Source organism: Pararhodobacter sp. (assembly GCF_034676075.1).
Lineage (GTDB): Bacteria > Pseudomonadota > Alphaproteobacteria > Rhodobacterales > Rhodobacteraceae > Pararhodobacter.
In genome coordinates this window covers 54972-111510 of record NZ_JAUCCQ010000004.1, presented here as the reverse complement: position 1 = coordinate 111510, position 56539 = coordinate 54972, and the positions used below count along the sequence as shown (strand labels likewise).

Annotated in this window: 52 protein-coding genes (2 of these 52 only partly in view); 39 read left to right on the top strand and 13 right to left on the bottom strand. The window is 67.7% G+C overall.

What is annotated here, in order from left to right:
- The 7 genes from VDQ18_RS03315 to VDQ18_RS03285 form a co-directional block, all read left to right on the top strand.
- Nucleotides 1–342: the 3' portion of a LysR family transcriptional regulator gene (locus VDQ18_RS03315; protein ID WP_323019592.1), read on the top strand. The gene continues 909 nt to the left of window position 1, outside the view; 342 of the gene's 1251 nt are visible here — the last part of the coding sequence; the start codon falls outside the window, past its left edge; its stop codon occupies nt 340–342.
- A gap of 143 nt (nt 343–485) precedes the next feature.
- Nucleotides 486–875 (top strand): protocatechuate 4,5-dioxygenase subunit alpha, encoded by a 390-nt coding sequence (gene ligA / locus VDQ18_RS03310; RefSeq protein ID WP_323019591.1) that lies wholly within the window; start codon nt 486–488, stop codon nt 873–875.
- Complete coding sequence (locus tag VDQ18_RS03305; protein WP_323019590.1) at nt 875–1759, top strand: class III extradiol dioxygenase subunit beta; 885 nt, start codon at nt 875–877, stop codon at nt 1757–1759. The genes ligA and VDQ18_RS03305 overlap by 1 nt, the downstream gene beginning before the upstream one ends.
- Before the next feature lie 15 nt (nt 1760–1774).
- A complete protein-coding gene (locus VDQ18_RS03300; protein ID WP_323019589.1) occupies nt 1775–2719 on the top strand; it encodes a Gfo/Idh/MocA family oxidoreductase in 945 nt (314 codons plus the stop codon).
- Nucleotides 2720–2949: 230 nt separating this feature from the next.
- Nucleotides 2950–3852: a UTP--glucose-1-phosphate uridylyltransferase GalU gene (gene galU, locus VDQ18_RS03295; protein WP_323019588.1), complete on the top strand. Its 903-nt coding sequence runs from the start codon at nt 2950–2952 to the stop codon at nt 3850–3852.
- Nucleotides 3853–3884: 32 nt separating this feature from the next.
- A complete protein-coding gene (gene galE / locus VDQ18_RS03290; protein ID WP_323019587.1) occupies nt 3885–4874 on the top strand; it encodes a UDP-glucose 4-epimerase GalE in 990 nt (329 codons plus the stop codon).
- A gap of 45 nt (nt 4875–4919) precedes the next feature.
- Nucleotides 4920–5990 (top strand): glycosyl transferase family 90, encoded by a 1071-nt coding sequence (locus VDQ18_RS03285; protein WP_323019586.1) that lies wholly within the window; start codon nt 4920–4922, stop codon nt 5988–5990.
- Nucleotides 5991–6056: 66 nt separating this feature from the next.
- Here the strand turns inward: VDQ18_RS03285 and katG are convergent, their stop codons facing one another.
- Nucleotides 6057–8219: a catalase/peroxidase HPI gene (gene katG, locus VDQ18_RS03280; RefSeq protein ID WP_323019585.1), complete on the bottom strand. Its 2163-nt coding sequence runs from the start codon at nt 8217–8219 to the stop codon at nt 6057–6059.
- Nucleotides 8220–8393: 174 nt separating this feature from the next.
- On the opposite strand from katG, the gene VDQ18_RS03275 reads away from it, so the two are divergent.
- Nucleotides 8394–9332 (top strand): hydrogen peroxide-inducible genes activator, encoded by a 939-nt coding sequence (locus VDQ18_RS03275; RefSeq protein WP_323019584.1) that lies wholly within the window; start codon nt 8394–8396, stop codon nt 9330–9332.
- Here the strand turns inward: VDQ18_RS03275 and VDQ18_RS03270 are convergent, their stop codons facing one another.
- Nucleotides 9333–10346 carry a hypothetical protein gene (locus VDQ18_RS03270; protein ID WP_323019583.1) on the bottom strand — a complete coding sequence of 338 codons (1014 nt, stop codon included), beginning with the start codon at nt 10344–10346 and terminating at the stop codon, nt 9333–9335.
- Between the two features lie 226 nt (nt 10347–10572).
- Between VDQ18_RS03270 and VDQ18_RS03265 the strand changes: the two genes are divergently transcribed.
- The 10 genes from VDQ18_RS03265 to VDQ18_RS03220 are packed head-to-tail and all read left to right on the top strand — an operon-like array spanning nt 10573 to nt 19433.
- Nucleotides 10573–10854: an STAS domain-containing protein gene (locus VDQ18_RS03265; protein ID WP_323019582.1), complete on the top strand. Its 282-nt coding sequence runs from the start codon at nt 10573–10575 to the stop codon at nt 10852–10854.
- A complete protein-coding gene (locus VDQ18_RS03260) occupies nt 10851–11228 on the top strand; it encodes a response regulator (RefSeq protein WP_323019581.1) in 378 nt (125 codons plus the stop codon). The genes VDQ18_RS03265 and VDQ18_RS03260 overlap by 4 nt, the downstream gene beginning before the upstream one ends.
- The gene (locus VDQ18_RS03255) at nt 11225–13315 is read left to right on the top strand and encodes a chemotaxis protein CheA (protein ID WP_323019580.1); all 2091 of its coding nucleotides are present in this window, start codon (nt 11225–11227) and stop codon (nt 13313–13315) included. Before VDQ18_RS03260 ends, VDQ18_RS03255 begins: the two co-directional genes overlap by 4 nt.
- Nucleotide 13316: 1 nt before the next feature.
- Nucleotides 13317–13784, top strand: coding sequence for a chemotaxis protein CheW (locus VDQ18_RS03250; RefSeq protein ID WP_323019579.1), 468 nt, complete (start codon nt 13317–13319; stop codon nt 13782–13784).
- The gene (locus VDQ18_RS03245; RefSeq protein WP_323019578.1) at nt 13781–14662 is read left to right on the top strand and encodes a protein-glutamate O-methyltransferase CheR; all 882 of its coding nucleotides are present in this window, start codon (nt 13781–13783) and stop codon (nt 14660–14662) included. The genes VDQ18_RS03250 and VDQ18_RS03245 overlap by 4 nt, the downstream gene beginning before the upstream one ends.
- A gap of 13 nt (nt 14663–14675) precedes the next feature.
- A complete protein-coding gene (locus VDQ18_RS03240) occupies nt 14676–15062 on the top strand; it encodes a response regulator (protein WP_107753989.1) in 387 nt (128 codons plus the stop codon).
- On the top strand, nt 15059–15478 hold the full coding sequence (locus VDQ18_RS03235) for a hypothetical protein (protein ID WP_323019577.1): 420 nt from the start codon (nt 15059–15061) through the stop codon (nt 15476–15478). Before VDQ18_RS03240 ends, VDQ18_RS03235 begins: the two co-directional genes overlap by 4 nt.
- Nucleotides 15479–15502: 24 nt before the next feature.
- Nucleotides 15503–17884, top strand: a complete 2382-nt coding sequence (locus VDQ18_RS03230) for a methyl-accepting chemotaxis protein (RefSeq protein ID WP_323019576.1) — start codon at nt 15503–15505, stop codon at nt 17882–17884.
- Between the two features lie 29 nt (nt 17885–17913).
- Nucleotides 17914–18870: a CheB methylesterase domain-containing protein gene (locus VDQ18_RS03225; protein WP_323019575.1), complete on the top strand. Its 957-nt coding sequence runs from the start codon at nt 17914–17916 to the stop codon at nt 18868–18870.
- On the top strand, nt 18867–19433 hold the full coding sequence (locus VDQ18_RS03220) for a chemotaxis protein CheD (RefSeq protein ID WP_323019574.1): 567 nt from the start codon (nt 18867–18869) through the stop codon (nt 19431–19433). The genes VDQ18_RS03225 and VDQ18_RS03220 overlap by 4 nt, the downstream gene beginning before the upstream one ends.
- Before the next feature lie 255 nt (nt 19434–19688).
- On the opposite strand, the gene VDQ18_RS03215 is transcribed toward VDQ18_RS03220, so the two are convergent.
- Nucleotides 19689–20405 carry a helix-turn-helix transcriptional regulator gene (locus VDQ18_RS03215; protein WP_323019573.1) on the bottom strand — a complete coding sequence of 239 codons (717 nt, stop codon included), beginning with the start codon at nt 20403–20405 and terminating at the stop codon, nt 19689–19691.
- 79 nt (nt 20406–20484) lie between these two features.
- Between VDQ18_RS03215 and VDQ18_RS03210 the strand changes: the two genes are divergently transcribed.
- From VDQ18_RS03210 to VDQ18_RS03200, 3 genes are all read left to right on the top strand, one after another.
- On the top strand, nt 20485–21003 hold the full coding sequence (locus VDQ18_RS03210) for a VOC family protein (RefSeq protein ID WP_323019572.1): 519 nt from the start codon (nt 20485–20487) through the stop codon (nt 21001–21003).
- Between the two features lie 164 nt (nt 21004–21167).
- Nucleotides 21168–22343, top strand: a complete 1176-nt coding sequence (locus VDQ18_RS03205) for an alpha/beta hydrolase (protein ID WP_323019571.1) — start codon at nt 21168–21170, stop codon at nt 22341–22343.
- Between the two features lies 1 nt (nt 22344).
- Nucleotides 22345–23547 (top strand): FAD-dependent monooxygenase, encoded by a 1203-nt coding sequence (locus VDQ18_RS03200; protein WP_323019570.1) that lies wholly within the window; start codon nt 22345–22347, stop codon nt 23545–23547.
- Between the two features lie 9 nt (nt 23548–23556).
- On the opposite strand, the gene VDQ18_RS03195 is transcribed toward VDQ18_RS03200, so the two are convergent.
- Nucleotides 23557–24006: a MarR family transcriptional regulator gene (locus VDQ18_RS03195; protein ID WP_323019569.1), complete on the bottom strand. Its 450-nt coding sequence runs from the start codon at nt 24004–24006 to the stop codon at nt 23557–23559.
- A gap of 64 nt (nt 24007–24070) precedes the next feature.
- Between VDQ18_RS03195 and VDQ18_RS03190 the strand changes: the two genes are divergently transcribed.
- Nucleotides 24071–24919, top strand: a complete 849-nt coding sequence (locus tag VDQ18_RS03190) for a p-hydroxycinnamoyl CoA hydratase/lyase (protein WP_323019568.1) — start codon at nt 24071–24073, stop codon at nt 24917–24919.
- Nucleotides 24920–25056: 137 nt separating this feature from the next.
- Here the strand turns inward: VDQ18_RS03190 and VDQ18_RS03185 are convergent, their stop codons facing one another.
- The 3 genes from VDQ18_RS03185 to VDQ18_RS03175 all read right to left on the bottom strand — a co-directional run bounded on the left by VDQ18_RS03185 (nt 25057) and on the right by VDQ18_RS03175 (nt 28142).
- On the bottom strand, nt 25057–26580 hold the full coding sequence (locus VDQ18_RS03185) for a tripartite tricarboxylate transporter permease (RefSeq protein WP_323019567.1): 1524 nt from the start codon (nt 26578–26580) through the stop codon (nt 25057–25059).
- A complete protein-coding gene (locus VDQ18_RS03180; protein ID WP_157958012.1) occupies nt 26577–27035 on the bottom strand; it encodes a tripartite tricarboxylate transporter TctB family protein in 459 nt (152 codons plus the stop codon). Before VDQ18_RS03180 ends, VDQ18_RS03185 begins: the two co-directional genes overlap by 4 nt.
- A 114-nt stretch (nt 27036–27149) precedes the next feature.
- Nucleotides 27150–28142: a tripartite tricarboxylate transporter substrate binding protein gene (locus tag VDQ18_RS03175; protein WP_323019566.1), complete on the bottom strand. Its 993-nt coding sequence runs from the start codon at nt 28140–28142 to the stop codon at nt 27150–27152.
- Between the two features lie 465 nt (nt 28143–28607).
- On the opposite strand from VDQ18_RS03175, the gene VDQ18_RS03170 reads away from it, so the two are divergent.
- The 6 genes from VDQ18_RS03170 to ybaK all read left to right on the top strand — a co-directional run bounded on the left by VDQ18_RS03170 (nt 28608) and on the right by ybaK (nt 36611).
- The gene (locus tag VDQ18_RS03170) at nt 28608–29333 is read left to right on the top strand and encodes an SDR family oxidoreductase (protein ID WP_323019565.1); all 726 of its coding nucleotides are present in this window, start codon (nt 28608–28610) and stop codon (nt 29331–29333) included.
- Nucleotides 29334–29435: 102 nt separating this feature from the next.
- Nucleotides 29436–31556, top strand: coding sequence for an acetate--CoA ligase family protein (locus tag VDQ18_RS03165; protein WP_323019564.1), 2121 nt, complete (start codon nt 29436–29438; stop codon nt 31554–31556).
- Between the two features lie 3 nt (nt 31557–31559).
- Nucleotides 31560–33008: an NAD-dependent succinate-semialdehyde dehydrogenase gene (locus tag VDQ18_RS03160; protein WP_323019563.1), complete on the top strand. Its 1449-nt coding sequence runs from the start codon at nt 31560–31562 to the stop codon at nt 33006–33008.
- Between the two features lie 9 nt (nt 33009–33017).
- Nucleotides 33018–33851 carry a p-hydroxycinnamoyl CoA hydratase/lyase gene (locus VDQ18_RS03155; protein WP_323019562.1) on the top strand — a complete coding sequence of 278 codons (834 nt, stop codon included), beginning with the start codon at nt 33018–33020 and terminating at the stop codon, nt 33849–33851.
- A complete protein-coding gene (locus VDQ18_RS03150; RefSeq protein WP_323019561.1) occupies nt 33852–36101 on the top strand; it encodes an acyl-CoA dehydrogenase in 2250 nt (749 codons plus the stop codon).
- 36 nt (nt 36102–36137) lie between these two features.
- On the top strand, nt 36138–36611 hold the full coding sequence (gene ybaK, locus VDQ18_RS03145; protein ID WP_323019560.1) for a Cys-tRNA(Pro) deacylase: 474 nt from the start codon (nt 36138–36140) through the stop codon (nt 36609–36611).
- Nucleotides 36612–36959: 348 nt separating this feature from the next.
- On the opposite strand, the gene VDQ18_RS03140 is transcribed toward ybaK, so the two are convergent.
- Genes VDQ18_RS03140 through VDQ18_RS03125 form a run of 4 tightly spaced genes read right to left on the bottom strand, consistent with a single transcriptional unit; the run spans nt 36960 to nt 42673 of the window.
- Nucleotides 36960–38327 carry an FAD-binding oxidoreductase gene (locus tag VDQ18_RS03140; RefSeq protein WP_323019559.1) on the bottom strand — a complete coding sequence of 456 codons (1368 nt, stop codon included), beginning with the start codon at nt 38325–38327 and terminating at the stop codon, nt 36960–36962.
- The gene (locus tag VDQ18_RS03135) at nt 38324–39505 is read right to left on the bottom strand and encodes an alpha-hydroxy acid oxidase (protein WP_323019558.1); all 1182 of its coding nucleotides are present in this window, start codon (nt 39503–39505) and stop codon (nt 38324–38326) included. Before VDQ18_RS03135 ends, VDQ18_RS03140 begins: the two co-directional genes overlap by 4 nt.
- Nucleotides 39505–41205, bottom strand: a complete 1701-nt coding sequence (locus tag VDQ18_RS03130; protein ID WP_323019557.1) for a thiamine pyrophosphate-requiring protein — start codon at nt 41203–41205, stop codon at nt 39505–39507. The genes VDQ18_RS03135 and VDQ18_RS03130 overlap by 1 nt, the downstream gene beginning before the upstream one ends.
- A gap of 7 nt (nt 41206–41212) precedes the next feature.
- The gene (locus VDQ18_RS03125) at nt 41213–42673 is read right to left on the bottom strand and encodes an NAD-dependent succinate-semialdehyde dehydrogenase (RefSeq protein ID WP_323019556.1); all 1461 of its coding nucleotides are present in this window, start codon (nt 42671–42673) and stop codon (nt 41213–41215) included.
- Nucleotides 42674–42892: 219 nt separating this feature from the next.
- Between VDQ18_RS03125 and VDQ18_RS03120 the strand changes: the two genes are divergently transcribed.
- Both VDQ18_RS03120 and VDQ18_RS03115 read left to right on the top strand, forming a co-directional pair.
- Entirely contained in the window at nt 42893–45256 is a 2364-nt protein-coding gene (locus tag VDQ18_RS03120; protein WP_323019555.1) for a xanthine dehydrogenase family protein molybdopterin-binding subunit, read from the top strand.
- A complete protein-coding gene (locus VDQ18_RS03115; protein WP_323019554.1) occupies nt 45246–45959 on the top strand; it encodes an enoyl-CoA hydratase/isomerase family protein in 714 nt (237 codons plus the stop codon). Before VDQ18_RS03120 ends, VDQ18_RS03115 begins: the two co-directional genes overlap by 11 nt.
- A gap of 298 nt (nt 45960–46257) precedes the next feature.
- Here VDQ18_RS03115 and VDQ18_RS03110 read toward each other — a convergent pair whose 3' ends face one another.
- Nucleotides 46258–47178, bottom strand: coding sequence for a thioesterase family protein (locus VDQ18_RS03110; RefSeq protein WP_323019553.1), 921 nt, complete (start codon nt 47176–47178; stop codon nt 46258–46260).
- A gap of 135 nt (nt 47179–47313) precedes the next feature.
- Between VDQ18_RS03110 and VDQ18_RS03105 the strand changes: the two genes are divergently transcribed.
- From VDQ18_RS03105 to VDQ18_RS03090, 4 genes are read left to right on the top strand one after another with little or no spacing between them, the layout of a single operon-like run.
- On the top strand, nt 47314–47679 hold the full coding sequence (locus VDQ18_RS03105; RefSeq protein ID WP_323019552.1) for a Rieske (2Fe-2S) protein: 366 nt from the start codon (nt 47314–47316) through the stop codon (nt 47677–47679).
- Complete coding sequence (locus VDQ18_RS03100; protein ID WP_323019551.1) at nt 47666–48004, top strand: hypothetical protein; 339 nt, start codon at nt 47666–47668, stop codon at nt 48002–48004. The genes VDQ18_RS03105 and VDQ18_RS03100 overlap by 14 nt, the downstream gene beginning before the upstream one ends.
- Nucleotides 48004–49236: an amidohydrolase family protein gene (locus tag VDQ18_RS03095; protein WP_323019550.1), complete on the top strand. Its 1233-nt coding sequence runs from the start codon at nt 48004–48006 to the stop codon at nt 49234–49236. Before VDQ18_RS03100 ends, VDQ18_RS03095 begins: the two co-directional genes overlap by 1 nt.
- A gap of 54 nt (nt 49237–49290) precedes the next feature.
- Nucleotides 49291–50118: an IclR family transcriptional regulator gene (locus VDQ18_RS03090; protein ID WP_323019549.1), complete on the top strand. Its 828-nt coding sequence runs from the start codon at nt 49291–49293 to the stop codon at nt 50116–50118.
- Between the two features lie 3 nt (nt 50119–50121).
- Here VDQ18_RS03090 and VDQ18_RS03085 read toward each other — a convergent pair whose 3' ends face one another.
- A complete protein-coding gene (locus tag VDQ18_RS03085; protein WP_323019548.1) occupies nt 50122–51138 on the bottom strand; it encodes an amidohydrolase family protein in 1017 nt (338 codons plus the stop codon).
- Between the two features lie 204 nt (nt 51139–51342).
- Between VDQ18_RS03085 and VDQ18_RS03080 the strand changes: the two genes are divergently transcribed.
- From VDQ18_RS03080 to VDQ18_RS03060, 5 genes are all read left to right on the top strand, one after another.
- The gene (locus VDQ18_RS03080; RefSeq protein ID WP_323019547.1) at nt 51343–52284 is read left to right on the top strand and encodes a nucleoside hydrolase; all 942 of its coding nucleotides are present in this window, start codon (nt 51343–51345) and stop codon (nt 52282–52284) included.
- Nucleotides 52281–54143: an adenine deaminase gene (locus tag VDQ18_RS03075; protein WP_323019546.1), complete on the top strand. Its 1863-nt coding sequence runs from the start codon at nt 52281–52283 to the stop codon at nt 54141–54143. The genes VDQ18_RS03080 and VDQ18_RS03075 overlap by 4 nt, the downstream gene beginning before the upstream one ends.
- Nucleotides 54144–54254: 111 nt before the next feature.
- On the top strand, nt 54255–55286 hold the full coding sequence (locus tag VDQ18_RS03070) for an ABC transporter substrate-binding protein (RefSeq protein ID WP_323019545.1): 1032 nt from the start codon (nt 54255–54257) through the stop codon (nt 55284–55286).
- 60 nt (nt 55287–55346) lie between these two features.
- Nucleotides 55347–56183 (top strand): ABC transporter permease, encoded by an 837-nt coding sequence (locus VDQ18_RS03065; protein ID WP_323019544.1) that lies wholly within the window; start codon nt 55347–55349, stop codon nt 56181–56183.
- A gap of 1 nt (nt 56184) precedes the next feature.
- Nucleotides 56185–56539, top strand: the 5' end (the start) of a protein-coding gene (locus VDQ18_RS03060; RefSeq protein ID WP_323019543.1) for an ABC transporter permease. 434 nt of this gene lie beyond the right edge of the window; only the first 355 of its 789 coding nucleotides appear in the window; it begins with the start codon at nt 56185–56187; the stop codon falls past the right edge of the window.

Below are 56539 nucleotides of genomic sequence, written 5' to 3'. Positions count from 1 at the left end.
GCGCCGCCGAAATCGACGCCTGCGGGCAGTTACCTCTATGAAACCCTACGCATTCAGGACCGGCCGCGGACGCCGGTGCGGGTGGTCTCGTCCTCGCTGGTGTTCCTGCGCGGGCTGATGGCCGAGGGGGATTACGTCACCATCGTCTCGCTGCACCAGATCAGCACCGAGATCGCCGACGGGCATCTGGTGCCGCTCGATGTGGCGCTGACCGGCAATGCCCGCAGCATCGGCCTGACCTATCGCACCAGCTGGCGCCCGACCGCGACACAGGCCCGTTTCCTGGACCTTCTGCGCCAATCCAGCCCGTCGGAAACCGGCCGAAAGATACCGGTGCAATAGCTTTTTTCAATGCTAGCCCGCGCGATTCTATTGGCACCGAACCGGCTGCCGGATGTATACATTGCGTGATCGGGTCTCGGCCCGCGCTGGCATCATGGCCTGGCGCAACGGGTTCGGAGCACCGCGATAAACGGGAGAATACCATGCATAAGGACTATGAGGACATCCCCGGGACCTTCGTCTTCGACGCCGACAGGTCCCGCGAGGGCTACCACCTCAACCAGTTCTGCATCTCGCTGAGGTTGCAGAAGAACCGCGACGCCTTCAACGCCAACGAGGAGGCCTATCTCGACGCCTACCCGATGACGGCCGAACAGCGCGATGCGGTCCTGAAACGCGACTGGAACCGCCTGCTCGAGCTGGGCGGGAACATTTATTACACCTCGAAACTGGCCGCCAACGACGGGATCAACTTCCAGAACCTCGCCGGGCTGATGACCGGCATGGGCGTCGAGGCCTACCGCGAGATGATGCTCAACGGCGGCCGCTCGATCGAGGGCAACCGCTACAAATCGGAATGGGAGAACAAGTAATGGCACGCATCGTCGCAGGGGTGGGTTGCTCGCATGTTCCCGCCATCGGTGTCGCGATGGACACCAAGATCACCGACCAGCCCTATTGGCAGCCGGTGTTCAAGGGCTTCGAATTCTCGCGCAAATGGATGGCCGAGGAAAAGCCCGACGTCATCTTCCTGGTCTATAACGACCATTGCACGGCGTTTGACGCGTCCTGCATCCCGACCTTCGCCCTGGGGGCGGCCGCCAGCTTCACCCCGGCCGACGAAGGCTATGGCCCGCGCCCGGTGCCGGTGGTCTACAACCACCAGAAACTGGCCAGCCACATCGCCCAGTCGCTGATCCTCGATGAATTCGACCTGACCATCATGAACGAGATGGAAGTCGACCACGGTCTGACCGTGCCGCTCAGCGTGATGTACGGCGACAAGACGCCCGAGGACGATTGGGGCGTCAAGGTCATCCCGCTGGCGGTGAACGTGGTGCAATACCCGGCGCCGACCGGCAACCGCTGCTACAACCTCGGCAAGGCCATCAAGAAGGCGGTCGAGAGCTATCCCGAAGACCTGAAGGTCATGATCTTCGGCACCGGCGGCATGTCGCACCAGCTGCAATACAAGCGCGCCGGCCTGATCAACCCCGAATTCGACACCATGTTCCTGGACAAGCTGACCTCGGATCCGGTCGGCCTGTCGAAGGTCCCGCATGTCGATTACCTGCGCGAAGCGGGCTCGGAAGGCGTGGAAATGGTCATGTGGCACGTCATGCGCGGCGCCCTGGACGAGGAAGTGGTCGAGATCCATCGCCATTATCACGTTCCGGCCTCGAACACCGCCGTGGGCCATATCATCCTTGAGAACAAGGATTACCACGACAGCCGCACCAAGGTCGCGGCCGAATAAGCGAAGGGGATTCCCATGCGAATTTGTGTAGCGGGCGCCTATGGCGCCTTCGGGATCAAGCATCTCGACGCGCTGAAAGCCATTGACGGCGTCACTGTCACCTCGGTCATGGGTCCGACCCGGGCCAAGATCGACGCGCTGGCCGCCGAGCGTGGCATCGGCCATGCCGCCACCGACCTGGCGGAATGCCTGGCGCGGGACGACGTGGACGCGGTGATCCTGGCGACGCCGACCCAATTGCACGCCGAGCAGGCCATCGCCTGCATGAAGGCAGGCAAGCCGGTGCTGATCGAGATCCCGATGGCCGACAGCCTCCAGGAAAGCGAAGAAATCTGCCGGGTGCAGGAAGAAACCGGCGTGCTGGCCATGGCCGGGCAGGTCCGCCGCTTCAACCCCTCGCACCAGTGGATCAAGAACAAGATCGACGCGGGCGAGCTGAAGGTCCAGCAGATGGACGTCCAGACCTATTTCTTCCGCCGCTCGAACATGAACGCCAAGGGCGAGCCGCGCAGCTGGACCGACCATCTGCTGTGGCACCACGCCTGCCACACGGTCGACCTGTTCCAGTACCAGACCGGCGAAGTCGTGTCCGAGGCCTTCGGGCTTGAGGGGCCGCATCACCCGGAACTGGGCATCGCCATGGACATGTCCATCGGCATGAAGACCCCGTCGGGCGCGATCTGCACGCTGTCGCTCAGCTTCAACAACAACGGGCCGCTCGGCACGTTCTTCCGCTACATATGCGACAACGGCACCTATATCGCCCGCTATGACGACCTGTTCGACGGCTACGAGAAGCCGGTCGACCTGTCGGGCGTCGCGGTGTCGAACAACGGGATCGAGCTGATCGACCGCGAGTTCATCGCCGCCATCCAGGAAGGCCGCCAGCCGAATGGCTCGGTCCATCAGGTGCTGGACGCGATGCGCACCCTCGACAAGATCGAGCGCTGCTTCAAGTAAGGGCAGTCTCGGCCCGAAAAAGGCGCCGGTCCGCTGGGCCGGCGCCTTTTTGGTGCCCGAATTAACCTTAAACTTTCGTGATATGCCCGGGGTGGCGGCCCGTCGTGCTATGTGGGACGAATAGGGCACACGTATCGCGGGTGACTGGCGAACCCTCTGCCGCCGCGATAATCACGAAGCAGGGTCGGCCGCCCCGCCGCCCCGAGTACGAAGACGGAAGTTATTCGATCATGAAGACAATCAAGAAGGCAGTCTTTCCTGTTGCGGGTCTGGGAACGCGGTTCCTGCCGGCGACCAAGGCCATGCCCAAGGAGCTTCTGCCGATCATCGACAAGCCGATCATCCAATATGCCGTCGAAGAGGCCATCGCCGCCGGGATCACCGAGCTGGTCTTCGTGACCGGCCGCCCCAAGCGCGCCATCGGCGACCATTTCGACGCCAACCTCGAACTCGAGTTCCAGCTGTCCCAGAAGGGCAAGCACAAGGAACGCGACATGGTCCGCAACATCGTGCCGGAAGGGGTGCATTGCATCTTCATCCGCCAGCCCGAGCCCAAGGGCCTTGGCGATGCGGTCCTCTGCGCCGCGCCCGCGGTGGGCGATTCGCCCTTTGTCGTGCTCCTGGCCGACGACCTGATGAAGGGCGCCTCGCTGCCCACCGCCGAGATGGTCGCCGCCTACGAGCGCAACCCGACCAATTACCTCTGCGTGACCGAGGTCGCCGACGAGGACGTCCACAAATACGGCATCGTCAAGCCGGGTCCGCTGGGGCCGGACGGCCGCGTCACCGTCGCCGGTCTGGTCGAGAAGCCCGAATTGAAGGACGCACCCTCGCATCTGGCCTCGATGGGGCGCTATGTCTTCGACCCCGAGATCTTCGACGTGCTGCGCCAGACCAAGCCCGGCGCGGGCGGCGAGATTCAGCTGGCCGATGCCATCGACGAACTGGCCGCGCGCGGCCGGGTCGCGGCGATGGAGATGTCGGCGACGCGCTACGATTGCGGCTCGAAATTCGGGTATCTGACGGCGATCGTCGATCATGCGATCGCCCATGACGAATTCCGCGACCGGTTCTATGCTCTGATGCGCGACCGTCTGGCGAAGCACGATGCCGAGGCGGGCGAAGGAGCCTGACGCGTGGGGCGAGCCGGGCCGAGGGAGGCCGAATGACGAGTGCTAGAGTGCTGGTGACGGGGGGTGCGGGCTATATCGGCTCGCATGCCTGCAAGGTTCTGGCGGCCCGGGGCTATGAGCCCGTGACCTTCGACAATCTCTCGACCGGCTGGGCGCAGGCGGTCAAGTTCGGCCCGTTCGTGCAGGGCGACCTGATGGACCGGGCGGCGCTGGCGGCGGCTTTCGCCGAATACCAGCCCGTCGCGGTCATGCATTTCGCCGCCTTCAGCCAGGTCGGCGAGGCCATGGTCGAGCCCGGAAAGTACTGGCGCAACAACGTGCTGGGCTCGCTCAACCTGGTCGAGGCGGCGGTCGAGGCCGGGTGCCTCGACTTCGTCTTCTCCTCGACCTGCGCGACCTATGGCGAACAGGACGGCGTGCTGCTGACCGAGGACTCGGCGCAGCAGCCGATCAACGCCTATGGCTCGTCCAAGCGCGCCATCGAGGAGATCCTTCGCGATTTCCGCGCGGCCCATGGCCTCAGGACCGTCATCTTCCGCTATTTCAACGTGGCGGGCGCCGATCCCGACGGCGAGGTCGGCGAATGCCACCGGCCTGAGACGCATCTGATCCCGGTCATGCTGGAAGCCATCGACGGCCAGCGCCCGGAACTGGTGGTGCATGGCACCGATTACCCGACCCCGGACGGCACCTGCGTGCGCGATTACGTCCATGTCATGGACCTGGCCGAGGCGCATGTGCTGGGCCTCGACTGGCTCAGGGCGGGCAAGGAGAGCCGGGTCTTCAACCTGGGCACCGGCGCCGGGTTCACCGTGCGCGAGGTGATCAGCCACGCCCGCGCCGCCACCGGCCACAAGGTGCCGCACCGTGAGGGGCCGCGGCGCGAAGGGGATGCGGCCTCGCTGGTCTCGGGCTCGCAACGGGCGCTGAGCGAACTGGGCTGGGATCCGACGCGCTCGTCGCTCAAGACCATGATCAAGGATGCCTGGACCTGGCATCGGACGGGTGGCTACAGTGGGTAACAGCGCGCGCGTCTGAGCGGTCGCCGCGCCTGAGGGGAACGTGCCATGGAACTCCACGATTTCATGTGCCCCGAGGTCTGCCCGAAGACACGCCAGCTGCGCAGCCGCCCCGGGCTGCTGGCGCGCTATGCGCCCAGCACCCTCATGGTCGCGGATTTCGAGGCCAACCGCCTGTTCCACCAGCCGCAGCGGCGCAACGGCACGGTCTTCGAGACCACCATTCGCGATACCGCCCTCGAAGCGGCGCTGGCCCCGATCCGCAACAAACCGCACCGCGCCGCTGAGCTTATCGCGCAGCTGGGCACGCTGGGGGCAAGGTGGGCGGTGGCGGATATGGCGGATGCCGCGCCCTTCGCGCCCGACTTCTATCTGGGTTTCGCCGCCAACATCCTGCAATACAACCGCCGCCGCGGTCAGCGCAGCGCCGCGCTCTGGCGCCTGCCGCTCTATTACGAGCCCAGCGCCAGACTGGGGAACTGGCTGGACCCCGAGGCCCCGGACGACATCGACTTCGCCGACAAGCTGCCCCGGGTCTATTGGCGCGGGGCGACCAGTGCCGCGCGATGGAGCACGCCCTATAGGTTGGAGCAGCCGGCCCTTCCGCAAAGCCTGGAGGACCTCGCGGCGCAGCGGCAGACCAGCCTGCGGGCCGCCGCGGTGCTCTATTCCCTTGAAAACCCCGACATCACGGATTTCCGCTTCGGGCTGCGCCCCCGCTTTCTGCGCCAGCTTTCGCCCGAGGCGCGCCGCGCCGGTTTCGCTGCCGGGCGCGACCCGCCGACCGAGGCCTTCCGCCACCGCTATGTCCTGTGCCTGCCCGGCAATGACGTGGCGACGCAGCTTTACTGGGTCATTTCAACGCAATCCGTCGCGTTCGTTGTCGAAAGCGATTACGAATGCCTGCCCGATTATTTCCTCAAACCCTGGGTGCATTATGTGCCGGTCCAGCGCAATCTGGGGGATCTGCGCGAGAAATTCGACTTCTGCGAGGCCAACCCCGACCTCTGCCGGTCGATCAGCGAACGCGCGCGGGCTGCCTATGCCGCGATCTGCAACCCGGCGCTCTGGCATGAAGCGGAACTGAAGGTTCTGGACAAGCTGGATTTCCTGGCCTGACGAGTGCCAAGGCAAAGGGCGCAGCCTGACGGCTGCGCCCCTTCTTCCTTGCCATGTGCCGAGGGCTCAGGCCCGGACGTCGAAGCGGTCGGCGTCCATCACCTTGGCCCAGGCGGCCACGAAGTCCTGCACGAACTTGGCGGCGTTGTCGTCCTGGACATAGACCTCGGCATAGGCGCGCAGGATCGAGTTCGAGCCGAACACCAGGTCGATGCGCGTGGCCGTGCCCTTGACCGCGCCGCTGGTGCGGTTGCGGATCTCATAATGGTCGCCCGCCTTGACCCAGGTATAGGTCATGTCGGTCAGCACATCGAAGACATCCGGCGTCAGCGCCCCCACCCGGTCGGTCAGTACGCCATGCTTGGTGCCGCCGTGGTTGGTGCCCATGGCCCGCATGCCGCCGAAGAGGACGACCATCTCGGGCGCCGTCAGACCCATCAGCTGCGCGCGGTCGAGCAGCAGCTCTTCCGGCGAGACGATGTAGTCTTCCTTCAACCAGTTGCGGAACCCGTCGGCCAGCGGCTCCAGCACGCTGAACGAATCGGCGTCGGTCTGCTCCGCGGTGGCATCGCCCCGGCCCGGGGTGAAGGGCACGGTCAGCTCGTAGCCTGCGGCCTTCGCCGCCTGCTCGACACCCAGATTGCCCGCCAGCACGATGGCATCGGCCACCGAACAGCCCGAGGAGGCCGCGATCGGCTCCAGCACCGACAGCACCTTGGCCAGACGCGCCGGTTCATTGCCCGCCCAGTCCTTTTGCGGCGCGAGGCGAATGCGGGCGCCATTGGCCCCGCCGCGCATGTCCGAGCCGCGATAGGTGCGGGCCGAATCCCAGGCGGTGGCGACCATGTCCGACAGCGACAGGCCCGAGGCGGCGATCTTCGCCTTCACCGCGGCCACGTCATAGCCCGTCGGCCCGGCGGGGATCGGATCCTGCCAGATCAGGTCCTCGGCCGGGACATCGGGACCGATGTAGCGCGCCTTCGGCCCCATGTCGCGATGGGTCAGCTTGAACCAGGCGCGGGCGAAGGTGTCCTTGAAATACTCGGGATCGGCCATGAACTTCTGGCAGATCGCGTTGTAGGCCGGGTCCATCTTCATCGCCATGTCGGCGTCGGTCATGATCGGGTTCTGCCGACGCGACGGGTCCGAGGCATCGACCGGCATGTCGCTTTCGGCGATCGAGACCGGCTCCCATTGCTGCGCGCCGGCGGGCGAGCGGCGCAGTTCCCACTCATGGCCGAACAGCATGTCGAAATAGCCCATGTCGAACACGGTCGGATGGGTGGTCCAGGCGCCCTCGAAGCCCGAGGTCACGGCATTCGCCGCCTTGCCGCCCATGTTCGGGTTGGTCCAGCCCATGCCCTGGTCGATGACATCGGCGCCCTCGGGATCGGGGCCCAGCTTGCCCGCGTCGCCATTGCCATGGGTCTTGCCGACGGTATGGCCGCCCGCGGTGAGCGCCACGGTTTCCTCGTCGTTCATCGCCATGCGGGCGAAGGTCTCGCGCACCTGGGCCGCGGTCCTCAGCGGATCGGGCTGGCCGTTCACGCCCTCGGGGTTGACGTAGATCAGGCCCATCTGCACGGCGGCGAGCGGGTTCTCCATCGTCGAGGGGTCGTTCACGTCCTCGTAGCGGTTGTCGGACGGCGCCAGCCATTCCTTTTCCGCGCCCCAATAGGTGTCCTTCTCGGGCGCCCAGATGTCGGCGCGGCCGAAACCGAAGCCGAAGGTCTTCAAGCCCATGGATTCATAGGCAATATTGCCCGCGAGGATGAACAGGTCGGCCCAGGAGACCTTGTTGCCGTATTTCTTCTTCAGCGGCCACAGCAGGCGCCGCGCTTTGTCGAGCGAGGCGTTGTCCGGCCAGGAATTCAGCGGTGCGAAACGCTGGTTGCCGGTGCCCGCGCCGCCGCGACCATCGGCCAGACGGTAGGAGCCCGCCGCGTGCCAGGCCATGCGGATCATCAGGCCGCCGTAATGGCCCCAGTCGGCCGGCCACCAGGGCTGGCTGTCGGTCATCAGCGCCCGCATGTCGGCCTTCAGCGCGTCGTAATCGAGGGTCTTGACCGCCTCGCGGTAGTCGAAGCCCGGCAGCGGGTTGGTCTTGCTGTCGTGCTGATGCAGAATGTCGAAGTTCAGCGAATTGGGCCACCAATCCATGACCGATTTCGCGCTGGCGGTATTGCCGCCATGCATGACCGGGCATTTGCCCGCGTTGTTACCGTCCATCTTTCTCTCCTTGCTCTCAGGCACGACGAAGGCGCAGCCGCGCGCCACCCCGGCGGGGCGGCGTTTTGCTTGGATCGTGTCGAGGGGTCCTCCCCGCCTTCGTTAGAATCACTCTAGCAAAGGGTTTCGATTAGGATAAGTTTGATTTCCTGATTGGCTTGATAAGATTAACTGATGATCAACCTCACTCTGCGCCAGTTCCGCTATTTCGAGGCCCTCGCCCGCCTCGGCCATTTCGGCCGTGCCGCCGATGCCTGCGCCATCTCGCAACCCGCCTTGTCCATGCAGATCAAGGAGATGGAGGAAACGCTCGGCACCCCGCTCTTTGAACGGGCGGCGCGGCAGGTGCGGCTGACCTCGTTCGGCGAGGAATTCGCCGGGCGGGTGCGCGAGATCCTGCGCGCGGTCGATGAGCTGGAGGATCTGGCCCGTGCCTCGCAGGCGCGGCTGGTGGGGCGGCTCAGGCTGGGGGTGATTCCGACCGTCGCGCCCTATCTGCTGCCCGGGCTGATCGGCAATCTGACGCGGATGAACGCCGATCTCGACATCCATGTGCGCGAGACGGTGACGCCGAAGCTGCTGACCGAATTGCACGAGGGGCGGCTGGATACGGCCATCGTCGCCCTGCCCGTCTCGGAACCCGCTTTCACCGAGGTGGCGCTCTGTTCCGAGGATTTCGTGCTGGTGCGCCCCCGGGCCGAGGCCAATCTGCCGGTGCCGACGCCGGACCTGCTGCGTGAGATGCGGCTTCTGCTGCTGGAAGAGGGGCATTGCTTCCGCGACCAGGCGCTGAGTTTCTGCAACCTGCAAAGCGCCCTGCCCCGCGAATTGCTGGATGGCTCGTCGCTCTCGACGCTGGTGCAGATGGTGGGCGCGGGCATCGGCGTGACGCTCATTCCCGAGATGGCGGTGGCGGTCGAAACCCGGTCCGCCGATGTCGCGGTCTCGCATTTCCCCGAGCCGCAGCCGCGCCGCACGATCGGCATGATCTGGCGCAATTCCAGCCCGCTTTCCAAGCAGTTGATGCAGATTGCCGCGGTGGTGCGCGACACGGCGCTGGCGCTGCCCGGACGGATGCAGCCCGGCGCGCCCCTGGGCGCCGGGCCGCGTTGATCATTCGCCCATGAACGCCCGGCCGAGGATCGCCACGATCTGGCCCCAGCCGCGCACGGCCTCCAGCGGCACGTTGGTGCCGACCAGCTGCCCGGTCACCGCGACATTGGTATAGACCCCGTCCTGCGTCGCCCGGCCCGAGTTCGACATGGCCAGCGTCCCGGTGATGCCGTCCACCGTCGCGAACGGGTCTGGCGCCGCGAAGGGATCGCCGCCCGAGCCGCCCTCGCCCGGGATCACCAGGTTGACGACATATTCCTCGTCATGGTCCGAGCCCGCCGGAGCCTCGCCCAGCGACATGTTGCCTTCCAGCCGGAAACGGGTGTTGCCGCAGGTCACGTCGAAGGCGCCGTTCCACGATTCGGCGGCGTAGGAATAGACCCAATCGCCGTTCCAGGTGCAACCGGTGGCATTGGCCTGTCCGACATGCGGGATGGCGAAGTTGTTGAAACTGATGGAATCGATGCGCGTGTCGTATTCCACCGGCGCGCTGCCCGCCGCGTTCTGCTGCAGATAGGCCAGCGCGTTGCGCCCGATCTCCATGGCCGAGGCCGAGGGGCTTTCCGGCATCATCACCAGATTGCCGCCGAAGGTCGTGGCTTCCTGCGGGGCCGAGCCCACGCGGCGGTAGCCCACCGTCAGCGAGCGCATGTCGGTGAAGCCGTCCTGCGAGCCCGAGATGGTGAAACCACCGGCGAAATCGACCCGTGGCACGCTCTGCGACGGGTTGTTGGGGTTCTTGATCACGCCCGAGCCCGAGACCGCGCAGGCCTCGTCCGTGCGGCTCAGCCCGAAGAGCGCCGAGGTCCCGGCCGAGCATTCCACGTTCAGCGTCGTGGTGCCGCTGCGGTCGTCGATCACCGTGCGGAACACGTCGCGGCGGGCGGTGTCGAAGAGCGACGGCTGGTTGACCTCCATGGTCAGGGTCACCGTCTCGGTTCCCGATTGGGCAAGGGCGGGCAAAGCGCCGAAGCACAGCGCCTGGGCCAGGGCGGCCCCGTAAATGATCCGCATTTTGTCCTCCATGGGCAGCGGCTTGAAATAGGTCGTCAAAAAGTCGTTCCGCCCTGAAAATCAGGAGGGCGGGGCCTGAAGGTTACGCATGTCGGGCCGTGTCAGGCAAGTCCCGGCTGCGTGAACGGCGGCGGGGAGGGGCCGCCCCGGGGCCACGAACCCATTTTTAAGGGTTGGCTGGCAGATACAGAGGTCAGGACGTTGCTTGTTGTTAAAAGGTGATCCCGTGCCCGATCCCGCTTCCGACCGATTGTTGCTCGATGCCGACGGCTGGAGCGATGCCCCCCAGGTCATCCTCGACCGGCTGCGGACCCGCGGCGGCACCGATCTGGTGATCGACGCCGCCGGGGCCGGACCGATCCCCGCGCAAGTGGCGCAGATCCTGCTGGCCGCCCGCGCCACCGCCCTGTCCCGGGGCCATGCCTTCCGGATCGAGGATCCGTCCGACGCCGCCCGGCAAAGCCTGGAAGCGATCGGCCTCGGCCAGCTGCTGGAGACCGCGCCATGACTGCCAAGACCATCCTCGCGATCGACGATTCCCGCACCATCCGTCAACTCGTCTCGCAGACCCTGGGCGATGCCGGGTTCTCCGTCACCACGGCGGTCGATGGCGCCGACGGGGTCAGTACCTTCCAGAACACCCGCTTCGACGCGGTGATCACCGACATCAACATGCCCAAGCTCGACGGTTTCGGCGTGATCGCGGCGATCCGCGGCGGGGGCGCCAACCGCAAGGTGCCGATCCTGGTGCTGACCACCGAAAGCTCGCCCGAATTCAAGGACAAGGCGCGAAACCTCGGCGCCACCGGCTGGATCGTCAAACCCTTCGAGGACCGGCAATTGGTCGACATCCTCAAACTGGTCACGGGGGCGGAGGGATGAGCAACGAAACCCTGCGCGACACGTTCTTCGCCGAATGCGAGGAATTGATCGAATCGCTGACCGAAGGCCTGCAGGTCGTCGCCTCCGGCGCCTGGGACGGCGAGACGATCAACGCCATCTTCCGGGCCGTCCATTCGATCAAGGGTGCGGCCGGTGCCTTCGGCTTCACCGATCTGGTGACCTTCGCCCATGCCTATGAGACGGTGCTGGACCTGATCCGCTCGGACAAGCTCGACATCGCGCCGGATGTGCTGCGGCTGATTACCCGCTCCTCCGACGCGCTGGCCGAACTGGTCGACACCACGCGCCAGCAGGGCTCGGCCTCGCTCGACCCGGTGCGCGACCTGATCGGCGAGCTGGAGGCGACGGCAAAGGATGCCAAGGCCGACACCCCGCCCGAGCCGGAATTCACCTGGGCGCCCCTGGCGCTTTTGCCGATCGAGGTCGGGGAACCGGCCCCCGCCCAGGGCTTCACCATCCGCTTCGCCCCCGGCGCCTCGTTCTATGCCAATGGCCACGAGCCGGTGCGCTTTCTGTCGGCGCTCGACGCCCTGGGCACCCTGACCGTCACCTGCGACAGCAGCGCGGTCCCGCCGCTCGACGTTTTCGATTTCGACAGCGGCTATCTGGTCTGGATCCTGACGCTGGAAGGCGCCACTGACGAGGAAGCGATCCGCCGCGTCTTTGCCTTCGCCGAAGGGCTTTGCACACTCGACATCGCCCCCCTCGGGGACAGCGCCGCCCCCGATCTGCCTGAGGTCGAGGTGGAGGCAGCCCCCCTCTTCATCGCCCGCGCCCCCGCCGCCGATCCCCCGGCCGAGGCCCCGGCCGCGCCCGCAGCCGCCCCGCCTGCCCGCGCAGCAGCCCCCCGTGCCCCCGCGCCGCCGGTACAGACCACGCTCCGCGTCGATCCCGAACGCGTGGACCGGCTGATCAACAGCGTCGGCGAATTGATCATCAACCACGCAGTCATCAGCCAGAAGCTGGAATCCTGCGGCCTCGGCACCGATTCCGAGATCATGGCCGCGCTCGACGATTACCGCTATCTGGCGCGCGAGATCCAGGAAGCGGTGATGTCGATCCGCGCGCAGCCGGTCAAGGCACTGTTCCAGCGCATGGGCCGCGTGGTGCGCGAGGCGGGCGAGGCCACCGGCAAGGCGGTCATGTTCATCAGCGAGGGTGAAACGACCGAGATCGACAAGACGATCCTCGAACGCCTGGCCGATCCGCTGACCCATATGCTGCGCAATTCGGTCGACCACGGGCTGGAAACCGCCGAGAAGCGCCGCGCCGCTGGGAAAAGCGAGGTCGGCAGCGTCCGCCTCAGCGCCGCGCACCGGTCCGGCCATGTGGTGATCGAGGTTTCCGATGACGGCGCCGGTCTCAACCGCGAACGGATCCTCGCCAAGGCGATGGAAAAGGGGCTGGTCCCACCCGACGCCAAGCTCACCGAGCCCGAGATCGACAACCTCCTCTTCATGCCCGGCTTTTCCACGGCCGAGAATGTCACCAACCTCTCGGGGCGCGGGGTGGGGATGGATGTGGTCAAGACGACGATCACCTCGCTGGGGGGCAAGGTCGGCATCACCAGCCTTGCGGGCGAAGGGTCGACCTTCACCATCTCGCTGCCGCTGACGCTGGCGGTTCTGGACGGCATGATCATCGGCGTCGGCGCCGAGACCATGGTGCTGCCGCTCTCCAGCGTGGTTGAAACCGTGCGCCCGCAACGCCGCGACATCCACGAGATTGCCGGTGAACTGGTGCTCTCGGTCCGCGGCACCTATGTGCCGATCGTCGATCTGGCGCTGCTCTTCGGCATGCGCAGCGCCAAGGGGCAGAGCGCCGAACGCTCCTACGTCCTGCTCGACGCGGGCGGCGCCAGCATCGCCGTCGCCGTCGATGCGATCCAGGACCAGCGCCAGGTGGTCATCAAGAGCCTCGAAGGCAATTACGGCACCGTCCCCGGCATCGCCGCAGCAACCATTCTGGGCGACGGCAAGATCGCCCTGATCATCGATTCCGAGGCGCTGGTCGAGCTGGTCTCACCGCGCCGCAACGCCCGCCCCCTCATCGAACTGGAGGCCTGACATGAGCGACGAGGAAACCAACGACCGCGGCAATACCACTGAATTCGTGTCGCTTTCCGCAGGCGGCCAGGGATTTTGCGTCCCCATCACCTCGATCCGCGAGATCCGCCGCTGGAGCCAGGTGACCGCCCTGCCCTTCGCCGAGGATTCGGTGCTGGGGGTGATGAACCTGCGGGGCGCCGTGATCCCCATCGTCGACCTCGCCGCCCGGCTCGGCCTCGGCACCACCGAAATCGGTGCGCGCAACATCGTCGTGGTCGTGGCCATCGGCCCACGGATCATGGGGATGCTGGTCGATTCGGTGTCCGAGATCCTCTCGGTCAACAGCGAGACGATCCGCCCCAACCCGACCATCCGGCGCGACGGCGGCGCCAGTCACGTGACGGGCCTGCTGCCGGTCGATGACATCATGCTCAGGGTCCTGGACCTCGACGCGCTCTTCGCCCGCGAGGGTGAGGAGGCCGCATGACCACCCTGGCGCGCCCTTCCACCAGCGACAGCGACCTGCCCCTGACCGAAGCCGATTTCGCGCGCATCGCGCGGATCGCCAAGGCGGGCTGGGGCCTGAGCCTGGAAAGTGCCAAGCGGCCCCTGATCCGCTCGCGCCTGGGCCGCCGGGTGAAGGCGCTGGGCCTCGCCAGTTTCGATGCCTATTGCGATGTCGTCGAATCGGGTGAGGCGCAGGAATCCGACCATTTCATCACCGCCCTGACCACCAATGTCACCCATTTCTACCGCGAGGCGCATCATTTCGAGATGCTCGAAAGCCAGATCCTGCCGCCGATCCTGCAAGCGGCGCGGCAGGGCAAGCGGGTGCGCCTGTGGTCGGCGGGTTGTTCCAGCGGGCAGGAGGCCTATTCCCTGGCCGGCTCGATCCTGGCGCTCGCGCCCGAGGCCGCGAGGCTCGATCTACGCATCCTCGGCACCGATATCGACCCGACCGTCCTGCAGATCGCGCAGGACGGGCTCTATGACCCCAAGATCTGCCTCTTCCCGACCCCGGCGCTGGAGGAACGCGTCTTCGGCCGCGCCCCCCCGACGGGCGCCCTGCGGGCGGTCCGACCGGAACTCAAGGCCCTCGTCACCTTTCGCCGCCTGAACCTGGTCAAACCCTGGCCGATCAGCGGGCGCTTCGACGTGATCTTCTGCCGCAACGTGGTGATCTATTTCGACAAACCCACGCAGCGCCAGCTCTGGGCCCGCTTCGCCGAGGTCCTGCATCCGGGCGCCTGGCTGCTGATCGGCCATTCCGAACGCATCGCTGACCCCCAGGACCTGGGACTCGATCCTGCGGGCATTACCACCTACCGCCGCGCCGCCACCCCTTCCGGCAAGGCCCCCAGTTGAAGGCAGATCCGCCATGGCCCTTAAAGACGTCCTTAAGATCATGATCGTCGACGATATGTCGGTCAGCCGCGGGCTGATGACCCAGAGCCTGGAAGAGATCGGCGTCAAGAACATCGACTTCCAGACCTCGGGCGCCGAGGCGCTGAGCCGCCTGGCGGTCAATCCCGCGCATCTGGTGATCAGCGACTACAACATGCCCGGCATGAGCGGCCTCGACCTTCTGGAAACCCTGCGCGCCAACAAGATGACCGCCAAGATCGGCTTCATCCTGATCACCGGCTCGCCCAGCCAGGAAATCCTGGAACGCGGCATGAAACTGGGCCTCAACAACCTGATCAAGAAGCCCTTCACCACGGCGAGCCTGAAAGCGTCGATCGAGGCGGTGGTGGGCCGCCTATGACCCTTGCCGCGCCCTTCCCCATTCCGCCGCTGCTCGCCGGCATGGCCGAGGCCATGGGGGAGATCCGCCTGATGTTGTTGCGCTACGAGGCCGCCATGGTCGAGGCCCCCAGCAACGCCGCCAACCGGCAAGCGGTGCAGGATTTCGACCTTGCGGTCCAGCTGTTGCAGGATCTGGAGCATATCGCCCAGCTTCTGGGGCGCGAATTGCCGGCCGATCTGATGGCCCAAAGCGCCCTGCCCCTGGCGGGACTGCGCCTCGAACGAAGTCGAACCCGTTTCCTGTCCGCGGGCGTGCGCGACCCCGCCGCAGACCAGCGGCCGCCGCCCCGGATCGATCTCTTTGCTCCCCTTGTTCCTGCTGATGACGACAGCGCGCCCCCGGCCAGACCGGCATCGCTGCCCGACACACCCTAGTCCCGTGCTTTCAGAGGTTCCGCCATGTTCCAACGCCTCACTCAATCCCGCATCGCCCTGCGTTTGCCGCTGCTGATCGCCACGGCGCTGGTCCTGAGCATCGGCGCCTCGACCTGGGTCTACCATTCGCTGTTCCGCACCGAGCTGGAATTGCAGACCAGCCAGCGGGCCCGCATGCTGGCCGATCATGCCGGTACTGCGTATACCAATTGGCTGAACCGGATGTTCCGCACCGTCGAGGATCTGGGCGAAGGCCATCTCGCCCCCGACGCGATGCGCCTCTTCAACGAGGCGCTGGCGCTGCAATCCCCGGGCTGGCTGGAGGAGGTGCGCAACGCCTATGTCGAGCGCAACCCCCTGCCGGCCGGTCAACGCGGCGATTACGACCGCGGTGACAGCCGCCCCGCCTATGATGCGGTGCACGAGGCGTTCAACCCCTATATGCGGGCTCATCGCGACAGGTTCGGCTATTACGACCTGTTCCTGATCACCGCCGAGGGGGATGTGGTCTACAACATCTCCAAGGAAACCGACTTCGGGATCAACCTTAACGAGGGCGCGATGCGCGATTCCGAGCTGGCACAGGTCTGGCGCGCGGCGATGGACGGGCCGGTCGGCACCACCTCGTTCAGCGATTTCGCGCCCTACGCGCCCAGCAACGGCACCCCGGCCGCCTTCGTCGCCCGCCAGATCGTCGATCACGAGGTGCCGGGCAATCCGGTGATCGGCGTGGTGGCGCTCGAATTGTCCGAGGAAGGGATCAGCGCCTCGCTCGAATCCGCCGATCTGCTCGATCGGGATGAGATCTATATCGTCGCCCCCGACGGCACCACGCGCAACGCCAGCCGCATTGGCGATGCCTTCCCGATGTTCGGCACGCTGCCCGATCTGCCGCAGGTCGCCGCCGCGCGGGCCGGTGAGATGGCGGAATTCGACGAAGCGACCGGCATCCACGGCGCCCCGGCCATCGTCGCGGTCCATGCCTTTTCCGCCCATGACAACCATTGGAGCGCGGTGGTCGAACTTGATCAGGCCGATGCCTTCGAGGCCCTCACCGATTTCAATCAGCGCGCCATGATCGTCGTGGCGATCGGTGTCCTGCTGTCCCTGGCCATCGGCTGGGCCGTGGCCCGCTCGATCACCCGGCCGCTGGGGGATTTCTCCCTGTCGATGCAGGCGCTGGTCGACAAACGCTATGACCTGGCCATCACCGGCACCACGCGCCGGGACGAAATCGGCGGCCTGTTCCGGGGCCTCGACCTGTTCCGCCAATCGCTGTCCGCGGCCGAGGAGGCCGCGCAGGCCCAGGAACGGGGGCGCGCCGAACAGACACGGGTGGTTGCCGATCTGGGCAGGGGGCTGCGCGATCTGGCCAGCGGGCACCTCGATATGCGTCTCGATGATCCCTATTCCGCGGGCTACGAGAAGCTGCGCACCGATTTCAACGCGACGGTGGACACGATGGAAACGCTGATGCGGACCATCGCCGCCAATGCCAGCGAAATCCGCTCCCGCGCCGAGGAGATCAGCGCGTCTTCCGACGACCTGTCGCACCGCACGGAAACCCAGGCGGCGACGCTCGAGGAAACGGCCGCGGCGCTGGACGAGCTGACCGCCAGCGTGCGGGCCGCCGCCGAATCGGCCTCGGAGGTCGAGACCGTGGTTGCCGATGCCCGGAAGGAGGCCGAGAAGAGCGGCCAGGTCGTCTCGGAAGCGGTCGCCGCGATGTCGCTGATCCGCAAATCCTCCACCGAGATTTCGCAGATCATCGGCGTGATCGACGATATCGCCTTCCAGACCAACCTGCTGGCGCTGAACGCAGGGGTCGAGGCCGCGCGCGCGGGCGATGCCGGGCGCGGTTTCGCGGTCGTTGCCTCCGAAGTGCGGGCTCTGGCCCAGCGCTCGTCGGAGGCGGCCAAGCAGATCAAGATCCTGATCACCGGCTCGACCGAACAGGTCGAGACCGGGGTCGGTCTGGTCGGCCGCGCCGGCGAGACGCTGACCATGATCATCCAGCGCGTCGGCAATATCGACCAGCTGATCGGCGGCATCGCCAATGGCGCGCGCGAACAGAGCTCGGGCCTGCAGGAGATCAACGTGGGCGTGTCGCAGCTCGACCAGGTGACGCAACAGAATGCCGCGATGGTCGAACAGGTCACGGCCGCCTCGGTGACGCTGAAGAATGAATCGCAGTCGCTCAGCCAGGTCGTAGCGCGCTTCCGGGTCCGCAACCCGGCCGAAGGGGGGCAGCTGCCCGTTCACATCGACACCACGCCGCTGGCCGAGCTGACGCCCCGCCCCGCCGCGGACTTTGACCTGGAGCAGGCCTTTGCCGAAAGGGCGGCAGACGCGCTGCCCCCCGCGTTTCCGATCGCGGCCAACACCGCTCGCTGGCAGGATTTCTGATCCTGCCGGATCCATGAAGGGGGGAATCGATGCGCATCCTGGTGGCAGATCCTGACAAGACCCGGCGGCGGCGCCTTGCCGAACGGCTGGCCGCACAAGCCGATGTGACCATCAGCGACCTGTGCAGCGACCTGACGGAGACCTTCAACGCCGTCGAACACCGGCCACCGACCCTGGCCCTCCTGGCCGAGGAACTGACCCGCCGGCCCGAGTTCGAGATGATGGAAATCCTGTTTCGCACCCTCTCGGTGCGCTGGACAGTGCTGGCGGCACGCCAGGGCGCGCCCGGCCTCGACCCCGAGGGGGACGAAGCCACCCTGGCGGAGGGCCTGCGCCGTTGCCTGGTCGGCGGACGGCAGCCGCCCCCGACCGCGGGCGCCGGCCTGTTGCGCGCGGTGGATCCCTCGGGCGCGGACCGGCTGATCCTGATCGGCTCCTCGACCGGCGGCGTCGATGCCTTGTTGCGGGTGCTCGGCAGTTTTCCGGCCGATTGCCCGCCGACCCTGGTGGTCCAGCACACCGGCGCCGCCTATAGCGCCGGGCTGGCGCGGCTTCTCGACCGCAATGTCGTCCCCGATGTGCGCGAGGCGGCCGAGGGCGAAGTCCCGGCCTTTGGCCGCATCCTGATTGCCCCCGGCGCCGAGACCCATCTCGTGCTGGAGAATGCCACCTCCCTGCGCTGCCGCCTGAAGGCCGGGGATCGGCTGAGCGGGCATCGCCCCTCGGTCGACGCGCTGTTTCATTCCGCCGTGCCGGTGGCGCGGCGGGTCACGGCGGCGCTGCTGACCGGCATGGGGCGCGACGGGGCCGAGGGGCTCCTGGCCCTGCGGCAGGCGGGCGCGCGCACCATCGGACAGGATCGCGCGACCTCGGTGGTCTATGGCATGCCGGGCGCGGCACGCGATCTCGACGCCGTGGATCAGGAACTGCCGCTGTCGGCGATCGGGCCGGCGCTGCTGAAGGCAACACAGAGGATACGCGCGTGAGCCCGTCGAAACACTCCTGGCCGGAGGGCTACAGCACGCATGTCGTGCCGGTGATCCGCGGCGAATTCCTGGTTTCCGACGACCCCGATGTGGTGCTGTCGACGGTCCTCGGCTCCTGCGTGTCGGTCTGCCTGTTCGATCCCGATTTCGGGATCGGCGGGATGAACCATTACCTGCTTGCTGATGCCTCCGAGGGCGAGGCGACCAGCCTGAAATACGGCGCCAATGCGATGGAGCTGCTGATCAACAACATGCTCAAGCGCGGCGCCGCGCGGACGCGGTTGCAGGCAAAGGTGTTCGGCGGCAGCCGGATGAGCGGCCGCTTCGCCGACATCGGGCCCCGGAATGTGGAATTCGCCCTGCGCTACCTCGCGGCCGAGGACTTCCCGGTGGTCGGCCGCGACCTGGGTGGGGCCGAGGCGCGGCGGGTCAATTTCCACCCGGCGACCGGCAAGGCGCGGGTGGTGCATGTGACCGGCACCGTCGAACCCGCCATCGCCGCCCCACCGCCGCCCCGCCCCTCGGCGCGACCGGCACCCGCGGGGGGCGTTACGTTGTTTTGACACCGCATCGGGCGAGGTCCGGCGCAAGGAATGGGCTGAGCTGGGGGCCTGGCCCGGCGGTCCTGGCCCGAAGAGCGGGGAGGCGACGGGAGGCCAAGTGAGGGGCCAAGCGGTTGTTCCGAAGCCCCCCGGCGGCGAGGGGCACGACTTTCCAATCCGGGGACGCCGCCTCGGCCCGGCGTCAGGACGGTCAGCCAACGGGCACCTCCGGGGGCCTAAGCGGCGCACCCTCCGCCAGGCACCCCGGGCGCATCGTCACCCCGCCCCCGCCTCCAGCAGCCGCCGCAATTGGTGTCGGTCCGCGATGCCCAGCTTCGCATAAGCCCGGCGGCGGTAGGTTATGACGGAACTGGGCGCGAGGCCCAGCGTCTCGGCGATGCGGGGCTGGTCTTCGCCCGCGGCGGTCAGGCGCGCCACCTCCGCCTCACGCGGGCTCAGTCCCGCCAGCGGATCGGCGGGCACCGCCACCGACACCAGCCGCGCGTGCCGCAAGAGCGCCGCGTGCAGGACCGGCGCGCGCTCGGCGAAGGCGCGCAGCGCGGCGGGCGGAAAGGGGCCGGTGTCACGCGCGCGATAGGCGTTGGCGATGATCCCTGGCGCGCCCGCACGATAGAGCGACAGCCGCTCCAGCACCGCGCCCTCGGTATAGCATTCGTGACGGTAGTCGATGTCGCGGATCCCCTGCGCCGGGCGTTTGAGCACCTGCATCGCCCGATGCGCCCGGCCCAGCGCCGTCACCGCCGAAGTGTCGCGCCGCCAATAGCGCTGCGCATAGCGCAGCGAGGCGATGCGGGCGAAGGCGCTGGCCTCGGGATCGGCGCTTTCGGCGACCAGCACCCGGGCGCTGTCCCCCTCGATGGCGAAGACTGAACAGAGATCGGCCCCGCATTCGTGGCGTAGAAAGCGCATCAACGCGGGCCCGAACCCGGGCTCGCCCAGCGTGAGGATCAGATCGGCGAGGTTGTCCGGCATACTTCCTGTCCCCCCTGAATGGGGACGCCAGACTGGCCGCCCGCATGCCATCCTGTCAAGGCAAGCTGAGGAGGATTCCATGCAACCGCCCAAGATCAAGGGTCTTTACCATTATTCGTTCCCCTGCCGCGACGGCGAGGAGACCCGCCATTTCTACGAAGACATCCTGGGCCTGCCGCTGGTGGCCTGCATGATGTCGGACAAGGTGCCCTCGACCGGCGAGGAAAAGCCCTATGCGCATTTCTTCTTCGAGATGGGCGACGGCTCCTACATCGCCTTCTTCGATCTGGGCGAGAACCAGATGCCCGAACCCTCGCCCAACACCCCCGGCTGGGTCATGCATTTCGCCGTCGAAGTGGCGAGCGTGGCCGAGGTCGAGGCGATGGGCGAGCGGCTGAAGGCATCGGGCGTCAGCGTCACGCCGGTGGTCGACCACCATTTCATCAAGTCGATCTATTTCTTCGACCCGAACGGGCTGCGGCTGGAAGTGACCGCCCGGGTCGACGAACCGGGCTATCTGGAAGAGCAGGCGCGCGAGGCGCATGACGTGCTCAAGGCCTGGGGCGCCAAGAAGGCCAAGCTGCTGGCCAACGCCTGACACCCCGTCCTTCCCGCGAAAGGCCGCCCCCGGGGGCGGCCTTTTTCATGTCCGCGAAATGGTTGACGCGGGCCGGATATTCGGAATAATTGAACCACGTTTGACAAAAGCAAATGCGCCGACAGGCGGACACCCCCTGGAAGAGAGACGGAAAGACCCTGAAAATGCAGCAGAAAACCCCGTGGCAGCGGCATTTGCAGATCGTCTCTTTCGCCGAACAGGTCAAAGCGACCGAGGTCTACGGCTTCGCCGGAAACTCGGGCATGGTGAACCTGGAGGGGCAGCTTCTGAAGGGCGAGCGCCCGTCGAAGACGGTCTTCGTCTTCATGCACCCGACCTCGACCCTGCAACTGCTGCCGATGCCGATGGCGCTGGCCGACCGGGGGTTCCACGTCCTCTGCGCCGCCAGCCGCTATGCCCGCAACGATTCCGCGCTGATCATGGAGAAGGTGGCGCTGGACCTCGGCGCCTGGATCCGCCATGCGCGTGAAACCCTGAGCTATGAGAAGGTCGTGCTGGTCGGCTGGTCCGGCGGCGGGTCGCTGTCGCTCTTCTATCAGGCGCAGGCCGAGAACCCGACCATCACCCACACCCCCGCCGGCGACCCGGTGGACCTGACCGCGGCGGGGCTGATCCCGGCGGATGGCGTCATCTTCATCGCCGCCCATCTCAGCCGGGCCGAGACGCTGACCGAATGGCTGGACCCCTCGGTCCTGGACGAGACGGACCCCGACCGGCGCGACCCCGACCTCGACATCTACAGCCCCGATTGCCCGCATCAGCCGCCCTATGACCCGTCCTTCGTCGCCCGCTTCCGCGAAGCGCAGCGGGCCCGGAACCGGCGGATCACCGACTGGGCGCTGACCCTGCTGAACAACCTGAAGTCCCGCGGCACACCCGAGGTGGAGCGCGCCTTCGTCGTCCACCGCACGATGTGCGACCCGCGCTGGCTGGATCCGACGCTGGACCCGAACGGGCGGCGGCCGGAATGGACCTATATGGGCCATCCGCTGACGGTGAACGTGGGGCCGGTGGGGCTGGCGCGCTACACCTCGCTCAGGTCCTGGCTCAGCCAGTGGAGCTATGACCTGTCCAACGCCAAGGGCCCGATGAACGCGGCGAAGATCACCCGCGCGCCGGTCCTGCAGATCGTCAACACCGCCGACGATGCCGTGCCCGCCACGCATAACCCGGCGATCCGCGACGCGCTGGCGACGCCGGACAAGACCTATGTCGAGCTGGAAGGCGCGACGCATTACTACCTGGGCCAGCCGGAATTGCTGGCGGCCTGTATCGACGCGGTGGCCGATTGGTGCGCTGCCCGCAAGCTGGAGGGCTGAGATGGCCAAGGCGAAGGTACTGATCGCAGGCGGCGGGATCGGCGGCATGACCGCGGCCCTGGCCCTGTTGCAACGCGGCTTCGACGTCACGGTCTTCGAACAGGCGCCCGAGTTGAAGGAACTGGGCGCGGGCCTGCAACTGGCCGCGAACGGCACCCGGGTGCTGATCGAGATGGGGCTGGAGGAAGCCCTGAAGCCGGTGATCTGCGAGGCCGCGGCCAAGGAGGTGCGGCTGTGGAACACCGGGCAGAGCTGGAAGCTCTTCGACCTCGGCGCCGACAGCATCGCCCGGTTCGGGGCGCCCTATTGGATGGCGCATCGTGGGGAATTGCACCGGGTGCTGACCGAGGCGGTGCTGGCCGCCAAGCCCGGCGCGGTGGTGACCGGCGCGCAGGCCATGGGGTTCGAGCAGGACGACAGCGGCGTCACGCTGCTCATGGCCGACGGGCGGCGGGAGCGGGGCGATCTGCTGGTCGGCGCCGATGGCGTGCATTCGCGGATGCGCTCGCAGATGTGGCAATCGCCCAAGGCGCGCTTTACCGGGCTGATGGCCTGGCGGGGCCTCGCGCCGATGGAGGCGCTCCCGGCCGAGCTGCAGCGCCCGGTGGGGACCAACTGGATCGGCCCGGGCGGGCATGTCATCACCTATCCGATCAGCGGCAACCGGCTGATGAATTTCGTCGGTCTGGTGGAAAACCGCGAATGGACCAGCGAAAGTTGGACCGCGGCCGGCAGTACCGAGGAATGCAAGGCCGATTTCGCCGGTTGGAACCCGTTGATCCACTCCGTCATCGACGTCATGGGCACGCCCTTCCGCTGGGCGCTGGCGGCGCGTGACCCGCTGCCGCACTGGACGCAAGGGCGCGTCACGCTCCTGGGCGACGCCTGCCACCCGACCCTGCCCTTCCTGGCGCAGGGGGCGATCATGGCCATCGAGGACGGCTATATCCTGGCCCGCTGCCTGGACGAGAACCAGCAGGATCCGGCCGGGGCGCTGATGACCTATGAAGGGCTGCGCAGCGAGCGGACGGCGGCGATCGTCAAGGGTTCCGAGGCCAACCTGCACCGGTTCCACAACCCGGTGCTGGCCGACCCGGTGAAGGCACCGCAATACGTCGAAAGCGAATGGCAGCCCGACAAGGTGCGCCTGCGCTACGACTGGCTGTTCGAATACGACGCGACGCGGCTGCCGATCCCCGCCTGAGCCGGACCCTCAGACCTGCTGCATCATCCGGTGCAGCTGGTCGCGCAGGATCCTGTGCAGGGTCTTCATGTCGGCCTGCGGCAGACCGCCAAAGACCTCGGCCTCGACCTCGTTGGCGATGGCGTCGCATTGCGCCAGCAGGGCGCGGCCCTCGTCGGTGATGCGGGCGCAGAGGATGCGCTTGTTCGCCTCGCTCTCCGAGCGGGTGATCAGGCCCCGGCGTTCCAGCGCCGTGACGCTTTCGTTCATCGTCTGCGGCGTGACGAAGAACCGCCGCGACAGTTCGGCCGAGGAGATCCCCTCGCGGTCCCGGACCAGCGTCAGGATGGTGTATTGCAGCCCGCCCAGCTGGTGCGCCTTCAGGCGCTCGTCCAGCGATTTGCGGGTCAGCAGGTTGATGTTGTTGACCAGATAGATCAGCCGCGGGCGAAGGTCGGACAAAGCGATGTTTTCGGACATTGACAGTATAAGGCACCCTGATATGTTCAGCATCAAAGCGTAGTGGAACTCAGGGAGTCTGACAATGAGTCACGATGGTGCAGGCAAGGGCTGGGGGGATAATGTCACCCTCGCCATCGAGGACGGCGTGGCCTGGGTCACCCTGAACCGGCCCGACAAGCGCAATGCCATCAACCCCGGCATCGTCTACGAGATGACGGCGGTGATGGACGCGCTGGAGGCCATGGACGAGGCCGAGGTCATCGTCATCACCGGCGCGGGCAACGCCTTCTCGGCCGGTCAGGACCTCAAGGAATACTTCCGCGAGACCGAGGCCTGGCCGCCGCATGAGCGCGACAAGCTCTTCGCGATGAACGCCGCCTGGCAATGGCGCCGGACCATGTTCTACAGGAAGCCGACCATCGCCGCCGTCAATGGCTGGTGCTTCGGCGGGGCGTTCCAGGTGCTGATCGGCTGCGATCTGGCCATTGCCGCCGAGGACGCGACCTTCGGCCTGTCCGAAATCAACTGGGGCATCATCCCCGCGGGCATCGTGACGAAATCGGTGTCCATGGTGATGAGCCAGCGCGATGCGATGTATTACATCATGACCGGCGAGACCTTCGACGGCAAACAGGCCGCCGAGATGAAGCTGGTGAACAAGGCGGTGCCCGCCGACCAGCTGCACGCCGAGGTCAGCACGTTGGCGCAGACCCTGCGGGCCAAGAACCAGCATGTCCTGCGCGGCGCCAAGACCGCCTATCACCATGTCCGGCAGATGGGCTGGGATCAGGCGCTGGAATACCTGATGGCCAAGGCGGATTCGACGACCTTCCGCGACCGCACCCAGGGCGCGGCCAAGGGCATGAGCCAGTTCATCGACGAGAAGCGCTATCGCCCGGGTCTGGGCGCCTACGACCGCAGCGGCGACTGAGCGCAGCTCAAGGGTTGGGAAAGACGGGGGCGGCGGAGCGATCCGGCCGCCCTTTTTCCGTGCCGCTCCCTCGCGGGTGCAAAAGAAAAGGGCGGCAGGATCACCCTGCCGCCCTTTCGTGTGTCACCGGGGTCCGGTCACTCCCCGCCCGCGGCCAGCGCGGCGCGGCGACGCGCCCGGGCGCGGAACATGCCATAGATGGTCCAGGCCAGGATCAGCACGGCGATGCCGATGAACAGGGCCGAGATCGGCCGCGTCAGGAACACCGTGTAGCTGCCGCGATACAGCGTCAGCGACCGGCGCAGGTTCTCTTCCAGCATCGGCCCCAGGATCAGGCCCAGCACCAGCGGCGCCGGCTCGAACCGCAGGATGTTCATCACGATGCCGAGGACGCCGAAGAACATCAGCACATAGAGGTCCACGACCGAGTTCGAGACGCTGTAAACGCCGATGCAGATGAAGGCGATGATGAACGGGTAGAGCACCCAATACGGGATCGCCAGGATCCGCACCCAGAGCCCGATCAGCGGGATGTTGAGGATCAGCAGCATCAGGTTGCCGAAGAGGAAGCTGACCAAGAGGCCCCAGAACAGGTCGGGGTGATTGTTGATCACCGAAACGCCCGGCTGGATCCCGTGGATGGTCAGCGCCCCCAGCATGATCGCCATGACGATATCGCCCGGAATGCCCAGGGTCAGCGTCGGGATGAAGGCGGTCTGCACGGCGGCGTTGTTGGCGGCCTCGGGCCCGGCGATGCCCTCGATGGCGCCCTTGCCGAAGCGCGACGGATCCTTGGAGACGCGGCGCTCGGTGGCGTAGGACATGAAGCTGGCCAGCAAACCGCCGGTGCCCGGCAGCGCCCCGAAGAACGAGCCCAGCCCCGTGCCCCGGAACATCGCGCCCCAGCTGCGGCGCCAGTCGTCGCGCGTCGGCCACATGGACGAGAACGAGATCGAGCGCGCCTCGACCGTGCGGCCGGTGATCTGGCCCGCGTTCTTGATGACCTCGGGCAGGCCGAAGATGCCGAGCGCCACGGCCACCAGCGGCAGCCCCTCATAGAGCTGGTCGACGCCATAGGAAAAGCGCAGCAGACCCGAATAGAGGTCACGCCCGACCATGCCCAGGATCAGCCCCAGCCCGATCATCGCCAGCCCCTTGATGGGCGAGCCCGAGGCGAGCGTCGAGGCCGCGACCATGCCCAGCACCATCAACGAGAAGAACTCGGGCGCCGAGAAGCTGAAAGCCAGCGCGGCGATGGGCGGCGAGAAGATCGCCATGATAAGCATGCCGCAGATCGAGCCGATGAACGAGGCGATGGCGGTCATGAAGAGCGCCACACCCGCCCTGCCCTGCTGGGACATCGGGTAGCCCTCGATACAGGTCACCGCCGACGAGGGGGTGCCGGGCAGGTTCAGCAGGATCGAGGCGGTCGAGCCGCCATAGTTCGACCCGTAATAGATCCCCGCCAGCATGATCAGCGCATGCGCCGGTTCCATGCCGAAGGTGAGCGGCAGCAGAAGGGCAATGGCGGCCAGCGCGCCGATCCCCGGCAGCACGCCGATGAAGGTGCCGAGCGTCACGCCGACGAAGCAGTACCACATGGCCTGCCACGAGAAGGCGACCGAGAAGCCGAGCGCGAGGTTGGAAGCAAAATCGCTCATGGGCGCCACCGGATGACATCGACGTTGAGCGAAAGCCCGTATTTGAAGATGGCGACGCAGACGGCCGGGACGGCGACCGAGATCGTCAGCTTCTGCCAGATCGAGGTGTTGGTGTCGGCCAGCGAGCCGAGGAAGACGGCGACGAAGATCGACGGGAACATGCCGAAGCGCTCGATCATCACCGCGAAGGCCGCGACGGCGGCCAGGATCAGGAAGGGCGAGCGCATCGGCGGCAAGCTCCAGCCGAAATCGCTGGCGGTCCGGGTCCAGAGGTTCTCGACCGCGATGACGAGGCCGAGGAGGACCATCAGCACGCCGACGTAGAACGGGAAGTATCCCGGCCCGATGCGGCGCGATGTGCCCATGTCGAAACTGGTCGATTCAACGATGGCAAGGACGCCGATGAGTACGACGAATCCCCCTGCCAGGATGTCGACTGCCTTTATTCTGCTCAAAAGCACCTCCCGTGTGCCTTGGACCCTGGCGTCGGGCCCCTCATGCAAGAGCGTCGGAGAGCCCTGCCCCCCGACGCTCGGTTCGTGCAGGTGGCGCGATCACGCGCGCCCCGGTCAGTTGCGCGGAAGTTGCGCCAGATCGACGAGGAAGGCGCCCTGCTCGACGTTCTCCCGCATCCGCTGGTCCACTTCCTCGGGCGTGGCGATCCACGGAACGCCGCCCATCGTGCGCAGGAAGTCCTGCGTGCCCTGCTCGGCCATCACCGTGCCGAACATCTCGGCCAGGGTGGCGACGACATCGTCGGGCGTGCCGGCCGGAACCCAGGCGGCCCAGACGCCGACCTGATCCACGGTCATGCCGTATTCGGTCAGCGAGGGCACGTCAGGGGCGATGTCCATCCGCGAGCCCGAGCCGGTGGCCAGCACCCGCACCCGGCCTTCGCGGGCCTGCACCATGGCGGTGACCGGGTCGGTAACGGCGAAATCGACGGCCAGGTTGACCACGTCCGGCACCATCTCGATCCCGGTGCGATAGGGCACTTCGGTCGGGGTGGCGCCGAGTTCGGACAGGTATTGCGCCGCCAGCAGCCGCCCCGAGGTGGCCGAGGTGCCATAGGTCGCGTTCTCGCCTTCGGCCAGCAGATAGGCGTTCAGCTCCTCGATGGTCTGGATCGTCGAATCGACACCGACGACGATGAAGAAGGGCTGTTCGTTGATCCCGGCGACGCCGCGCAGGTCGGTGCGCGGATCGATGGCAGGGTTGTTCCACAGCGAATAGTTCACCGCAGTCGAGAAGCCCGAATGCACATAGACGGTGTAGCCATCGGGATCCGAGCGGGCCACGAACTCGGCCGAGATCGTCCCCGCCGCGCCCGGCTTGTTGTCGACGATGATCGTGTGGCCAGTGGCTTCCTGGATCGCGTTGGCGAAATAGCGAACCAGCGTGTCGGCACCGCTCCCGGCCGGGAAGGCGCAGATGAAGGTGATCGGCCGGTTCGGAAAATCGCTGGTCTGGGCCAGCGCCGGGGCCGAAACGGCCGCGGTCATGGCCGCAGCGCCGACCAGCGACAGCAGCTGGCGGCGAGTGGTCTTAAGCAGGTCCATCATAGGGTCAATCCTCCCAATCTCCCTGAGGCACGCTCGGTGTCGGCGGCAGTCGCACCCGGATTTCGTCGGAACGGACCCGCCTTTTGCCGGGGTACGATCCGAACGGGAACCCGGTCGGGCGACCGCTTCCTGCCCTCATTCATGCGGCACAGGCCCCCGCAGTCAACAGGTATTTTCGCGGTGATTCGCGCCGAGATCAAGCCTGACGTTCACGTAAACGCCTCGCAAATATCTGTATTGTCGTGATTTTTTTGTATATTCGGCTCCCGAATATCACTTCAACTCTGTCACATGAATTTATACGATGTCGGATGACAGGCCTTGCGGGGCCGATCTTGCGGGCAGAACGCCGCCCTCGGCGGGGACCTCGGGGACCGACGCTCAACCGCAGGAGGATTGTTGCGACGCGGGGGCTGATTCTGGCCGCCGTGTCGGGGCCGAACATGGACACTCTGGGAGGAAGACATGCTGCTGAAGGATCGTATCGCCATCGTCACGGGGGCAAGCTCGGGCATCGGGCTGGCCATTGCCGAGGCTCTGGCGGCCGAAGGCGCCAAAGTCGTCGTCGCCGCGCGCAGCGCCGACAAGCTGGCCGCGCTGGTGGCCGGGATCGAGGGCAAGGGCGGCACCGCGCTGGCCGTGCCCACCGACATGACGGACGAGGGACAGGTCGAAGCGCTCTTCGCCGCCTGCGAGGCCACCTATGGCACGCCGAAACTGGTGATCAACAATGCGGGCATCGCCGATCACACCCCGACCGTCGACCTGACCCTCGACCGCTGGTCCGAGGTGGTGGCGATCAACCTCACCTCGGTCTTCCTGGGCGCACGCGCCGCTTTCCGCGCCATGATCCCGGCGGGCGGCGGGCGGGTGATCAACGTGGGCTCGATTTCGGCCAAGGTGCCGCGCCCGGATACCGCCGCCTATGCCGCCACCAAGTTCGGCCTCGAGGGGCTGACGCATTCGCTGGCGCTGGACGGCCGCCCGCATGGCATCGCCGTGTCGATGGTGCATCCGGGCTCGACCGTCAGCTCGCTGGTGCCGGGCATCACCGACCAGCCGCGCCCGGGCACCATGGCGGCCTCGGACGTGGCGCGGGTCGTGGTGCTGATGGCCTCGCTGCCCGATGACGTGAACCTCTACGAGGGTACGATCCTGCCGGTGACCATGCCCTTCCTCGGTCGCGGCTGAGGACGGGGCGAACGGGGATCAGGGGGCGCGTTGACAGATATACGGCTCCCTGATACCCATGCCTTCGCCGGACTGAAAACCGGGACTTGAGGGAGGGGCATGATGGGCGAAACTGCAAAGCCGGAGGGCAGCGCGCGCGGCGCGGTCGAGCGCCTGCTCAACCCGCGGTCGGTGGCGATTCTGGGCGCGACGCCCGAACGCGATTCGGTGGGCGGCGGCGTCCTGTCCAACCTCGAACTCTTCGGCTTCCAGGGCGACATCCACCTCGTCAGCCGATCACGCGACGAGATCAACGGGCGGCCCTGCGTCAAATCGGTGGCCGACCTGCCGAGGAGCGTGGATGTGGCCGTGCTGATCGTGCCCTTCAAGGCGATCCGCGACTCGGTCGTGGCCTGCATCGCGCAGGGCGTCGGCGCCATCGTCATCTTCACCTCGGGCTTCGCCGAGGCATCGGAAGACGGCCGCCGCGCGCAGGAGGAGCTGGCGCAGCTTTGTGCCGATGCGGGCGTGGCGCTGCTGGGTCCGAACTGCATGGGCTACACCAATTTCGTCGCCGGTGTGCCGATGACCTTCGAGCCGGTCGCGCGGCACGACGTGGGCCAAGGCTCGCGCGTGGCGATCATCGCCCAATCGGGCGCCACCGCTGCCAATATCCGTTTCGCGCTGCAGGCCCGCTCGGTCGCCATCTCGCATGTCGTCGCCACCGGCAACGAGGCGCTGCTCAGCGCCGAGGATTTCATCGAACACGCGCTCAGTGACGCCAAAATCGCCGTCATCGCCGTCTATGTCGAACAGCTGCGCGACCCGGCGCGGTTCCTGTCGCTGGCCGCCCGGGCGCGGGGCTTGGGCAAGCCCATCGTCATGCTGCACCCGGGCTCGTCCGAACGGGGCCGGAAAGCGGCGGAATCCCACACCGGGGCGCTGGCGGGCGATCACGCGCTGATGCTGGCCGCCGCAAGGGCCGAGGCCGTGGTCTGCGTGCCGACGCTGGACGAGATGTTCGACACCTGCGCCATCCTCGCCCGCTTCCCCGCCCCCGGCCCGGGTGCAGCGGGCATCGTCACCAATTCGGGCGCCATCCGCGGCCTTGCCTTCGACTTCGGCGAGACCATCGGCCTGCCCATCGCCACCCTGACCCCCGAGGTCACGGCCGAGCTGACCGAACAGGTCCCGCCTTACGTCCATGTCGACAACCCCTTCGACATCGGCACCACGGGCTTCGCCAATCCCGGGATCTACGGCACCTCGGCCACGGCGATGCTCAAGGACCCGGGCGTCGGCATCATCCTCAGCGTCCATGCCGGCGGCTCGCCCGCCATGCAGGAAAAGAAGATCGACTACCTGCTGCCGGTCTATGAGACCGCGACCAAGCCCATCGTCTTCTGCCTGATCGGCGACGATTACCCGCTGGCGCCCGCCTTCATGGAAAAGGTGCGCGCCTGCGGCATCCCCTTCTTCCGCTCGCCCGAGCGGGCCATGCGGGCCATGAAGCTGGTGGCGGACTATGCCGCCGCCCGCGTCGCGGCCGAGGATCGCGACACGAGGACCGCCCCGGTGCTGGACCTGCCCAAAGGCGGCGCGGTGGTGGAATATGTCGGGAAACAGGTGCTGGCCGATCTGGGCCTCTCGGTGCCGAAGGGCGACATGGCCAGGACCGCCGACGAGGCCGTCGCGATTGCAGATCGCATCGGCTACCCGCTGGTGCTGAAGGCGCAGGCCGCGAAGCTGAGCCACAAGAGCGACGCGGGTGGGGTCATCGTCGGCCTCAAGGACGAGGCTGCGCTGCGCGCCGGTTGGGACCGGCTCCACGCCAATATCGCGGCCCATGCGCCGGGCCTGACGCTGGACGGCGTGCTGGTCGAGGAGATGGTGCAGCCCGGCCTCGAACTGGTGATCGGCGCCAAGCGCGATCCGAACTGGGGGCCGATGGTGCTGGTGGGCCTCGGTGGCGTCTGGATCGAGGTGCTGCGCGACTCCCGCCTGATGCCCGCCGATGTCAGCCTCGCCCGCGCCAAGGCCGAGATCCTGCAATTGAAATCCGCCCGCCTCCTCGGCCCGTTCCGCGGCCAGCCCGCGCGCGATGTCGATGCGGTGGCCGAGGTGGCGGTGCGGCTGGGCGCGCTGATGCGGGCCAATCCGCAGATCCTCGAGGTCGATATCAACCCGCTGGTTGTCCATGCCGAGGGCGCGGTCGCGCTCGACGCCCTCTTCGTGTCGGAGTGAGCCATGACCAAGATCGACGACCGCTACGGCGCCTTGCAGCTGTTCATCGCCGGTGAATGGCTGGGCACCGCGGGCCGCGAGACCGAACCGGTGCTGAACCCCGCGACGGGCGAGCCGGTGGGCCTGCTGCCCCATGCCAGCGCCGCGGATCTGGACCGCGCGGCAGCGGCGGCGGAAGCGGCCTTTGCCAGCTGGCGCCGGATGCCCGCCTATGACCGGGCGATGATCCTGCGCAAGGCGGCCAATCTCTTGCGCGAGCGCGCCGACCACATCGGCCGCCGGATGACGCTGGAACAGGGCAAGCCCTTCGCCGAGGCGCGGTTGGAGGCGCTGATCTCGGCCGATATCTTCGACTATACCGCCGACGAGGGCCGCCGCACCTATGGCCGCATCGTCCCCGCCCGCGTGCCCGGCATGCGCTGGATGGTGACGCGCGAGCCGGTCGGCCCGGTCGCCGCCTTCACCCCCTGGAACTTCCCCGCCGTGATCCCGGCGCGCAAGATCTCGGCGGCGCTGGCGACCGGCTGCACCATGGTCATTAAGCCGTCCGAGGAAACCCCGGCCTCGGTCATCGAACTGGCCCGCGCACTGGACGATGCGGGCCTGCCGAAGGGCGTGCTGAACGTCGTCTGCGGCGTCCCGGGCGAGGTCAGCGAACGCCTGATCGCCGCCCCGGAAATCCGCAAGATCACCTTCACCGGCTCGACCAATGTCGGCCAGCAACTGGCGATCCTTGCCGCCAAGGCGGGCGTCAAGCGGGCGACGATGGAGCTGGGCGGCCACGCTCCGGTGATGATCTTCGAAGATGCCGATGTGGACGCCGCCGTGCAGGTGCTGGCCGGGGCGAAGTTCCGCAACGCCGGGCAGATCTGCATCGCGCCGACCCGCTTCTATATCCACGAGGCGGTGCATGACCGTTTCGTGGACGGCTTTGCCGCCGCCGCCGAGAAGCTGAAGGTCGGCGACGGGATGGATCCCACGACGACCATGGGCCCCCTCGCCAACCCCCGCCGGATCACCGCCATGCAGGCGCTGGTCGAGGATGCGGTGAACCAGGGCGCGGGTCTGCGCCTGGGCGGTGAGGCCTTGGGCAACCGGGGCAATTTCTTCGCGCCGACGATCCTGACCGACGTCCCCGACACCGCCCGGATCATGAACGAGGAGCCCTTCGGCCCCATCGCCGTGACCGCCCGGTTCCAGTCGCTGGATGAGGTCATCCATCAGGCCAACCGCCTGCCCTTCGGCCTCGCCTCCTATGCCTTCACCCGCGACAGCGCGACCGCGCAGGCGCTGGCCGACCGGGTCGAGGCCGGGATGCTCGGCATCAACAACACCATGATAAACATGCCCGAAACCCCCTTCGGCGGCGTCAAGCAATCCGGCTACGGCAGCGAAGGCGGGACCGAGGGGATGGATGCCTATCTGGTCACCAAGACCGTCAGCCAATCGTAAGGAGAGACCATGTCCAATGATCCCTGGGGCCAGGATGTCCTGGTAGACTTCGAGGACGGCATCGCCTGGGTGCAGCTCAACCGTCCCGACAAGCGCAACGCCATGTCGGTCGGGCTGGCCAAGGAAATGAGCGCCACGCTCGACGCGCTGGAAGTGGACGAGCGCTGCGGCGTCATCGTGCTGACCGGTGTGGGCGAGGCCTTCTCGGCCGGGATGGACCTGAAGGATTTCTTCCGCGCCACCGATGGCGTCTCGGATGTGGAGCGCATGCGCGCCTATCGCTCGACCCGCTACTGGCAGTGGCGCGGGCTGATCCACTACGCCAAGCCGACCATCGCCATGGTCAACGGCTGGTGCTTCGGCGGCGCCTTCACGCCGTTGATCTGCTGCGATCTGGCGATTGCCGATGAGGGCGCGACCTTCGGCCTCAGCGAAATCAACTGGGGTGTGATCCCGGGCGGCGTGGTGTCGAAGGCCATCTCCACCGTGATGGGCGACCGCAAGGCCATGTATTACGTCATGACCGGCGAGAAATTCGACGGCCGCAAGGCCGAGGAAATGGGCCTCATCAACGAGGCCGTGCCCACCGACCAGCTGCGCGCCCGCACGACCGAGCTGGCCAAGGTGCTGCTGGGCAAGAACCCGACCGTCCTGCGGCAGGCGCGCATGGCCTACAAATACGCCCGCTACATGGATTGGGAGCAGGCGGCGGAATACCTGACCGCCAAGGCCGACCAGACCACCTTCGTCGACCCCGAAAAGGGCCGCGAACACGGGCTGAAGCAATTCCTCGACGACAAGACCTATCGGCCCGGCCATGGGTCCTACGTGCGCGAGGGCTGAATGCGGCTGACATCGGGGGATGACGAGCGCCTCTTGCGGGATGCCGCGCGGGGGGTGCTGGCGCGTGGCGCAGCCTGGGCCGATTTCGCCGAACAGGGCTGGCTGGCCCTGCCGGTGGGCGAGGCCTTCGGCGGGCTCGGCGGCTCGGGTCCCCTGATCGGCGTGCTGGCAGAGGAGATGGGCCGCGCCCGTGTCCCCGGCTGGGTCGCGGGTGCCGTCCTGCCCGCAGCGCTGATCGAGGCGGCGGGGAGTGCGGCGCAGAAGGCCGAGTGGCTGCCCGCGCTGGCCGAGGGCACGCTGCGCGTCGCCGCCGCGCATAGCGAGGGACGCGGGATTCTGGGCGTCTCGACCCGCTGGGACGGGGCGCTGCATGGCGTCAAACCGGCGGTGGTCGATGCAGGAGCCGCCGACCTCTGGCTGGTCACGGCCACCACCGGCGCAGGGCTCGGCGTCTTCGCCGTGACGCCCTTCGCGGCCCCGGACTACGCCCACATCGACGGCGGCCGCGCCGCGGATCTGACCTTCGTCGCCACCCCCGCAATCCCCCTTGGCGATCCCGCCAAGGACGCCACGCCCGCGATTCTCGAAGCGCTCGACCGCGCCAATGCCGCCGCCTGCGCCGAAGCGCTCGGCGCCATGGACGGGCTGATCGAGGCCACGGTCGAGTACACCAGAACCCGCGTGCAATTCGGCCAGCCGCTGGCCAAGTTCCAGGCGCTCAGGCACCGCATGGCCGAGATGGCGGTGAAGCGCGACGAGGCCCGGGGTTCAGCCCTGCTCGCCGCCCTCAGCCTGACGCTCTCGCCCCGGGACCGTGCCCGCGCCGTCTCGGGCGCCCGCGCCAAGATCGGGCGCCTCTCCCGCACTGTCGCGCATGAGGCGATCCAGCTGCACGGCGCGATGGGCGTGTCCGAGGAGATGCCGCTGGGCCTCTGGCTGCGCCGCCTCTTCGCTTTCGAGAATTCCTGGGGCCACACCGACGCCCACCTCGCCCGATACGCCGACCTCATGGCCGACCCCGCCCTGCGCGAGGAGGGCCTGCTGCGCCCCGGCCCGGACGAGGGGATGAACCTGTCGCTGTCGCCCGAGGACATCGCCTTTCGCGATGAGGTCCGCGCCTTCTTCACCGCGACGCTGGACCCCGCCACCGAACGGGCCGAGCGCCTGAACCCCTCGTTCCTGGCCCATCCGCCCACCGGGCTGACCTGGCTGCAGAAGCTGCCGAAAGGCTGGGCCGTCCCCTCATGGCCCGCCGAGCATGGCGGCCCCGGCTGGACCCTGACCCAGCGCTACCTCTTCGATCAGGAGAGCGAGCGCGCCGGCGAGCCGCATTTCCGCGGCGCCAGTTTCAAGATGATCGCCCCGGTGCTGATGCGCTACGGGAGTGAGGCACAGAAGGCCCTCTACCTGCCCCGCATCCTGAAGGGTCAGGATTTCTGGGCGCAGGGCTATTCCGAGCCGGGCTCTGGCTCGGACCTCGCCTCGCTGTCGTGCAAGGCGGTGCGGGAGGGCGACGACTACATCGTCACCGGCTCGAAGATCTGGTCGACGCATGCCCATCACGCGACGAAGATGTTCGCGCTGGTCCGCACCGATGACAGCGGCAAGAAGCAGCAGGGCATCACCTTCCTGCTGATCGATCTGAAGGCGCCGGGCGTCAGCCTGCGCCCGATCCGGTCGATCGACGGGACGCATGAGTTCAACCAGACCTTCTTTGACGGCGTGCGGGTGCCGGTCGCGGACCGCGTGGGCGAGGAAGGCGACGGCTGGGAAATCGCCAAGTACCTGTTGGAGTTCGAGCGTGGCGGGTCGTTTGCCGGCGGGCTCTTGCGCGCGCTGTATGGACGGCTCTGGCGGATCGCCGAGGGCTCGGGCCTGACCGGCGATCCCCTGTTCCGCGCCCGCTTCGCCGAGATCGGCACGGATATCGACGCCAATGACATGCTGGAGCTGGGCGCGATGTCGGCCGTGGCCTCGGGCGGGAACCCGGGCGCGGTGCCCGCGGCGGTGATGAAGATCGAGCGCAGCCGGATCCGGCAGGCGATCACCGAACTCGCCGCCCATTCCCTCGGCCCCGAGGCCCTGCGCTGGGAGGCGACGCGCCCGCTGGACGCCCTGCCGCCGGAAAGCGCCTTGGCCGAAGAGCGCAAGGTCGCCGTCCCCGCCTATCTGAACGCGCGGGCGCAGAGCATCTTCGGCGGCTCGAACGAGATCCAGCTGGAGATCATCGCCCGGGCCCTCATCGGCTGACTTGCACCGGCCTGCGCGGGGGTTCAGAAAGCCGTCATGGCAAAGACGACCCCCGCGACACAGGCGCTGGTCAAGGCCAAGGCGGCCTTCACGCTGGCGAGTTACGAGTACGACCCCGAAGCGCCCCGCGTCGGGCTGCAGGCGGCCGAGGCGCTGGGCGTGCCCCCGGCGCAGGTGTTCAAGACCCTGATGATCGAGGTCGACGGCAAACCGGCCTGCGCCATCCTGCCGTCCGATCAGGAATTGACGATGAAGCTGGCGGCGGCGGCTTTGGGCGGGAAGGCTGCCAAGATGATGCCGGTACCGGATGCGGAGCGGCGGACGGGCTACAAGGTCGGCGGCGTCAGCCCCTTCGGCCAGCGGTCGCGGGCGCCGGTGGTGCTGGACGACAGCGCGCTGGCCTTCGAGGCGATCTATGTGAACGGCGGCGCGCGCGGGTTGCAGGTGTTGATCGCGCCGGGCGAGATCTTGCGGGTGTTGGGGTGCAAGACGGCGGCCCTGACGCGGTGAGGGGGTAGGTGGGGTGAAACCCCACCCTACGGGGCGCGCGTCCGGCCGCCCGCACCGGGGTCGGCGACGGGGTGGGATGAAATCCCACCCTACAAGGTGCCGCGACTATGGTTGGGTGGGATTCCATCCCACCTCCGCCCACGCCAAGGTGCGTGCAAGCACGCACCCTACGGGTCATTCCTCATCCACGACCCATTGTTGCGCGTGAAGAGCGCTGCCCGGCGTGCCGCCGGGCGGGACATTCCTGAATAGAGCCAAGGCAACCCAGCCCGAGGACCCGTAGGGTGGGATTTCATCCCACCACCGCAACGTCCCGTAGGGTGCGTGCTCGCACGCACCGCCCGCGTCCTACCCCTCCTGCCCCAGCTTCCCCGGGTTCATGATCCCCTGCGGGTCGAGCGCCGCCTTGATCGCCTTCATCAGGTCGACCCCGCCCCCATGCTCGCGCCGCAGGTATTTGAGCTTCGACACCCCCACCCCATGCTCGCCGGAAAACGTCCCGCCCATGTCCATCGTCCGCTGGTAAAGCCGCTCGGCCAGCCGGTCGGCGATGGCGTATTCGCCCTCGTCCCCCGGCATGATCAGATAGCCGACGTGGAAATTCCCGTCCCCCACATGACCGATGATCTTGACCGGGAAGGGCGCGGTATCGGCCTCGCGCCGGGCCTCCAGCACCGCCTCGGCCAGCCGCGACACCGGCACACAGACATCGGTCGTGTAGGTCTTGCAGCCCGGGCGCAGCGACTGGTTGGAATAGATCGTCTCGTGCCGCGCCTTCCAGAGCCGCGCCCGGTCCTCGGGCCGCGTCGACCAGGCGAAATCCGAGCCGCCGTTGTCCAGCGCCAACGCCTTCACCGCCTCGGATTGCTCGGCGACCCAACGCTCGGACCCGTGGAACTCCAGAAACAGCGTCGGCGCGACCTTCAGCCCCAGCCCGGCGTGAGCATTGGCCGCCTTCACCGCCACCTCGTCGAGGAACTCGATCCTTGCCACCGGCAGGGCCGATTGCATGGTCTCGACCACCGTCTGCACCGCGCCCTCCATCGTCTCGAAAGCGCAGATGGCCGAGGCGGTGACCTCCGGGATCGGGTGCAGCCGGACGGTAACTTGCGTGATGATGCCCAGCGTCCCCTCGGCGCCCACAAACAACTTCGTCAGATCATAGCCGGTCGAGGATTTCTTGACCCGCCGCCCGGTCTCCACCACCTCGCCCGAGGCCGTGACGACGCGCAAGGCGATCACCGTCTCGCGCATCGTGCCGTAGCGGACCGCCGTGGTGCCGGAGGCGCGGGTCGAGGCCATGCCCCCCAGCGACGCATCCGCGCCGGGGTCGACGGTGAACATCAGCCCCCGGTCGCGCAGGTGCTCGTTCAACTGCTTCCGGGTCACGCCCGCCTCGACCACCGCGTCGAAATCGGCGTCGTGGACGGCGAGGATGCGGTTCATGCCCTTCAGATCGAGGCTGATGCCGCCCTTCACCGGGATCGTATGCCCCTCCATCGATGAGCCGGCGCCGACCGCCACCACCGGCACGCCATGCTTCGCGCAGAGCTTCACCGTCGTGACGACATCGGCCTCTTCGGTCGGGAAGACCACGGCCTCCGGGCGGTGGGCGGGAAGACGGCTCATGTCGTGGCCGTGGTGGTCGCGGACGGCCTCATTCAGCGAGACTATCTCGCCCAAAGCCTCGGTCAAGTCGGTCAGGAAGGGATTCATGGCAGGCTCCAGGCGCCCGGGTGACGGGTGGCCAGCGTCGGGATATCCTCGACGCGGGTGACGCCGGTCTGGCCCATGGCGAGGCTCAGTTCCTCGATGAACGCGCCGCCCATGTGCCGCGCGCCGATATCGCCCAGCGCGGCGAGCGACAGCATGAAGGCCCGGCCCGCCAGCACGCCCTTGGCGCCCAGCGCCAGCGCGCGCAGCACATCGACGCCGGCCGTGACGCCGCTGTCCAGCATCACTGTGGCCCGCGAACCCACCGCCGCCGTGACCAGCGGCAGCACATCGGCCGAGGCCGGGGCCGCGTCGAACTGCCGCCCGCCGTGGTTCGAGACGACGAACCCGTCGATGCCCAAAGCCCCGGCCCGTTCCGCATCCTCGGGGTGCATCACGCCCTTGACCATCATCGCCCGCGGCCAGCGGTCCCGCAGCCGCGCCAGCGCGTCCCAGTCGAAACCGCCGCCAACATGCTTGCCGACAAAGGCCGCCGTCACATCGCGACCGGGACCGGAATAGGGAACGATGTTGGCGAAGGTCGGGATGCCGTGCCGGGCGATGGCCATGGACCAGGGCCAGGCGACGGCGGCCTGGGCGAAAAGGCTCGCGGTCAGCCGGAAGGGCATCCCGAAGCCGTTGCGCATGTCGCGCGGCCGCTTGGTACGGGCGGGCACGTCCAGCGTCGCGGCCAGCACCTTGGCGCCCGCGCGTTCCGCCCGGTCAGCGAGGTCGAAGGTCACGCGATGATCCTCGGCCGCCAGCGGATAGAGCTGGAACCAAGTCACATCGGGGGCGAGCGCGGCGACCGTCTCGATGGTCTCGGTCGCCAGCGTGCCGACCATGTAAGGCAGGTTCAGCGCCTGCGCGGCCTCGGCGAAGGCGCGCGTCGCGCCCGGCCACATGATGCCGTCAAAGCCGATGGGCGCGATCCCCACGGGTGCTGCGTAGCGATGCCCGAACAGCTCGGCCGAGGGGTCCACATCCCCGACCTTCACGCCATAGCGCGGCATCACCTCGATGGATTGCAGCGCGCGGCGGTTGCGGGGCATGCCCGTCTCGTCCCCCGCGCCGCCTTGCAGGAAGTCGAAGGCAAAGCGCGGGATGCGCCAGCGCGCCCGGCGTTCCAGATCCGCCACCATGGGGAAACGACGCCGGAGCGGGACGAGGCGCGGGTCCATCAGTAGCTCACCACCACTTCCAGAAGCGCCTGCTGCCCGGCCCGTGTCGCGGCCAGCGCCCGCTGGATCGCGGCGGGCAGGTCGGCGCCGTCCACCACCTGCTCGGCATGGGCGCCATGCGCCCGGGCCGCCGCCGCGTGGTCGGGCATCGGCGCCAGCGAGGTGATCGGCATGGTGTTGGCCTGCGCCGCCTTGCCGTCCGGGTACATGTAGAGCGTCGAGCGGCGGACCGCGTTCCAGATGCCGTTGTTGAAGACGACCGTCAGCAGCGGCAGGCCCAGCGCGGCCGCCGTCTGGTGGCAGGCCGAAGGATTGGCGAAGAGGTAGGACCCGTCGCCCACACAGGCCACCACCTGCCGGTCCGGCGCCGCCAGTTGCGTGCCCAAGGCCGCGGTCATCCCCCAGCCGAGGCCCCCGGACAGGGGCGAGCCGAACAAAGTGTTCGGCGCGCGGAATTCCATCACCGAGGGGTCGACGCCCAGCTCGTTGACGAAGGTGAAGCTGTCGTCGGCCGCGTCGGACAGGCATTTCGAGACATAGGCCGGGCTCATCGGCTGCCCCTGCCCGGCGGCGACGCGCTTCGCCACGCCCTCGGCCTGCTTCGCGCGGAACTCGGCCACCCGGGCGCGGCGTTCGGGATGCGCGGTGTCGGTGGCCAGCGCGTCCAGTTCCGCCTTCAGCGCGGCCAGCGTCGGCGTGATGCCCCCCGCCAGCGAGATGTCGATGGGGAAGCCCCGGTTCGGCACCGTCTGGTGCAGCGGATCGGGGCCCAGCGCGATGATCGTGCAGTCAACCGGCGGCTCGACCGTCTCGGGGATCCACGGCACCATGGCGTTGAGCGCGACGATCACGTCGGCGTCCTTGACCCAGGGCGTCGGCTCGCGGCCCGCGTGCATCGGATGCGTCGTCGGCAGGGCCTGCCGGATCGACCAGTATTCGACGACCGGGATTGCATGGGTCTCGGCCAGCGCGGCCAGCAGATCGAAGCCCGCGAAATGGTCGGGGCTTTGCGAGATGATGACCGGGCGCCTGGCCTTGGCCAGAGCCTCGGCCGCCCGGCGGATCGCGGCGGGATCGGCGGCGCCGTAGCTGGTGGGCGCGACGTTAGTTCCCGGGCGATGCGGCGGAATCGGCTTTTCCTCGGCCAGAACCTCGCGCGGGAGGGACAGATAGACCGGCCCGCGCGGCTCGCTCATGGCGATGCTGACGGCCCGGTCCACCACCGCGCCGCCCTGCTCGGGATAGCGCAGCTCGTAATCCCATTTCACCACCTCGCGGATCATCGCCGACTGGTCGCGCATCTCCTGCCCCCAGTGGATCGGCGAGGAACGGGACCCAAACCGGTTCCCCTCGGTCAGCGGCGTCCGGCCCGAGCACATCACCACCGGCACGCTTTCCGATCGGGCGTTGATCAGCCCCATCACCGCATTCGCCAGCCCCACGTTCACATGCACCATGACCCCGGCGGGCGAGCCCTTCATCAGATACCAGCCATGCGCCATGCCCAGCGCCACGCCCTCATGCGTGATCGTATGGACCGTGGGCAGGTCCAGCCCGCTTTCGCCCGCATTCGCATAGGCCTCGATGATCGAGGGGAAATCGGTGCCGCCATTGGCGAAGAGCACCTCGACCCCCGCGGCTTTCAGGCGGCTCAGGACATCTTCGGCCGCGGTGGTGCCGGTCGGGATCTGGTATTTCATGGCGGCCTCAGGTGACAGAGATGGTTCGGGTGACGAGATAGGCGTCCAGACCTTCGGTCCCGACCTCCGACCCCAGCCCGCTTTCCTTGACCCCGCCGAACGGGGTTTCGGGCATCGAGATGTTGAAGGAATTGATGCCGAACATCCCGGCCTCGATCTCGTCCGAAAGCCTGTGGATATTGGCGACCGACTGGGTGAAGGCATAGGCCGCCAGACCATAGGGCAGCGCATTGGCCTTCTGGATCGCGTCGTCGATGCCGGTGAAGCGGTTCAGCACGGCGACCGGGCCGAAGGGTTCCTCGGACATGATGCGCGCCTCGTCAGGCACATCGGCCAGCACAGTCGGCGCGTAATAGAAGCCGTCATTGCCCAGCCGCTCGCCCCCCGCCAGCAGCTTGGCGCCCTTGGCCACGGCGTCCTGCACCAGCGCCTCGATCCCGTCGCGGCGCCGCGCATGGACCAGGGGGCCCATCTGCGTATCCGCCGCCAGCCCGTCGCCGACGCGGATCTTCTTCGCCCTTTCGGCAAAGCCCGCGCAGAAGGCGTCATACGTGGCGTCCTGCACGTAGAAGCGGGTGGGCGAGACGCAGACCTGACCGGCGTTGCGGTACTTGCGGAACACGGATTGCTCCAGCGTCGCCTCGAAGGGCGCGTCGTCGAAGACCAGCACCGGCGCGTGGCCGCCCAATTCCATCGTCGTCCGCTTCACCCCGTCGGCCGCCAGCTTGATGAGGTGCTTGCCGACCGGGACTGAGCCCGTGAACGAGATCTTCCGGATCACCGGCGAGGCGATCAGGTGCCGCGAAATCGTGTCCGGCACGCCGAAGACCACGGCGATGACGCCCGCGGGCACCCCGGCATCGACCAGACAGCGCGCCACGGCGAGGGCCGAGGCCGGGGCTTCCTCGCCCGGCTTGTAGATCATCGGGCAGCCGGCGGCCAAGGCTGAGCCCATCTTGCGGCAGGCGTTGCCGATCGGGAAGTTCCAGGCCGAGAAGCCGGCGGCGGGGCCGACCGGCTGGCGGATCACGCTGAAACGGGTGTCGCCGAAGCGGCCCGGCGGGATGCGGCCCCAGGTGCGGCGCGCTTCCTCGGCGAACCATTCCAACTCCTCGCAGGCGACATGCAACTCGATCTTGGCCTCGCCCAGCGGTTTGCCCATCTCCAGCGTCGCCAGCCGGGCGATGGCATCGCCCCGGTCATGCAACAGGTCGGCGGCGCGTTTCAGGATGCGGCCCCGTTCGCGCGGCGAGAGTTTGCGCCATTTGGGGAATTCCCGCTCGGCCGCGGCCAGCGCCCGGTCCAGATCCTCGGCGCTGGCATGGGGCACACGGCCGATGGCGCGGCCGGTCGCCGGATTCACGACGGGCGTGGAAGGACGGGCATCAGCGCCGATCCATTCCCCGTCGATCAGCAGTTCCGCCTCGGTATAGCCTTGCGGCACAAGCATTTCCGCGCTGTCGGTCATGCGATCCCTCCCCCTGTTCCGGCCGCGCAATCGGGCCTTGCCCTCGCCCGCCGGTTCCGCTTTGATATAAGAAAGCCTGATATTGTCAACATTCGAGGACCGCCCCGTGCCCGCCTGCCAACCCTCTCAAACGGGTGCGACCCGCGACGCCCTGCGCCTGCCCCTTGTTTGTCAATGTCTAAACTGGTTCATGATAGTCACGCAAGAAGGAGTGGCCCGATGAGCGACCCGGTGACCCCCCCGAATCGCGGCAACGGCAATCGCTGGATCGGTGCCGCCCTGCCCCGGCGCGAGGATGTGCCGCTGTTGCAGGGACAGGGCCGCTATGCCGACGATCTGGCCCTGCCCGATGCCGCCTTCGCCGTCTTCGCCCGGGCGCCCGTGGCGCATGCGCGCATCGCCGCGCTCGATGTCGAGGCCGCGCGGGAAATGCCCGGCGTGCTGGCCGTCCTGACCGGCGCCGATCTGGCCGCGGCGGGCGTCGGCCCGATCCCGCACCAGATCGGCAGCGCCGACCGGGGGTCCGACATGCCGCTCAGGCAGCGCGACGGCTCGGCGCGGCTGAGAACCCTGCACCATCCCCTGCCGCTGGACGCCGTGCGCTTCGCCGGAGAGGCCTATGCCTGCGTCATCGCCGAGACGCCCGATATCGCCAAGGACGCCGCCGAGCTGATCGAGGCCGAGTTCGACGACCTGCCCGCCGTGACCGATGCGGTGAAGGCCCTCGCCCCCGAGGCACCGCAGGTCTGGCACAACGTCCCCGGCAATCTGGCGCTGGAGGCCGAACTGGGCGACGCCGCCGCGACCAATGCCGCCTTCGCCAAGGCCGCCCATGTCGTCCGCTTCGAAAGCCACGTCAACCGCGTGACCGGCGTCCACATGGAGCCCCGCACCGCCGCCGCCGAGTACCGGGACGGCCGTTATGTCGTGCATTGCTCGGGCGGTGGTGGCGTGGTGCAGATCCGCGAGCATATCGCCGCCTCGCTGGGCGTGGGGTTGGAAGCGGTCCGCATCCTCGCCCCGCCGGATGTGGGCGGCAATTTCGGCAGCCGCAACGCGACCTACCCGGAATGGGTGGTCATCGCCCATGCCGCCCGGCTGATCGGCCGCCCGGTCAAGCACCGGGTCGAACGGCTGGAGGCCTTCGTCAGCGATTTTCAGGCCCGCGACCTGCATATCGAGGCGGAGTTGGCGCTGGACAGTGACGGCAAGTTCCTCGCGCTCCGCTGCGTCAACACCTCGAACCTCGGCGCCCATACGGTCAGCTACACACCCTTGAACAAGGGCCTGCAGCTGATGACCGGCGTCTACCGCGTGCCGGTCGCCCATGCGGTTGGCCGCGCGGTGCTGACCAACACCCCCTCCACCATCCCCTACCGCAGCGCCGGACGGCCCGAGGCGATCTATGCCATCGAGCGGCTGGTGGATCTGGCGGCCTTGCAGACCGGCATCGACCGGGTAGAGCTGCGCCGCCGCAACATGATCCCGCGCGAGGCCTTCCCCTATCGCAACCCGTTCGGCGTGACCTATGACAGCGGCGACCATCTGGCGACGCTGGCCACCGCGCTGGAGATGGCCGATGCGGCGGGGTTCGAGGCTCGGCGGGCCGAGGCGCGGACCCGCGGCATGTACCGGGGCCTCGGCATCGGCAATTACATCGAGGGCGCGGGCGGCTTCCCCCGCGAACGCGCCGTGGTGACAGTAGAGGAGGATCGGGTCGAGGTCGTGCTGGGCACCCAGGACACCGGCCAGGGCCACCGCACCGCCTTCGCCCAGTTGGTCGCGGGCTGGCTGGGGCTGGAGCCCGAACAGGTGGTGCTGAAGACCGGCGACACCGATCAGGTGCTGGCCGGCGGCGGCTCGCATTCCGGCCGCTCGCTGAGGTTCGGCAGCATCGTCATGGATCAGGCGGTCAAGGGCGTGCTGGCCCGCGCCAAGGCCGTCTTCGGCGCGCTGACCGGGGCCGAGGCCGAGTTCGAGGACGGCGTGTTCCGCGCGCCGGGCACCAACCTCGCCATGACGCTGTTCGAGATCGCCGCGCGCAGCCACGATCCCGCGCTGCCCGAAGATCTGCAAGGCCCGCTGACGGCGGTGGGCGACGCGGTGACGGCGGGCCTGAGTTTCCCCTATGGCGCCGCAATCTGCGAGGTCGAGATCGACCCCGAGACGGGCGCCCTGACCATCCCGCGCTACACCTCGGTCGATGATGTCGGCCGGGCGCTGAACCCGCTGATCTTGCACGGGCAGACCCACGGCGGGATCGTGCAGGGCGTGGGGCAGGCCTGGCAGGAGGCGATCCGCTTCGACGAGGACGGCCAGCCGGTCGCCGCCAGTTTCATGGATTACGCCATGCCCCGCGCGACGGATTACCCCTCCTTCGCCACGGCGCTCAGCGAGGTCCCCGCGACCAGCCACCCGATGGGCTTCCGCCCCGGGGGCGAGGGCGGCACGACCCCCGCGCTCGGCGTCTTCGTCAGCGCGATTGCCGATGCTCTGGGCGAGCTCGGCGTGCATCATGTGGAAATGCCGGCAACACCGCTGGCCATCTGGGAAGCGATCGGGAGGGCACGCGATGGAGCTTAAGGTCGAAACGAAGGGCAAGGTGCTGGAGATCACGCTCTGCCGGGGCGAGGCGGGGAACGCGCTGACCGCGGGCATGACGGAGGGGATCGCCGCGGCGGTCTCGGCCCCGGCGCCGGAGGTCACGGTGATCCTGTTGAAAGCCGAGGGGCCCGATTTCTGCACCGGCCGCGCGCCGGTCATGCCGCCCAAGGACGCGCGGCTGACAGCGAATGACCTCAGGGCAAAGATTTCGGACCCGGTGCTGGCCTTCTACGAGGCGCTGCGCTCGGCCCCGGTGCCGGTCGTGGCGCGCGTTCAGGGCCGCGCGGCGGGGGTCGGCTGCGCGCTGGCGGCGCTGGCGGATGTGGCGGTGGCGGACAAGGCGGCGGTCTTTTCGGTGCCCGAGATGAACCACGACATCGCGCCGACGCTGGTCATGGACGCGCTGGTCGACCGGGTGCCGCGGGCGGTGCTGGCCCGGCTGGTGCTGACGCGGCAGGCGGTGACGGCGGCCGAGGCGCAGGCGATGGGGCTCGTCGGCGTGGTGGCCGAGGATCTGGACGCGGCAGTGGCGGGCGTGGTCGAGGGGCTCTCGGCCAATTCCCCGGCCGTGGTGCGGGCAGTGAAGGCCTTCCTCAAGCGCGCGCCCGAGGCCTCGGGGGCGACAAGGCGGGAGCTGGCGGCGTTGCTGAACGCGGCGGCGACGGCGGAGCGGTTCCGGTAGGGAGGCGCGAGGTGGGTTGAAAACCCACCCTACCGGGGCGCGCCCCCTGTCGTTCCGAGAGGCGAGGGCGGGGATGGTGCGTGCAAGCACGCACCCTACGGATGACGATCTGGTTGTCGCGATGAGGGCGGCGCCCGGACCGGAGGAGTGGACGAGAGGTACCCGGCCCTCGGGGGAGCCGCACCCAAATGACTGGCCCGTAGGGTGCGTGCTCGCACGCACCGATGCGACCCCGACGAAAAAGGCCGCGCCCCCCACGCGCCCCGGAGGGTGGGATTTCATCCCACCACGCGCGCCCTCACATCCCCAGATCCGGCAAACTCAACGGCGCCAGCAAGTCCCGCGCCCGATCCGACACCCGGATCACCTTCCGCGTGTCGAGGTCGAAATTCACCGCGATCGACTGCATCGTGCCCCAGACCTGCCCCGTCACCGGGTCGAGCATCCAGAACACCAGCTTCTGCACCTGCCCCTCGATCCCCTGCAAACCGCCCCGGACCTCATAGGCGTCCCCCAGACGCGGCCAGTCCAGATGCAGGATGCGGAATTCCACCACCGCGCCGCCAACCCGCGTGGGCACCGGATCGGCGTTCTGGGCGATGATGTCGCGGAAGGGGCCGGTCAGCGAGCGGATCCCGTCCGACACTGCGCCGATGAAATTCCATGCCCCCATCCGCCCGAAGGCATCCGCCCGGTCCGGCCCGACGACCCCCATCGACAAGCGCTTGAGATCCTGCGCCTTTTCAGCCGACGCAGCCGATTCCACCGGCCCGACCGGGGTCGAGCGCGGCGCGGCATTGTCGGGCATCGACACGCGGCGGGCTTCGGACCGGGCGGCGAAACCCTCAGGCCAGGGCAGGGCCGCACCGCTTGCAGGGTGGATATGGCGCAGGCGGATGCGGAACGTGGCCTTCACCTCGGCCTTGGCCACCTCCTCCATCACCAGCAGCACTTCGACCCAGTCCGGCCCCGCCTCCAGCACCCCGCCCGACAGGCTCAGCGACGCGGCCTGCCGCGCCTCGCGGTGGAAGCGGATATGCATGTCCTCGACGGCGAAACTGGTCTCGGCATCGGCGCGGGTCGTGCCCGGCAGACCCAGCTGCGCCAGCAGCATCGCCACGCCCTCGACGGCGCGCAGCACGTAGAAGCGGGTGTTCAGATGCCCCATCTCGTCGCATTCCCAGGCCGCGACACTGCCCCGCCAGACTTCGGTATCCACCCTTCGCCCCTCCGTTTTGGCCGCAGCCTAGGGGGCGCCCGGATATAAGGCAAGTTGATAAAGAAGCCCTTGCCCTGCCGCCCGCCGCAGGTAACAATGACGGATAGAATTCAACGATGTTGAACGGGAGGCAGCATGCGGGAATTCCTCGTGGGCCCCGCCGAGGCGATTGCCGAAGGCGGGCGGCTGGTGGTCGATTGCGACGGCGCCGAAGTCGGCGTGTTCCGCGTCAAGGGCCGGCTGGTCGCCTGGCACAATACCTGCCCGCACCGGCAGGGGCCGGTCTGTCAGGGCCGGATCTATGCCCGCGTCATCGAACCCGTCGCCGCCGATGGCACGACCCGGCTGCTGGCCTATGCCGAGGATGAACCGCATCTCGTCTGCCCCTGGCACGGCTACGAATTCGATCTGGAAACCGGGCGTTGTCAGGGGCGCGAGGCGATGCGCCTGAGACCCGCCAAGCTGCGCGAGGACGGGGGCGTGGTCTATGTCAGCGTCTGATCCCCTGAAGAACGACCCCTACGGCTGGATCGACGAGGCCGCGCGACAGATCGACGAGGCCTCGGTCGCCATGGTCGCGCAGGGCGAGGCCGCGCGTGTCTCGGACGAGGCGGTCGCGCAGCTGATGACGGCGGCGATCCGCCTCTATGCCGCCAAGTCGGATGGCGAGGAGCGGACCTTCCCGCCGCTGACCGGCCGCGGCGACCAGATCAGCGCCACGGAACTGCTGACCGCCGTCTCGGAACTACTGCGCGCCCAGCATCTGAGCCCGATGGAACTGGCGCTCTGGTTCCGCCACCGCCCCGAAGAGATGAAGGCCGATTGATGGACGCCAAACCGATCCCCGCCGCCCGCCCCCTGCCCGTCCAGGAAATCGACGTCTTCACCGACACGCGCGAGGTGCTGGCCCATGCCCACAAAGGCGCGCAGAAACGCGGCTTTCAGGACTGGCTGATCTGCGACGTGGACGCGCATCACGTCGAGACGGTGAACTGGCACGAGATGGTCAGGTACATCGAGGACCCGGTGATCCGCCATCAGGCGATGCTGTTCCATCAGGAGAAGACCGGCGGCGCGCCCTATGGGCTGAACGGCGACGCGGGGCTGAAATATCAGGACGTGGGCGGCCGCATCCCGCATCAGGCCGGGGTGCGCGAGCCGGTGGACGACAAGAGTGTCCACCGCGACGTGACCCTGACCCGCCGGGCGATGCACTCGCTGGGGATCGACTACATGGTCCTGTTCCCGACGCCGATGCTGACCCTCGGCCTGCATCCGCAGCCCGAGATGGAGGTGCATCTGTCGCGCGCCTACAACCACTGGCTCATCGACAACGTGCTGAAGGCCGACAGCCGCATCAAGACGCTGGCTTACCTTCCCTTCAACACCCCCCGCGAAGCCGAGGCGATGATCACCGAATTCGCCGACCAGCCCGGGGTGATCGGCTTCTGCGTCCCCTCGGTCCGCCACAAGGCGCTGCACCACAACGATTACATGCGCTGCTATGCGATGCTGCAGGAGCTGGGCAAGCCGGTGGCCTTCCACGCTGCCTATCACTGGCAGGACCCCTCGCTGGCGACCGTGAACCGGTTCCTCGGCATGCATGCGCTGGGGTTCGCCTGGTGCAACATGGTCCACATGACCAACTGGATCCTGAACGGCATTCCCGAACGCTTTCCGAAGCTGAAAAGCATCTGGGTGGAAAGCGGGCTGGCCTGGGTGCCCTTCCTGATGCAGCGGCTGGATGATCAGTATCTGATGCGCCCCTCCGAGGCGCCGCAGCTGAAACGCCTGCCGTCCGAGTACATGCGCGAGCATTGCTGGTACACGACCCAGCCGATGGAAACGGTGAACATGAAGGCGCTGCAGGTCACGCTGGAGATGATCAACGCCGAGAACCAGCTGCTCTTTGCCTCCGACTGGCCCCACTTCGATTTCGACCTGCCGCAGGAGATCTACGACCTGCCGTTCCTCAGCGAACAGGCCAAGCGCAACATCCTCGGGCTCAACGCGGCGAAGCTCTTCGGGCTCGATCCGCGGCCCGTGAAGTCCCTGTGATGGATTCCCCCCGTGAAGCCGGGTAGAACAGGTCGAAACGGGCCGGGGACAGGCATGAAGAAGGGCGAGAAAGACGAGGATTGGTCGCAGCGGCGCATCCAGTCCATCGAGGTGGGCTTCAAGGTGATCCGCGCCATGGAGGCCGCCGATGGCCCCATGCCGCTGCGCGACATCGCCGCCGCCGCCGGCATGCCGCCGTCGAAGGCGCATCTCTACCTCGTCAGCTTCATCCGCGAGGGGCTGGTCCGACAGGACCCCCACACCGGCCATTACGGGCTGGGCGCCTTTGCCATCCAGCTGGGCCATTCGGCGATCCGGCAGGTCGATATCGTCGACCTCGCACGCGAGGAACTGGGCGTGTTGCAGGCGGCGACCGGCTTTGCCACCTATCTCTCGCTCTGGGGCAACCGGGGCCCGGGGATCGTGTCGAAGGTCGATGGCCACCGGCAGGGCTCGCTGGCCGTGCGGCTGGGCTATGTGCTGCCGCTGACCGCCTCGGCCACCGGGCAGGTGTTCCTGGCCTGGCTCGACCGCGGCGTGACCGCGCCGATCCTGGACGAGGAGCGCAACAGCGCCCGACTGAGCGAGGAGAACTGGACGCTCAACCCCGACCTCATCGCCGATACCGAGCGTCTGGAGGCGCTGATCGAGGGCGTCCGCGAGCGCGGCTTTGCCACGTCGAAGAACAACATCAACGCCAATTTCGCCGCCATGGCCGCGCCGGTCTTCGACCATTCCGGCCAGATCGCTGCGACGGTCACGGTGCTGGGCTCGGACAAGTCGATGACCGGGACCAAGGCGAAGGCGGTCACCAGCGTCTTGCTGGAGACCACCGGAAGGTTGTCGCGGCGCCTGGGCTATGCGCCGCGCGTCAAGGGCTGAGGCTCAGAGCTTCAGCCCCAGCAGCTCCACCGCGTTGTCCTGGAAGATCTTGCGGCGCAGTTCTTCCGAGATGTCCATCCGCTCGATCAGGTTGATCGTCTCGCGGATGTAATAGGGCCCGCCCTCGGGGTCGAAAGGCGCGTCCGAGGCGAAGAGCACCCGGTTCTCGCCGAAGAACTCGATGGCGTGCTCGATCGCCTTGCGCGAGCCGAAGGACGCGGTATCGGCGTAGAATTCCTTGAAATACTCCAGATGCGGGCGCTTCAGCGCCGTCCGCACCACGCTCAGGTCGCGATCCGAGGTCCGCTTGCCCATCTGGTCCCAGCCGGGGCCGACGCGACCCTCGAAATAGGGGATCATGCCGCCCGCGTGGTGGGTGATGATCTTCAGATCCGGCCATTTGTCGAAGAATTGCGAGAAGACCATGCGCGCCATCGCCGCCGAGGTCTCGTAAGGCCAGCCGAAGGTCCAGAAGATCTCGTATTCCGAGCGGCTCTCGGTCTTGTAATCGGCGAAGTCCTGACCGCGCGCCGGGTGCAGCCAGATCGGCTTGCCGACGCTGTTCATGTACTCGAAGAAGGGCGCATAGGCGGGCAGGTCCAGCGCGGTGCCGTTCACGTTGGTGAAGATCTGCATGCCGACCGCGCCCAGTTCCTCGATGGCGCGCTTCGATTCGGTGACCATCCCCTCGGGGTGGGTGATCGGCGCGGTGCCGACGAAGCCCGGGAAGCGGTCGGGGTATTTCTGGCAGAGCTCGGCCATCGAATCCGAGCCGATCTTCGACAATTCCAGCGCGATCTCGGGATCGCCGAACTTCTCCAGCGGCGGCGAGGCCAGCGACAGGATCTGGCAGTAATCCTCGCCGAACATGTCCATCACCTCGAACCGGCGGCCGAGGTCGGTCATCATCGGCACATCGCCCGACCGCTTGGTCATGTCGCTCATCGAGCCGATCTGCTTGATCAGCGCGTTGAAAAACGGCTCGGGCCAGATGTGGTTGAATACGTCGATCTTTTTCATGCGCTCCTCCCGGGCGGCGAAGTCCGGCCGCGTGCGGGGCACGCGCCACCCGCGCGTGTTGCGGGCCGCATCATTCAACATTGTATTTCGGACATACACAATATCAAATCTCAGGGAACCTGCGACGCAGCGGAGCCTCGGCGGGGGCATGGACAATCGCGCGGGCTTGGGCAAAGTCAGACCCCGGGCGCGGGAAGGTGAGCGATGCGGAACAGATTGATCCTCGATACCGATGGCGGCGTGGATGACGCGCAGGCGCTGCTGATGCTGATCGCCGCCGGGCGGGTGCCCGACGCGGTGACCACGGTCTTCGGCAACGTCGATCTGGAGACGGCGACCGGCAATATCCTCAGCGTGCTGACCCACGCGGGGGTCCCCGCCGTGCCGGTCCACAAGGGCGCGGCGGCGGCGCTGATCAACCCGCCCATCGCCGCGCGAGAGATCCATGGCGAGGATGGCCTGGGCGGTGCGCCCCGCCCGGCGACGCTGCCGCAGGCGGCGGGCGAGGACGCGGTAGCCTTCCTGATTGCCGAGCTGCGCGCCGCCATCGCCGGGGGCTGGAGGGTCGATCTGATGATGATCGGCCCCTTGACCAACCTCGCGCTGGTCCTGCGGCAGGCGCCGGACTGTGCCGCGGGCGTCGGGCGGCTGGTGATCATGGGCGGCACCATCGACGGCCGCGGCAACGTGACCCCCGCCGCCGAGTTCAACATCTACGCCGACCCCGAGGCCGCGCAGATCGTGCTGACCGCCGGGCTCGATTGCACGCTGGTCCCGTGGGAGGCCTGCGCCGATCACCGAATGCCGGGCGATCAGGTCGCGGCATTGTTCGCGGGCCTGCCCGACGGCGACCTTACCCGCTTCTCTGCCGCCCTCTCGGTCCATGCCATGCGGGTCATCAAGGGTTTTACCGGCAAGGATTATTTCCGCTTCGTCGATCCGCTGGCGGCCGCCGTGCTGATCGAACCCGGGATCGTCACCGAAAGCCTGCGCGCCTCGCTCGCCGTCTCGCTCGCCCCTGGCCTCACGCGCGGGATGGTCGTCGTCGACCCCTCGGGCCGCCTCGGCACCCCGCCCGTCACGCTGGTCCGCCGCTGCGACATCGCCCGCGTCATCGCCCTCTATTCCGCCTCGGTATCCGCATGACCCTTCCCGACGACCTGCTGATCAATCCCAAGGACGAAGTGGCGATCCGCCAGCGCCTGACCCGCGTCGCACGCGGCGACCTGCCCGCCGACCGGCGCATTCGGGTGGGGCGGCTCTTGGACGTGCATTCGCGGATGTGGCTGGAGGATCAGGAGATCATCATCGCCGGGCGCCGCATCGCCTATGTCGGACCCTTCGGATCGTGGCCGGGGACGGCGGCGGAAACCGTGGACCGCTCCCCCCTGATGGCCGTGCCGGGCTTCGGTGAGGTGCACAAGCACATCGAATCGAGCCACGTCTCCCCGGAATGGGAGGCCGCGCTGGTCCTGCCCCATGGCAACACCTGGACCTGCGAGGCGAGCCACGAATTCTCCAACGTCAACGGCGCCAAGACGCTGGATTTCTGGCTGGCCGCGCGGCTGGCGGGCTCGCCGCAGAAGATCTTCCCGCTGCCCGGTTCCGCCGTGCCGCCCACCGCCTATGAATGGGGCGGCGGCTATTTCGGGCGCGACGAACAGGCGGCGTTCCTGTCGGAAAGCCTGATGGTCGCGGGGCTGGACGAGGTGATGGACTGGCCCGCCGTCTGGTCGCCCGAGAACCCCTCGCACGACCGACTCTGGGGCATGATCGAAGCCACCTTCGCCGCGCGTGGCGTGGTCGAGGGGCATGCGGCCGGCATCCGCGACCTGCCCAACATCAACGCCTTCGCCGCCGCGGGGCTGGCGTCCGACCACGAGGCCTGGACGGCGGACGAGGTTCTGGACAAGCTGCGCCGCGGCCTCTTCATGGAACTGCGCCCGCATTCGGCGCGGGAAATGATCCAGGGGCTGCTGGCGGCCGGGCTCTCCGAATGGAGCCAGTTCGCGCTGACCACCGATGACCGCTCGTGCTCGGACACGATGAAGATGGGCGCGACCGACTATAACGTGCGCCTCGCCATCGAGGCCGGTCTGGCCCCGGAAATCGCCATCCAGATGGTCACGCTGAACCCCGCCCGCCACATGCGGCTGACGCCCTGGGTCGGCTCTATCGCGCCCGGCCGCTTTGCCGATCTGGTGCTTCTGGACGACCTGCCGACCCTCTCCATCGCCGAGGTCTGGGCCGACGGCGAACAGGTGTCCGAGGGCAAGCGCTACCTCAAACCCGTGCCCCGCATCGACTGGCCGGACTGGGCCACCCGGACGGTGAACATCGCCCGCCCGATGACCGCCGCCGATTTCGCCGTCAAGGCCGAACCGGGGCGGCAGACGATGCAGGCGGCACTTCTGCGCCCCTTCCACTGGGCCGACGATTTCCTGACCGCCGAGCTGCCGGTCGAAGATGGCGAGGTCCAGCGCGACGCCGCCCGCAACATCACCAAATTCGCCATCGTCGACCGTTTCTCGGGCGAGGGGCGGACTTCGGCCATGTTCTGGCTGGGCACCGGACCGAAGACGCCCGATTCGGCACTTGCCTGTTCGATGGGACATGACAAGCACAATATCTGGGCAGTCGGGTCGTCGGATGAGGCAATGGCCATCGCCGTCAACGCCCTGAACGACCTGCAAGGCGGCTGGGCGCTGGTGCGCGAGGGGCAGCTGGTCGCCACCGTCCGCTACGAGATCGCCGGGCTGATGACCTGCCGCCCGCCCGAGGACCTCGACGCCGAGATGCAGCGCCTCTATGCGGAAGGGGCGAAAATCGAGTGGATGTACGAGCCCACGTTCAGCCCCCGCTGGTTCCCGGGCTTCCCCGAGCGTCTGGCCTTCGCCACGCTGACCTGCGCGCCCTGGCGCTGGGTGCTGGTCGCGCCCTCGCCGCTGGCGCCCGAGGGCTTCGTCAATGTGGCCACCGGGCAGACCCATCCGGTGGTCTGGTAGCCCGGAACGCCGGGCGGGACCGCTTGCATTGACGCTGACACGCCCTTAGCCTGCCGGCCGAGGCCGCCCGCCCGGGCGCCCCTGCCACCCCTTCCACAGCGGATGTCTGCCATGCCCCGATACCAGCGCCTTGCCCTGTCCTCGATTTCCGCCGCCGCCCTCCTCGCCGCCCTGCCCGCCGGCGCCACGACCTTCACCATCTCGTGGTGGGGCTTCAACGGCGACAAGATGCAGGAGATCATCGTCAACCCGTTCCAGGAACTCTGCGGCTGCGAAGTCGTGTTCGAGACCGGCAACAACGGTGACCGGCTGAACCGTCTGGCGATGCGCTCGGGCGCCGGGGTCGATGTCATCTACCTGACCGACAGCTACAGCCAGGCCGGGATCGAGCAGGGGCTCTTCCAGCCCATCGACCGCGCACAGGTGCCGAACATCGCCGAGCTCTATGACCTGGCCCAGGCGCCGCAGGGCGAGTTCGGCCCGGCCTATACCGTGGGCCGCATCGGGCTGGTCTATGATTCCGCCCGCGTCAACCCGCCGATCACCTCGTGGAACGACCTGTGGCGCGCGGATCTGGCAAGCTCGCTGTCGCTGCCCAACATCACCACCACCGCCGGCCCCATGGTCGTGCTGCAGGCCGGGCGCCACGCGGGTGTCGATGCCTATACCGATGAAGACGCGACCTTTGCCGCGCTGGCCGAGCTGGCGCCGAACATCGTCACCAATTACAACACCGGCTCCGAGATGATTAACCTCTTCTCGACCGGCGAGATCTCGGTGTCGATGACCCAGGACTTCACGCTGGGCCGCCTGCGCGACGCGGTGCCGACCATCGAATGGGCGACGCTGACCGATGGCGAGATCGCCGTGCTGAACACGATCAACATCCCCACCGGCTCCGAGAACGTGGAACTGGCGCATCAGTTCATCAACTTCGTCCTCTCGGCCGATATCCAGCGCCAGCTGGCCGAGCAGGGCGTCGATGCCCCGGTCAACGCCACGGTCGAGCTGTCGCCGGAAGCCGCGGGGATGTGGACCTATGGGCAAGAGCAGATCGACAGCCTGCAGCGCATCGACTATTCGCAGCTGAACCCGGCCCGCGACCGCTGGCTGGACCGCTGGAACGAAACCTTCGGCATGTAAGCCGAAGACATGCGACGACAGGCCCCCGGCTGACGGGGGCCGGACCTGCCGGAGACCCCCATGAAACGACTGGCCGGATGGATGCTCGCCTCACCGGCGACGCTGGCGATCACCTTCCTTCTGGTGATCCCGGTCGCCATCACCGTGGGCCTCAGCTTCGGCAGCCCCGGACAGGGCGACTGGGGCATCGTGCAGCCCTATGCCGATTTCTTCGCCTCGGGCTTCCGGCGCAACGTGTTGTGGCGGACCTTCACCGTGGCGGGCTGGGTGACGGTCATTTCGCTGGCGGCGGGGCTGGCCACCGCCTATGTCGTGGCCCGCTGCCCGCCCTGGATGAAATCCACACTGATCGTGCTGGCGGTCTTTCCGCTGCTGACGGGCGTCGTGGTCCGCTCCTTCGCCTGGCTGGTGCTGCTGGGGCGCGAGGGGATGGTGAACCAGGTCCTGCAAGCCACCGGGCTGACGGATGGCCCGGTCGCCATGCTCTACACCCAGGGCGCGGTGATCGTCGCCATGGTCTATATCTTCGTGCCGCTGATGGTGCTGGTGCTGGTGGGCGTGCTGGAGAACATCCCCGAGGATCTGATGCAGGCCTCCTCGAGCCTCGGCGCGGGGCCGGTCGCCAGCTTCTTTCAGGTCACGCTCCCCCTTGCCGTGCCCGGCCTCATCGTCGGCGCGGTGCTGGTCTTCACCGCCAGCTTCACCTCCTACGCGACGCCGCATCTGTTGGGCGGCACGCGGCAGATGATGATGGGCACCTTCCTGCAACAGCGCGCGCTGGTGGCCTTCGACTGGCCGGGCGCGGCGGTGGTGGCGGCGATCATGCTGGCGGTGATCGTGGCGACGGTGCTGGTCATGACGCGCGTGGCCCGGCGCCTCAACCCGATGGCGACCTGACATGGCAACCCGCATCCATCCCCTTCTGATCCTGTTCACGGTGCTGGTCTATGTCTTCCTGCTGGGCCCGCTCATCATCATCTTCGGCGCGTCGCTCAGTGACACGACCTACCTCACCTTCCCGCCGCAGGGGCTGAGTTTCCGGTGGTTCCAGAACATCTGGGACATCTCGGCCTTCCGGCGCACCATCGTCACCTCGTTGCAGATGGCCTTCCTCGGCACCGCGATTGCCTTGGTGATCGGCATCCCGGCAGCCTATGCGCTGAACCGCTACCGCGTCACCCTGCCCGGCTGGCTGTCGACGCTGTTCGTCCTGCCCATTCTGGTGCCCGAGATCGTCATCGGCTTCTCGCTCC

Bases quoted from the DNA above. Each gene is read 5' to 3' on its own strand.
- VDQ18_RS03065 (WP_323019544.1), top strand. From the start codon at position 55,347: ATGAAACGACTGGCCGGATGGATGCTCGCCTCACCGGCGACGCTGGCG.
- VDQ18_RS03300 (WP_323019589.1), top strand. From the start codon at position 1,775: ATGCGAATTTGTGTAGCGGGCGCCTATGGCGCCTTCGGGATCAAGCAT.
- VDQ18_RS03235 (WP_323019577.1), top strand. From the start codon at position 15,059: ATGACCCTTGCCGCGCCCTTCCCCATTCCGCCGCTGCTCGCCGGCATG.
- VDQ18_RS03285 (WP_323019586.1), top strand. From the start codon at position 4,920: ATGGAACTCCACGATTTCATGTGCCCCGAGGTCTGCCCGAAGACACGC.
- VDQ18_RS03100 (WP_323019551.1), top strand. From the start codon at position 47,666: ATGTCAGCGTCTGATCCCCTGAAGAACGACCCCTACGGCTGGATCGAC.
- VDQ18_RS03255 (WP_323019580.1), top strand. From the start codon at position 11,225: ATGAGCAACGAAACCCTGCGCGACACGTTCTTCGCCGAATGCGAGGAA.
- VDQ18_RS03230 (WP_323019576.1), top strand. From the start codon at position 15,503: ATGTTCCAACGCCTCACTCAATCCCGCATCGCCCTGCGTTTGCCGCTG.
- VDQ18_RS03130 (WP_323019557.1), bottom strand. From the start codon at position 41,205: ATGAAATACCAGATCCCGACCGGCACCACCGCGGCCGAAGATGTCCTG.
- VDQ18_RS03305 (WP_323019590.1), top strand. From the start codon at position 875: ATGGCACGCATCGTCGCAGGGGTGGGTTGCTCGCATGTTCCCGCCATC.
- VDQ18_RS03080 (WP_323019547.1), top strand. From the start codon at position 51,343: ATGCGGAACAGATTGATCCTCGATACCGATGGCGGCGTGGATGACGCG.
- VDQ18_RS03185 (WP_323019567.1), bottom strand. From the start codon at position 26,580: ATGAGCGATTTTGCTTCCAACCTCGCGCTCGGCTTCTCGGTCGCCTTC.
- VDQ18_RS03075 (WP_323019546.1), top strand. From the start codon at position 52,281: ATGACCCTTCCCGACGACCTGCTGATCAATCCCAAGGACGAAGTGGCG.
- ligA (WP_323019591.1), top strand. From the start codon at position 486: ATGCATAAGGACTATGAGGACATCCCCGGGACCTTCGTCTTCGACGCC.
- VDQ18_RS03270 (WP_323019583.1), bottom strand. From the start codon at position 10,346: ATGCGGATCATTTACGGGGCCGCCCTGGCCCAGGCGCTGTGCTTCGGC.
- VDQ18_RS03160 (WP_323019563.1), top strand. From the start codon at position 31,560: ATGACCAAGATCGACGACCGCTACGGCGCCTTGCAGCTGTTCATCGCC.
- VDQ18_RS03140 (WP_323019559.1), bottom strand. From the start codon at position 38,327: ATGAATCCCTTCCTGACCGACTTGACCGAGGCTTTGGGCGAGATAGTC.
- VDQ18_RS03070 (WP_323019545.1), top strand. From the start codon at position 54,255: ATGCCCCGATACCAGCGCCTTGCCCTGTCCTCGATTTCCGCCGCCGCC.
- VDQ18_RS03200 (WP_323019570.1), top strand. From the start codon at position 22,345: ATGGCCAAGGCGAAGGTACTGATCGCAGGCGGCGGGATCGGCGGCATG.
- VDQ18_RS03165 (WP_323019564.1), top strand. From the start codon at position 29,436: ATGGGCGAAACTGCAAAGCCGGAGGGCAGCGCGCGCGGCGCGGTCGAG.
- VDQ18_RS03205 (WP_323019571.1), top strand. From the start codon at position 21,168: ATGCAGCAGAAAACCCCGTGGCAGCGGCATTTGCAGATCGTCTCTTTC.
- VDQ18_RS03150 (WP_323019561.1), top strand. From the start codon at position 33,852: ATGCGGCTGACATCGGGGGATGACGAGCGCCTCTTGCGGGATGCCGCG.
- VDQ18_RS03125 (WP_323019556.1), bottom strand. From the start codon at position 42,673: ATGACCGACAGCGCGGAAATGCTTGTGCCGCAAGGCTATACCGAGGCG.
- VDQ18_RS03250 (WP_323019579.1), top strand. From the start codon at position 13,317: ATGAGCGACGAGGAAACCAACGACCGCGGCAATACCACTGAATTCGTG.
- VDQ18_RS03105 (WP_323019552.1), top strand. From the start codon at position 47,314: ATGCGGGAATTCCTCGTGGGCCCCGCCGAGGCGATTGCCGAAGGCGGG.
- VDQ18_RS03215 (WP_323019573.1), bottom strand. From the start codon at position 20,405: ATGCCGGACAACCTCGCCGATCTGATCCTCACGCTGGGCGAGCCCGGG.
- VDQ18_RS03095 (WP_323019550.1), top strand. From the start codon at position 48,004: ATGGACGCCAAACCGATCCCCGCCGCCCGCCCCCTGCCCGTCCAGGAA.
- galE (WP_323019587.1), top strand. From the start codon at position 3,885: ATGACGAGTGCTAGAGTGCTGGTGACGGGGGGTGCGGGCTATATCGGC.
- VDQ18_RS03090 (WP_323019549.1), top strand. From the start codon at position 49,291: ATGAAGAAGGGCGAGAAAGACGAGGATTGGTCGCAGCGGCGCATCCAG.
- VDQ18_RS03085 (WP_323019548.1), bottom strand. From the start codon at position 51,138: ATGAAAAAGATCGACGTATTCAACCACATCTGGCCCGAGCCGTTTTTC.
- VDQ18_RS03240 (WP_107753989.1), top strand. From the start codon at position 14,676: ATGGCCCTTAAAGACGTCCTTAAGATCATGATCGTCGACGATATGTCG.
- VDQ18_RS03275 (WP_323019584.1), top strand. From the start codon at position 8,394: ATGATCAACCTCACTCTGCGCCAGTTCCGCTATTTCGAGGCCCTCGCC.
- VDQ18_RS03195 (WP_323019569.1), bottom strand. From the start codon at position 24,006: ATGTCCGAAAACATCGCTTTGTCCGACCTTCGCCCGCGGCTGATCTAT.
- VDQ18_RS03210 (WP_323019572.1), top strand. From the start codon at position 20,485: ATGCAACCGCCCAAGATCAAGGGTCTTTACCATTATTCGTTCCCCTGC.
- VDQ18_RS03175 (WP_323019566.1), bottom strand. From the start codon at position 28,142: ATGATGGACCTGCTTAAGACCACTCGCCGCCAGCTGCTGTCGCTGGTC.
- ybaK (WP_323019560.1), top strand. From the start codon at position 36,138: ATGGCAAAGACGACCCCCGCGACACAGGCGCTGGTCAAGGCCAAGGCG.
- VDQ18_RS03245 (WP_323019578.1), top strand. From the start codon at position 13,781: ATGACCACCCTGGCGCGCCCTTCCACCAGCGACAGCGACCTGCCCCTG.
- VDQ18_RS03155 (WP_323019562.1), top strand. From the start codon at position 33,018: ATGTCCAATGATCCCTGGGGCCAGGATGTCCTGGTAGACTTCGAGGAC.
- VDQ18_RS03135 (WP_323019558.1), bottom strand. From the start codon at position 39,505: ATGGACCCGCGCCTCGTCCCGCTCCGGCGTCGTTTCCCCATGGTGGCG.
- VDQ18_RS03170 (WP_323019565.1), top strand. From the start codon at position 28,608: ATGCTGCTGAAGGATCGTATCGCCATCGTCACGGGGGCAAGCTCGGGC.
- galU (WP_323019588.1), top strand. From the start codon at position 2,950: ATGAAGACAATCAAGAAGGCAGTCTTTCCTGTTGCGGGTCTGGGAACG.
- VDQ18_RS03260 (WP_323019581.1), top strand. From the start codon at position 10,851: ATGACTGCCAAGACCATCCTCGCGATCGACGATTCCCGCACCATCCGT.
- katG (WP_323019585.1), bottom strand. From the start codon at position 8,219: ATGGACGGTAACAACGCGGGCAAATGCCCGGTCATGCATGGCGGCAAT.
- VDQ18_RS03190 (WP_323019568.1), top strand. From the start codon at position 24,071: ATGAGTCACGATGGTGCAGGCAAGGGCTGGGGGGATAATGTCACCCTC.
- VDQ18_RS03115 (WP_323019554.1), top strand. From the start codon at position 45,246: ATGGAGCTTAAGGTCGAAACGAAGGGCAAGGTGCTGGAGATCACGCTC.
- VDQ18_RS03120 (WP_323019555.1), top strand. From the start codon at position 42,893: ATGAGCGACCCGGTGACCCCCCCGAATCGCGGCAACGGCAATCGCTGG.
- VDQ18_RS03225 (WP_323019575.1), top strand. From the start codon at position 17,914: ATGCGCATCCTGGTGGCAGATCCTGACAAGACCCGGCGGCGGCGCCTT.